The organism is Arthrobacter sp. USHLN218, assembly GCF_037144715.1.
Lineage (GTDB): Bacteria > Actinomycetota > Actinomycetes > Actinomycetales > Micrococcaceae > Crystallibacter.
The window spans coordinates 281,391-337,879 of record NZ_JBBCYT010000005.1 but is presented as its reverse complement, the minus strand read 5'-3'; the positions used below and the strand labels follow the sequence as shown (position 1 = coordinate 337,879).

The 56,489-nt window shown below is 67.9% G+C and carries 51 protein-coding genes and 1 pseudogene (2 of these 52 cut by a window edge); 23 read left to right on the top strand and 29 right to left on the bottom strand.

The features are described 5' to 3' along the window. On the bottom strand, window positions 1–383 hold the 5' portion of the coding sequence (locus WFH44_RS13920; RefSeq protein ID WP_336714511.1) for a pyridoxamine 5'-phosphate oxidase family protein. Its footprint begins 88 nt before the window's first position; only the first 383 of its 471 coding nucleotides appear in the window; it begins with the start codon at window positions 381–383; the stop codon falls past the left edge of the window. Between the two features lie 622 nt (window positions 384–1,005). On the opposite strand from WFH44_RS13920, the gene WFH44_RS13915 reads away from it, so the two are divergent. Then, on the top strand, window positions 1,006–2,499 hold the full coding sequence (locus WFH44_RS13915; RefSeq protein ID WP_336714510.1) for an HNH endonuclease signature motif containing protein: 1,494 nt from the start codon (window positions 1,006–1,008) through the stop codon (window positions 2,497–2,499). Window positions 2,500–2,592: 93 nt separating this feature from the next. On the opposite strand, the gene WFH44_RS13910 is transcribed toward WFH44_RS13915, so the two are convergent. The 5 genes from WFH44_RS13910 to WFH44_RS13890 form a co-directional block, all read right to left on the bottom strand. After that, complete coding sequence (locus tag WFH44_RS13910; RefSeq protein WP_336714509.1) at window positions 2,593–4,020, bottom strand: amidase; 1,428 nt, start codon at window positions 4,018–4,020, stop codon at window positions 2,593–2,595. A 200-nt stretch (window positions 4,021–4,220) separates the two neighbouring features. Further along, on the bottom strand, window positions 4,221–6,209 hold the full coding sequence (locus WFH44_RS13905; protein ID WP_336714508.1) for an ABC transporter ATP-binding protein: 1,989 nt from the start codon (window positions 6,207–6,209) through the stop codon (window positions 4,221–4,223). Window positions 6,210–6,211: 2 nt separating this feature from the next. Beyond that, window positions 6,212–7,066, bottom strand: coding sequence for an ABC transporter permease (locus WFH44_RS13900; RefSeq protein ID WP_336714507.1), 855 nt, complete (start codon window positions 7,064–7,066; stop codon window positions 6,212–6,214). Next, window positions 7,063–8,010 (bottom strand): ABC transporter permease, encoded by a 948-nt coding sequence (locus tag WFH44_RS13895; RefSeq protein WP_336714506.1) that lies wholly within the window; start codon window positions 8,008–8,010, stop codon window positions 7,063–7,065. Before WFH44_RS13895 ends, WFH44_RS13900 begins: the two co-directional genes overlap by 4 nt. 7 nt (window positions 8,011–8,017) lie before the next feature. Beyond that, window positions 8,018–9,532, bottom strand: a complete 1,515-nt coding sequence (locus WFH44_RS13890) for an ABC transporter substrate-binding protein (protein WP_336714505.1) — start codon at window positions 9,530–9,532, stop codon at window positions 8,018–8,020. 130 nt (window positions 9,533–9,662) lie between these two features. Between WFH44_RS13890 and WFH44_RS13885 the strand changes: the two genes are divergently transcribed. The 5 genes from WFH44_RS13885 (at window position 9,663) to WFH44_RS13865 (ending at window position 16,868) form a co-directional block, all read left to right on the top strand. Further along, a complete protein-coding gene (locus WFH44_RS13885; protein ID WP_336714504.1) occupies window positions 9,663–10,445 on the top strand; it encodes a FadR/GntR family transcriptional regulator in 783 nt (260 codons plus the stop codon). A 152-nt stretch (window positions 10,446–10,597) separates the two neighbouring features. Continuing rightward, window positions 10,598–12,826: a glycoside hydrolase domain-containing protein gene (locus tag WFH44_RS13880; RefSeq protein WP_336714503.1), complete on the top strand. Its 2,229-nt coding sequence runs from the start codon at window positions 10,598–10,600 to the stop codon at window positions 12,824–12,826. After that, the gene (locus tag WFH44_RS13875; protein ID WP_336714502.1) at window positions 12,823–14,127 is read left to right on the top strand and encodes a glycosyltransferase; all 1,305 of its coding nucleotides are present in this window, start codon (window positions 12,823–12,825) and stop codon (window positions 14,125–14,127) included. The genes WFH44_RS13880 and WFH44_RS13875 overlap by 4 nt, the downstream gene beginning before the upstream one ends. Window positions 14,128–14,323: 196 nt before the next feature. After that, window positions 14,324–16,480: an amylo-alpha-1,6-glucosidase gene (locus WFH44_RS13870; RefSeq protein ID WP_336714501.1), complete on the top strand. Its 2,157-nt coding sequence runs from the start codon at window positions 14,324–14,326 to the stop codon at window positions 16,478–16,480. A gap of 163 nt (window positions 16,481–16,643) precedes the next feature. After that, window positions 16,644–16,868: a hypothetical protein gene (locus tag WFH44_RS13865; protein WP_336714500.1), complete on the top strand. Its 225-nt coding sequence runs from the start codon at window positions 16,644–16,646 to the stop codon at window positions 16,866–16,868. A gap of 390 nt (window positions 16,869–17,258) precedes the next feature. Here the strand turns inward: WFH44_RS13865 and WFH44_RS13860 are convergent, their stop codons facing one another. After that, window positions 17,259–18,455 (bottom strand): hypothetical protein, encoded by a 1,197-nt coding sequence (locus tag WFH44_RS13860; protein WP_336714499.1) that lies wholly within the window; start codon window positions 18,453–18,455, stop codon window positions 17,259–17,261. A gap of 265 nt (window positions 18,456–18,720) precedes the next feature. Here WFH44_RS13860 and WFH44_RS13855 point away from each other — a divergent pair, with 265 nt between their 5' ends. From WFH44_RS13855 to WFH44_RS13835, 5 genes are all read left to right on the top strand, one after another. Further along, complete coding sequence (locus tag WFH44_RS13855; protein ID WP_336714498.1) at window positions 18,721–19,479, top strand: type 1 glutamine amidotransferase domain-containing protein; 759 nt, start codon at window positions 18,721–18,723, stop codon at window positions 19,477–19,479. 32 nt (window positions 19,480–19,511) lie between these two features. Then, window positions 19,512–20,066: a dihydrofolate reductase family protein gene (locus WFH44_RS13850; RefSeq protein ID WP_336714497.1), complete on the top strand. Its 555-nt coding sequence runs from the start codon at window positions 19,512–19,514 to the stop codon at window positions 20,064–20,066. Between the two features lie 28 nt (window positions 20,067–20,094). Beyond that, window positions 20,095–20,718: a class I SAM-dependent methyltransferase gene (locus WFH44_RS13845; RefSeq protein ID WP_336714496.1), complete on the top strand. Its 624-nt coding sequence runs from the start codon at window positions 20,095–20,097 to the stop codon at window positions 20,716–20,718. 132 nt (window positions 20,719–20,850) lie between these two features. Then, window positions 20,851–21,534 carry a DUF4352 domain-containing protein gene (locus tag WFH44_RS13840; protein WP_336714495.1) on the top strand — a complete coding sequence of 228 codons (684 nt, stop codon included), beginning with the start codon at window positions 20,851–20,853 and terminating at the stop codon, window positions 21,532–21,534. Between the two features lie 312 nt (window positions 21,535–21,846). Beyond that, window positions 21,847–23,268 carry an FAD-binding oxidoreductase gene (locus WFH44_RS13835; protein ID WP_336714494.1) on the top strand — a complete coding sequence of 474 codons (1,422 nt, stop codon included), beginning with the start codon at window positions 21,847–21,849 and terminating at the stop codon, window positions 23,266–23,268. 43 nt (window positions 23,269–23,311) lie between these two features. On the opposite strand, the gene WFH44_RS13830 is transcribed toward WFH44_RS13835, so the two are convergent. The 5 genes from WFH44_RS13830 to WFH44_RS13810 all read right to left on the bottom strand — a co-directional run bounded on the left by WFH44_RS13830 (window position 23,312) and on the right by WFH44_RS13810 (window position 27,305). Further along, window positions 23,312–23,545: a zinc-ribbon domain-containing protein gene (locus tag WFH44_RS13830; protein ID WP_336714493.1), complete on the bottom strand. Its 234-nt coding sequence runs from the start codon at window positions 23,543–23,545 to the stop codon at window positions 23,312–23,314. 97 nt (window positions 23,546–23,642) lie between these two features. Further along, window positions 23,643–23,861, bottom strand: coding sequence for a hypothetical protein (locus WFH44_RS13825; protein WP_336714492.1), 219 nt, complete (start codon window positions 23,859–23,861; stop codon window positions 23,643–23,645). Window positions 23,862–23,974: 113 nt separating this feature from the next. Continuing rightward, on the bottom strand, window positions 23,975–24,991 hold the full coding sequence (locus WFH44_RS13820; protein WP_336714491.1) for a TIGR03842 family LLM class F420-dependent oxidoreductase: 1,017 nt from the start codon (window positions 24,989–24,991) through the stop codon (window positions 23,975–23,977). 10 nt (window positions 24,992–25,001) lie between these two features. Then, window positions 25,002–26,423, bottom strand: coding sequence for a dihydropyrimidinase (gene hydA, locus WFH44_RS13815; RefSeq protein WP_336714490.1), 1,422 nt, complete (start codon window positions 26,421–26,423; stop codon window positions 25,002–25,004). Window positions 26,424–26,456: 33 nt separating this feature from the next. Next, complete coding sequence (locus tag WFH44_RS13810; RefSeq protein ID WP_336714489.1) at window positions 26,457–27,305, bottom strand: nitrilase-related carbon-nitrogen hydrolase; 849 nt, start codon at window positions 27,303–27,305, stop codon at window positions 26,457–26,459. 297 nt (window positions 27,306–27,602) lie between these two features. Here WFH44_RS13810 and WFH44_RS13805 point away from each other — a divergent pair, with 297 nt between their 5' ends. From WFH44_RS13805 to WFH44_RS13795, 3 genes are read left to right on the top strand one after another with little or no spacing between them, the layout of a single operon-like run. Further along, a complete protein-coding gene (locus WFH44_RS13805) occupies window positions 27,603–28,604 on the top strand; it encodes a putative F420-0 ABC transporter substrate-binding protein (protein ID WP_336714488.1) in 1,002 nt (333 codons plus the stop codon). Next, window positions 28,601–29,686, top strand: a complete 1,086-nt coding sequence (locus tag WFH44_RS13800; protein WP_336714487.1) for a putative F420-0 ABC transporter permease subunit — start codon at window positions 28,601–28,603, stop codon at window positions 29,684–29,686. The genes WFH44_RS13805 and WFH44_RS13800 overlap by 4 nt, the downstream gene beginning before the upstream one ends. Next, on the top strand, window positions 29,683–30,582 hold the full coding sequence (locus WFH44_RS13795; protein WP_336714486.1) for an ABC transporter ATP-binding protein: 900 nt from the start codon (window positions 29,683–29,685) through the stop codon (window positions 30,580–30,582). Before WFH44_RS13800 ends, WFH44_RS13795 begins: the two co-directional genes overlap by 4 nt. Before the next feature lie 83 nt (window positions 30,583–30,665). On the opposite strand, the pseudogene cofE reads toward WFH44_RS13795, so the two are convergent. Together cofE and WFH44_RS13785 are read right to left on the bottom strand one after the other, a co-directional pair. Then, window positions 30,666–31,391: pseudogene (cofE, locus tag WFH44_RS13790) on the bottom strand (coenzyme F420-0:L-glutamate ligase); the annotation flags it as partial. Further along, window positions 31,388–32,392: a TIGR03557 family F420-dependent LLM class oxidoreductase gene (locus tag WFH44_RS13785; protein ID WP_336714485.1), complete on the bottom strand. Its 1,005-nt coding sequence runs from the start codon at window positions 32,390–32,392 to the stop codon at window positions 31,388–31,390. The pseudogene cofE and the gene WFH44_RS13785, both read right to left, overlap by 4 nt. A 199-nt stretch (window positions 32,393–32,591) precedes the next feature. Between WFH44_RS13785 and WFH44_RS13780 the strand changes: the two genes are divergently transcribed. The 5 genes from WFH44_RS13780 to WFH44_RS13760 are packed head-to-tail and all read left to right on the top strand — an operon-like array spanning window position 32,592 to window position 37,375. Further along, window positions 32,592–33,938: an MFS transporter gene (locus WFH44_RS13780; protein WP_336714484.1), complete on the top strand. Its 1,347-nt coding sequence runs from the start codon at window positions 32,592–32,594 to the stop codon at window positions 33,936–33,938. 31 nt (window positions 33,939–33,969) lie between these two features. After that, window positions 33,970–35,091: a maleylacetate reductase gene (locus WFH44_RS13775; RefSeq protein WP_336714483.1), complete on the top strand. Its 1,122-nt coding sequence runs from the start codon at window positions 33,970–33,972 to the stop codon at window positions 35,089–35,091. A gap of 18 nt (window positions 35,092–35,109) precedes the next feature. Beyond that, complete coding sequence (locus WFH44_RS13770) at window positions 35,110–36,054, top strand: intradiol ring-cleavage dioxygenase (RefSeq protein ID WP_336714482.1); 945 nt, start codon at window positions 35,110–35,112, stop codon at window positions 36,052–36,054. Window positions 36,055–36,093: 39 nt separating this feature from the next. Further along, window positions 36,094–36,492 (top strand): carboxymuconolactone decarboxylase family protein, encoded by a 399-nt coding sequence (locus tag WFH44_RS13765; protein WP_336714481.1) that lies wholly within the window; start codon window positions 36,094–36,096, stop codon window positions 36,490–36,492. Next, a complete protein-coding gene (locus WFH44_RS13760) occupies window positions 36,485–37,375 on the top strand; it encodes an NAD(P)-dependent oxidoreductase (protein WP_336714480.1) in 891 nt (296 codons plus the stop codon). Before WFH44_RS13765 ends, WFH44_RS13760 begins: the two co-directional genes overlap by 8 nt. Window positions 37,376–37,580: 205 nt before the next feature. Here WFH44_RS13760 and WFH44_RS13755 read toward each other — a convergent pair whose 3' ends face one another. From WFH44_RS13755 to WFH44_RS13720, 8 genes are read right to left on the bottom strand one after another with little or no spacing between them, the layout of a single operon-like run. Beyond that, a complete protein-coding gene (locus tag WFH44_RS13755; RefSeq protein ID WP_336714479.1) occupies window positions 37,581–37,955 on the bottom strand; it encodes an FmdB family zinc ribbon protein in 375 nt (124 codons plus the stop codon). Further along, window positions 37,955–38,782, bottom strand: a complete 828-nt coding sequence (locus WFH44_RS13750) for an N-acyl homoserine lactonase family protein (protein ID WP_336714477.1) — start codon at window positions 38,780–38,782, stop codon at window positions 37,955–37,957. The genes WFH44_RS13755 and WFH44_RS13750 overlap by 1 nt, the downstream gene beginning before the upstream one ends. 36 nt (window positions 38,783–38,818) lie before the next feature. Beyond that, on the bottom strand, window positions 38,819–39,868 hold the full coding sequence (locus tag WFH44_RS13745) for an alpha/beta fold hydrolase (RefSeq protein WP_336714475.1): 1,050 nt from the start codon (window positions 39,866–39,868) through the stop codon (window positions 38,819–38,821). 14 nt (window positions 39,869–39,882) lie between these two features. Continuing rightward, the gene (locus tag WFH44_RS13740) at window positions 39,883–41,079 is read right to left on the bottom strand and encodes a cytochrome P450 (RefSeq protein ID WP_336714473.1); all 1,197 of its coding nucleotides are present in this window, start codon (window positions 41,077–41,079) and stop codon (window positions 39,883–39,885) included. Window positions 41,080–41,112: 33 nt separating this feature from the next. After that, on the bottom strand, window positions 41,113–41,964 hold the full coding sequence (locus tag WFH44_RS13735; RefSeq protein ID WP_336714471.1) for an SDR family NAD(P)-dependent oxidoreductase: 852 nt from the start codon (window positions 41,962–41,964) through the stop codon (window positions 41,113–41,115). Window positions 41,965–41,966: 2 nt separating this feature from the next. Continuing rightward, a complete protein-coding gene (locus WFH44_RS13730) occupies window positions 41,967–43,175 on the bottom strand; it encodes an FAD-dependent oxidoreductase (RefSeq protein WP_336714470.1) in 1,209 nt (402 codons plus the stop codon). Window positions 43,176–43,195: 20 nt separating this feature from the next. Beyond that, window positions 43,196–44,179, bottom strand: a complete 984-nt coding sequence (locus WFH44_RS13725; RefSeq protein ID WP_336714468.1) for a PDR/VanB family oxidoreductase — start codon at window positions 44,177–44,179, stop codon at window positions 43,196–43,198. Between the two features lie 12 nt (window positions 44,180–44,191). Continuing rightward, the gene (locus tag WFH44_RS13720; RefSeq protein ID WP_336714466.1) at window positions 44,192–45,370 is read right to left on the bottom strand and encodes a cytochrome P450; all 1,179 of its coding nucleotides are present in this window, start codon (window positions 45,368–45,370) and stop codon (window positions 44,192–44,194) included. Between the two features lie 121 nt (window positions 45,371–45,491). Between WFH44_RS13720 and WFH44_RS13715 the strand changes: the two genes are divergently transcribed. Then, entirely contained in the window at window positions 45,492–46,409 is a 918-nt protein-coding gene (locus WFH44_RS13715; RefSeq protein ID WP_336714464.1) for a LysR family transcriptional regulator, read from the top strand. Between the two features lie 42 nt (window positions 46,410–46,451). Here WFH44_RS13715 and WFH44_RS13710 read toward each other — a convergent pair whose 3' ends face one another. The 3 genes from WFH44_RS13710 to WFH44_RS13700 form a co-directional block, all read right to left on the bottom strand. After that, window positions 46,452–48,695 (bottom strand): cytochrome P450, encoded by a 2,244-nt coding sequence (locus tag WFH44_RS13710; RefSeq protein WP_336714462.1) that lies wholly within the window; start codon window positions 48,693–48,695, stop codon window positions 46,452–46,454. A gap of 11 nt (window positions 48,696–48,706) precedes the next feature. After that, window positions 48,707–49,864: a serine hydrolase domain-containing protein gene (locus WFH44_RS13705; RefSeq protein WP_336714460.1), complete on the bottom strand. Its 1,158-nt coding sequence runs from the start codon at window positions 49,862–49,864 to the stop codon at window positions 48,707–48,709. Window positions 49,865–50,002: 138 nt separating this feature from the next. Next, window positions 50,003–50,812, bottom strand: coding sequence for an SDR family NAD(P)-dependent oxidoreductase (locus tag WFH44_RS13700; RefSeq protein WP_336714458.1), 810 nt, complete (start codon window positions 50,810–50,812; stop codon window positions 50,003–50,005). 297 nt (window positions 50,813–51,109) lie between these two features. On the opposite strand from WFH44_RS13700, the gene WFH44_RS13695 reads away from it, so the two are divergent. Next, the gene (locus WFH44_RS13695; protein WP_336714456.1) at window positions 51,110–52,582 is read left to right on the top strand and encodes an MFS transporter; all 1,473 of its coding nucleotides are present in this window, start codon (window positions 51,110–51,112) and stop codon (window positions 52,580–52,582) included. A 149-nt stretch (window positions 52,583–52,731) separates the two neighbouring features. Here the strand turns inward: WFH44_RS13695 and WFH44_RS13690 are convergent, their stop codons facing one another. The 4 genes from WFH44_RS13690 to WFH44_RS13675 all read right to left on the bottom strand — a co-directional run bounded on the left by WFH44_RS13690 (window position 52,732) and on the right by WFH44_RS13675 (window position 55,120). Next, entirely contained in the window at window positions 52,732–53,397 is a 666-nt protein-coding gene (locus WFH44_RS13690; RefSeq protein WP_336714455.1) for a TetR/AcrR family transcriptional regulator, read from the bottom strand. Beyond that, window positions 53,394–53,963, bottom strand: coding sequence for an HhH-GPD-type base excision DNA repair protein (locus WFH44_RS13685; RefSeq protein WP_336714454.1), 570 nt, complete (start codon window positions 53,961–53,963; stop codon window positions 53,394–53,396). The genes WFH44_RS13690 and WFH44_RS13685 overlap by 4 nt, the downstream gene beginning before the upstream one ends. A gap of 73 nt (window positions 53,964–54,036) precedes the next feature. Beyond that, window positions 54,037–54,477, bottom strand: a complete 441-nt coding sequence (locus WFH44_RS13680; protein WP_336714453.1) for a glutaredoxin domain-containing protein — start codon at window positions 54,475–54,477, stop codon at window positions 54,037–54,039. A gap of 58 nt (window positions 54,478–54,535) precedes the next feature. Continuing rightward, window positions 54,536–55,120 carry a helix-turn-helix domain-containing protein gene (locus WFH44_RS13675; protein ID WP_336714451.1) on the bottom strand — a complete coding sequence of 195 codons (585 nt, stop codon included), beginning with the start codon at window positions 55,118–55,120 and terminating at the stop codon, window positions 54,536–54,538. Between the two features lie 47 nt (window positions 55,121–55,167). Between WFH44_RS13675 and WFH44_RS13670 the strand changes: the two genes are divergently transcribed. Further along, on the top strand, window positions 55,168–56,070 hold the full coding sequence (locus WFH44_RS13670; RefSeq protein ID WP_336714449.1) for a class I SAM-dependent methyltransferase: 903 nt from the start codon (window positions 55,168–55,170) through the stop codon (window positions 56,068–56,070). 35 nt (window positions 56,071–56,105) lie between these two features. Further along, window positions 56,106–56,489 carry the beginning of an NAD(P)/FAD-dependent oxidoreductase gene (locus WFH44_RS13665; protein WP_336714447.1) on the top strand. Its footprint extends 591 nt past the window's final position, so 384 of the gene's 975 nt are visible here — the first part of the coding sequence; the start codon lies at window positions 56,106–56,108; its stop codon lies beyond the right edge, outside the window.

The following is a 56,489-nucleotide window of genomic DNA, read 5'->3' as shown; positions in this document are numbered from 1 at the left end:
GTCGGAATAATGCGCACGAAGTGTTCCTTAGGCCCGCCCTGCCACGGAAAGAGGACCCTCGCCACGGAGTCGAGGAACTCCTCGGTGGGCTCGATTTCTTCCGCCCGCCCCTTCAGCACCACGCTCCACGCAATACCGGTCTCGGAATTCACACCGTCGGCCTCCAGCGCCAGCGGCGTGTCGCCCGTGACTGCCACAAGCTTGGTCCCGGATGCGGTCCGGAAGACCAACGTGTCCCTGTCTACGGTGTAGTTAACGGGGAAGATATCGGGATGGTCCTCCACCCAGACCGCCAGCCGTCCCAGCGAGACGCGGCGCAGCAGCCGCCAACATTCCTTTTCGCCCAGGATTTCCGTGTCGGGTGACGCTCCGTGGTTCGGCATGAGGCACATGCTAGTCCCGGTCCGGCGAACGAAATAGGGCACAAAGTGCCCGATCATGGACCTGGCTGCAAGCGGCCCCTATTTTGTCAGTAGCGGCGCCTACCGTGGATTCATGGAGGAATTCCAGCAAGAAGGTCCGACGGCGTGGCGGGGCTTACCGCGCCGGCCCGCCGGCGCTTTCTCCCTGCTCGAATACCACCTCCATAGGGCCCTGCTCGAACGGCGCCTTCGGTTGTTGTACCCCGAGGCAGGGGATCCTCCGAACGAGGACCCGATCGTCCAACCGGACTTTGTCCCCGCCCCGTCCGGGTACCCTGCTGCTCCACCGGAAGGTAAAACCGCTTCCCGGGAATTGGTGCGCCGCCCGGACCCGTCGACTCAGCAGATCGAAGTGTTCCGGACCCCGGCTGGCCCGGGCATCTCGCCGCAGGTTACGCCGCCTCCGGGCACCAACCCTCAGGCCAAGCCGACCCAGGACTCCCCGCGCCAAGCCACGCCGACCCAGGACACCTCGCGGCAAGCCACCCCTCCTCCAGCCCGGCCCGCCGAAGGCACCCCGCCCCACAACATCTTGTCCTCCCCCAACCCTTTGTCCCGCCCCAACCCCGACCAGGCTTCCCCCGTGGCCAAGGACCTGGCGACAACCGGGGAGGATGGGACCTGCAAGGACTGGCGGGATGTCTGGGAACAGGTCCCGCCCGCGACGTTGGCAGTCCTTCTGGACGCCGTTGACGTCTGTTCCCTCTCCGACGCGGACACGTTGGACTACCTGGCCGCGGTCGGGCGAGTGACGGCGTGGGCCCAGGGAATGAAAGTCCGCGGCATGGCCCGCTTCGCGCAGCACCGGGCCGAGGACGGGACAGGTATGACCGGCCACGAAGGCTATTCCCGGTTTGCCGCCGGGGAAATCGCTCCGCACATCCACCAATCGAAGCGCTCCGTCAGTAAGGAGCTGGCGGACGCCGTCCAGCTGTGGAACTGGCTGCCGGGGACGGTGGCTGCGATGGAATCGGGCACTATCGACCTTCCGCGGGCAGCGGCAATCGCCCACGGAGCCCGCGGCTTGCCTGACGATCTCCTGCCCGTTTACGAAGCGAACGTACTCCCCGGCGCCGAGAACATCTTGAAGGAGTCCCTGCAGGGCCGAATCCGAGGCGTGCGCAATGACCTGCATCCGGAAAGCCTCACCGTGCGGCACCAGCGCGAGATGAAAGGACGCGGCGTCTCCTTCTTTCCCCAGGAGGACGGCATGGCGGAACTGTACATACGCACCAGCGCGGACAAGGCACTGCTCATCTACAACCTGCTCCAGACGCACGCCAAGGCCCTCAATACCGCCGAAGAGACGCGCACCTTGGGCCAGCTCCGCGCCGATGTCCTGGCCGACCTGCTGCTGGAAACGCCGGGCCATTCCTTCCAGACGGCCTCAGCCACCGGCCCCGGCGGCCTCAGCACCGACAGCCTCAGCACCGACAGCCTCAGCACAGGCGGCCTCAGCACCGGCAGACTCAGCACAGGCGGGGCTTGCGGATCATGCGGCCGGGGACCCGGCCCGGTCACCGACGGCGGCAACATCACAGCGTCCGTTGCGGTGACCATCCCCCTGGCGACCGCCGCCGGGATCAGTACTGAGCCCGGCCACCTCGCCGGATACGGACCGATCCCGCCGGAGACCGCCCGCAATATCGCGGCCTTGGCGAAGACCTGGCTGCCGGTGCTGGTCGACGAAAGCGGCGAGGCGGTGGCCGTCGCCAAGGAGATGCGACACCCGCCTGAGTGGCTCAAACGCATGGTACGGCTCCGTGACGAAAGCTGCCGCGGACCCGGCTGCCTCGTCCATTCCAAGCATTGCGAACTGGACCATACCATCGCCTGGGAAGCCGGTGGCAAGACCGAGCTGGCCAACCTCGCGCCATATTGCAAACCAGATCACATCGCGAAGCACGAGGGTGGCTGGCGAACCACCCAGGAGGACAAGGGCGTGCTCCGCCATCAAGGCAAGAGCGGCCACGCCTACATCAGCTACCCGGATGGCACCTGGATCCGCCTCGGCGTCCAACCACCGCCGGAACCCCCGCCTGACCCCTTCGCCGATCCAACCCCGCCGCCCTTCTGATTCCGCAGCCCTTCCTCATTCGGACGACTTTAGGGAAGAGGAAGTGCGGGAGCAGGACGAGAGTGACCGATCACGGGCACTGATGCTAGGAAATTAGTCGAGGGCGGCCCAGTCGGGAACGGCGGAGGCGGGTCGGGCGGCCTCGTACCAGGCGGCGACGCGGAGGACCAAGTCATCCGCGCCAACGCGACCGGCCAGCTGCAGGCCGACAGGGCGCCCATCGGGGGTGAAACCGCAGTTGACGGTCGCCGCAGGCTGGCCGGACATGTTGTACGGAACGGTGAAGCCGATGTGAGCCATGGTGCGGTCGGGGTCGTCCACCGGCATTGGCTGCTCCGCGGGGAAGGCGGCCATCGGCGACACAGGTGAGAGAACGACGTCGTAATTTGCCGTTGCGGCAATGGTCGCCTGCTGCATCCGGTCAATGCTGCCGAAGTTGCGGATGGTCTCGGCACCGTCGAACTCGGCTCCGCGCGCACACCAGCGCGCGATGTACGGCAGGACCTTGTCCTGCTCGGACGGGCTCAGCTCGCGGTAGTCGGCCCAGGACCGGGTGCGCCAGAAATTGTCGAGGCCGTCAAGCATGTCCTGGTTGATGAAGGGGCCGGTTCGTTCCACCGTAGCGCCGGCATCGGCGAACAATGCGGCGGCGGCCTCGACTGCGGCGAGGACCTCCGGATCGGTGCAGGCCCCGGCGCCGGCGTCGGTCTGCAGCGCGATCCTGAGCGTGGAGACGTCCGGCTTGTCGGCGATGTCCCAGTTCATCGCGGGATAGGGCCGGGCGGTGTAATCCCGGATGTCCGGCCGCGCCAGGATGGTCATGAACAGCGCCGCGTCCCCGACGGTCCGCGCCATGGGTCCGGCGGCCCGGCCGATATAGGGAACGTCGAGCGGGACCAGGCCGGCACTGGGCTTGAGTGTCGCCAGCCCCTGCCAGGTTCCGGGCAGCCGGATGGAGCCGCCGATGTCCGTGCCGACGTGCAGCGGCCCGTAGCCGGCGGCGGCGGCCGAACCGGCGCCGGAGCTCGAACCGCCGGTGGTCCAGGCCGGATTCCACGCGCTGCGGGTGATGCCGTGCAGGCTGGAGACGCCGGAGGACAGCATGCCCCAGTCCGGCATCACCGTGGATCCCACGATCACGCCGCCGGCTTCGAGGATCCGGTCCGTGACGGGCGCGTTGGCCTGGGGCACCTTCGGATTGGAGAGCGCGGTTCCGGATGGCATCGGGACGCCGGCCCGGGCGATGTTCTCCTTGACCGTCATGGGCACGCCGTCCAACGGGCCGCGGGCGCTGCCGTCCATCCAGCGCCGCTCGCTCGCCTTGGCGTCCGCGCGGACGGCCTCCGGCTCGAACTGGTACAGCGCGTTCAGCACCGGCTCCCGCGCCTCGATCCGCTCGATGACGGCCTCGGCCGCCTCCACGGGCGAGAGCTCCTTCGCGGCGTAGGCCTCGCCGAGTTCCCGGGCGGTGAGGTTGTGCAGTGCGGAGCTGTGCAGTGCGGAGCGGTGCTGCTGGTACATGGTGCGGGCCTTCCGGTGGAGCGGGAATGGATCAAGGTTGCTGGAAGCCGACGGCAGGTTCAAGGGGCCGGCAGATCCGGCTGCGGCCGCGGGCGTGGCCCCGGAGGGCCGCTGTCAGCCCGGAGAACCGTGCGCGGACAGCTGGCAGTCCGGAGAACCGTGCGAGGACAACCGCCGGCCCGGGGAACCGACGCCGTCCGTCACCCGGACATGGCGGCCTCCCGGGCGGCCAGCTCGGCCCGCAGGGACATGGACGAATTGACCAGCGTCCGCGTGTACTCGTGCCTCGGCGCCTCGTAGATCTGCTCGGTGCCGCCGCTCTCCACGATCTGCCCACGGTTCATCACCACGACGTTGTCGCAGATGTACCGCACCACGCCGAGGTCGTGCGAGACGAAGACCAGAGTCAGCTGGTACTCGTCCACCAGGTCGGAGAGCAGGTTCAGCACCTGCGCGCGGACCGAGACGTCCAGCGCGCTGACCGGCTCATCCGCCACCAGCACGCGCGGCTGGCAGATCAGCGCGCGGGCGATCGAAATGCGCTGGCGCTGTCCGCCGGAGAACTGGTGCGGAAAGCGTTCGGCGGAATCGGCGGGAAGCCCGACGGCGCCGAGCATCTCCGCAACGAGCTTCCGCTGCCGCGCGCTGTCCACCTTCTGGCCGGGGGCGAGCAGCGGCTCGGCGACGATGTCCTGCACCTTCATGCGCGGATTAAGCGAGCCCATCGGATCCTGGAAGACGATCTGCAGCTGCCGGCGCAGCTCGGCCAGCTCGCCCTCCTTGGCCCCGGCCACCTCGTTGCCGGCCACCTGCACGCTGCCCGAGGTCGGCTGGTCCAGCCCGGCGAGGATCCGCAGCAGCGTGGACTTGCCCGATCCTGACTCCCCCACCACGCCGAAGCGCTGGCCGGTGGCGACGTCGAACGAGATCCCGCGCAGCGCCTGCACCTCGGTCCGCTGGCCGAACAGCGAGGTGCGCTGCCGCTGGTAGGTCCTGACCAGGTCGCGCACGCGGATCACCGGAGCGTCGGTGCCGGGGGCGTGTTCCGGACCAACGACGACGGCGCCCGCCGGCTGGGCGGGGACTGTCGCCTTCTCCGGGGCCGGATTTTCCCGGCCCGGGGCGTCGGCTGCCCGGGAAGAAGCCGACCTGGTGACCGCAACATCGACCGAGGGCAGGCCGACGACCGGGGCGTCCGCGGCGGGGCTCACGGCGGCCGCCGTTTCGGCCGCCTCGGCCGCGGCGGAACCGGGGACGGTTGTGCCGTCGTGCGGTCGGGCCGCATGGCCTCCGAAGTGCACGGCGGCGGCGGGCACTTCCTCGATGACCTCCTCCGGGGCGGGCGGGGTGTAGCCGCCGGCCGAGGCCACGGTGAAGAGCCGGCCGTCGTCGTCCGTGGCGTCGAGGTCCGAGGCGGCCAGGAGGCCTCGGGTGTAGGCGTGCTTTGGCCGGGAGAAGACGTCCTCGGTGGACCCTTCCTCCACAACCTCGCCCCGGTGCATCACGAGGACGCGGTCGCAGATGTTGGCCACGACGGACAGGTCGTGGGTGATGAAGAGCAGGCCGGTGCCGCGCCGCTGGACGGACTCGAGGATGAGGTCCAGCACCTGCCGCTGCACGGTGACGTCCAGCGCGGTGGTCGGCTCGTCGCAGAGCAGCAGCGCCGGGTCGTTGGCGAGCGCCATGGCCAGCATCACGCGCTGCCGCTGCCCGCCGGAGAGCTGGTGCGGATAGGCCTTCGCCGCCTCCGCCGGGTCCGGCAGCTTCACGTCTGCCAGCAGTTCGATCGCCCGTGCCGCCGCGGCGGAGCCGGAGGGAGCGGTCTTGTGCTTGAGCATGATCTCGGCGACCTGCGGGCCGACCTTCATCAGGGGGTTCAGCGCGGTCAGCGGCTCCTGGAAGACCATGGCCATGTCATTCCCGCGGATCCGCCGCAGCCGTTTGTCCGGCGCGCCGACCAAATCCAGGTCGTGCCCGGCGAGCCGGATGGAGCCGGTCGCGGAGACGCCCTCGGGCAGCAGCCCCATCAGCGCCGTCGTCGTCATGGACTTGCCGGAGCCGGACTCGCCGATCAGGCCGATCCGCTCGCCCTTGGCCATGGTGAGGTTGAAGCCGGAGACCAGCGGACGGTCCGCGGTGGAGACGGTGAGGGACTCGACGCGCAGCAAAGGCTCACGCAGGTTTTCCATGCTCAGCGGCCTCCGTTCAGTTTCGGATCGAACTTGTCCCGCAGACCGTCGCCCAGCAGGTTGAACCCGAGCACCGCTACGGCGATCGCCAGGCCGGGCCAGACGGCAAGCATCGGGTAGGTGCCGAGGAACTGCTGCGACTCCTGCAGCATCCGTCCCCAGGACGGCACCGGCGGCGGCGTGCCCAGGCCTAGGAAGGACAGCGCGGCCTCGGCCAGCACCGCGATCGCGAAGGAGACCGAGCACTGCACCACGACCATGCCGGCGATGTTCGGCAGCACGTGCCGCCGCGCGATCCGGAACGAGCCCTGGCTGGAGGCCTTCGCCGCGAGCACGTACTCGGTGCTCATGACCTGCAGCGTCCCGCTCCGCGCGACCCGCGCGAAGCCCGGGATGGAGCCGATCCCGATGGCGAGCATCGCCGTCGTCGTACTGGCCCCGAAGACTGCGCCGAACATGATGGCGACCAGCAGCGCGGGGAAGGCGAGCAGGATATCCGAGGCGCGCATCGACACCTCCTCCACAGCCCCGCCGCGCATGCCGGCGAGGATGCCGAGCGGCGTGCCGATGAGCAGGGCGATGCCGACGGCGACCAGCCCCACCAGCAACGTGATCCGGGCGCCGTAGAGGATTCCGGAGAAGACGTCGCGCCCGTAGCGGTCCGTGCCCATCAGGTGGGCGGCGCTGGAGCCCTGCAGCCGGTCCGCCGGGGCGGCCTGCACCGGGTCGTACGGCGTCCAGACGAAGGAGATGAGTGCGGCGAGCACCACCAGCAGCACCAGCGCGGCGCCGATCAGCAGCGTGGGCGCCGGCCTGCGGCGGGTGGAACGGACGATGGCGGCGGGCTGGGTAGTCATGACGCCTTCCGGATGCGGGGGTCGAGGATCGTGTAGAGCACGTCGACCACCAGGTTGATGATGAGCGTGATGGCCACCAGCACCATCACCACGGACTGGACGGTCAGCAGGTCACGGTTTCCCACCGCGTCCAGCAGCATCGAGCCGAGCCCCGGGATGACGAAGACCCGCTCGATCACGACCGCCCCGATGATCAGCGCGGCCAACTGCACGCTGGTCACGGTCAGCACGGGGATGGAGGCGTTGCGCAGCCCGTGCTTGAACAGCGCCTCCATCTTGCCCAGCCCCTTGGCGCGGGCGGTCCGGAGGTAGTCCTCGCTCATCACTTCCATCACGGCGGAGCGGACGTAGCGCGTGAGGATGGCGCCCTGCACCGAGGCGAGCGCCAGCACCGGCAGCGCCACGCGGGAGGCGAAGTCGCCGAAGTCCTGCCCCGGCGGTGTCCAGCCGTTCGCGGGGAACCAGCCCAAGCCGACGGCGAAGACCACCACCAGCAGGATGCCGGCGAGGAAGTTCGGCACGGCCACGCCGAGCTGGCTCAGGCCGCTGACCAGGATGCCGCCCGGGCTGCGGTGCTTGACCGCCGCGAGCGTGCCGAACGGGATCGCGATCAGCAGCGCCACGATCATCGCCAGCACCACCAGGATCAGGCTGACCTGGACCCGGTCCAGCACCAGCGGGCTGATGTCCTGCCGGGTCACGTAGGACGTGCCGAAGTCCCCGAACGGGAGCCCGAGCGCCCAGTCGAAGTACTGCACGACCAGCGGCCGGTCCGTCCCGAACTCCGCCCGGGTCTGCGCCAGCAGCTCCGGCGTCGCGTTCACGCCGAGCGCGATCTGCGCCGGATCACCCGGGATGGCGCGCATGAACAGGAACACCAGCACGGTCGCGGCCACGTAGGTGACCGCGAACCGCGCCAGGTTGATCAGCAGCCGGATCGCCATCGAGCGTTTACTCCCAGCCGATGTTGGTCAGGTCCAGCGCCTCCGTGACGGAGTTGGCCGGGATGCCGGTCACCTTGGCGTCCGCCACCACGATGTTCGGGAAGATGAACAGCACGTCCGCCGCGGCGTCGTCGACGATGGTCCGGACCACGTCCTTCATGCCGTCCGCGTAGCCGGCCTCGTCCGACGCGTCGGCCTTGGCAGCGGCATCCTTGATCTTCGAGTTGTCGTAGCCGAGGTAGTAGTCCGGGTTGTTGAACATCGCCAGCACGTCCCGGCTTTCCACCGCCAGCACCACGGACATCTGGTAGTCCTTCTTGGTGAAGACCTGGTCCAGCCAGACGGCGGGGAATTCGGCGGACTCGATCTTCGCGTTGATGCCCACCTCGGCCAACTGCGAGACCACGATCTCGGACACCGCCGTCGCGTACGGCCGGGTCGGCACTGTGAACGTGATGTCCAGGTTCTCGGTGCCGGCCTCCTTCAGCAGTTCCTTGGCCTTGGCCGGATCGTATGGGTAGGCGGTGTTGAGGTCCTCGAAGTACGGATCCGTCGGCGGAACCGGTCCGCCCACTACCGTGCCGTAGCCGTTCCAGGCGGTATCGACGACGGCCTGCCGGTCGATCGCGTGCATCACCGCCTGGCGCACCCGAACGTCGTCGAACGGGGCCTCCTTGTTGTTCATCGACAGCACGATCTCGCCGTTGGACGTGCCCTCGAGCACCTGGAACTTGTCGTTGCCTTCGAACGAGGAGAGCAGCTCCGGGGCCTGCATGTTGTAGACGACGTCGACGTCGCCCGACTGCAGCGCGTTGGTGGTGGCCACCGCGTCGGCGAAGTAGCGCAGCGTCGCGGTTTCGACACCCGGCTTCTCGCCCCAGTAGTCGTCCCGGGCAGCCAGCTCGATCGACTGCCCGCGGTTCCAGGCCTCGATCGTGTAGGGGCCGGTGCCGATCGCCGTGTTGGCCAGGTCGTCGACGCCGCTCGGGTCGAACATCGCGCCGACCAGCGCGCCCATGTCGAAGAGCCACGCGTTGCTCGGCTGCTTCAGCACCACCTCGACCTCGGTATCGCTGAGCACGTTGACCGCGTCCACCACGTCCATCTTCGACTTCAGGCTGGAGACCCACTCATCGGACTGCACGCGCTCGATGCTGAACTTCACGTCCTCGCCCGTGAACGGTTCCCCGTTGGAGAACTTCGCCCCCTCGCGCAGCTTGAACGTGTAGGTCTTCCGGTCCTCGCTGAGCTCCCACGATTCCGCGAGCAGCGGCTGGATCTTGCCCTCCTGGTCGATCTCCACCAGGCCCTCGTACACGTTGGACATCAGCGCCTGCGGAATCGCCGCACCCGCCGTCGTCGTGAAGTCCAGGTTCACCGGCTCCCCCGTCAGCGCCACCGTGACCGAGTCCTGCTGCGCCTCCTGCGACGCGGTAGAACCCGCGCCGGCATTGCACGCCGTCAGGGACAGGGCGCCGGCCAGCACCGCCGCGGCCAGACCGAACTTCTTATTCGAACGCATGGGCCCTCCATCGAACCGGAACTTCTCAACTCATCAGTGTGATCCATCCAACACTATGGCAGGATGATGTTGCTATCTAGTTACATGGTCTGACCAGTTGTGTGAAAATAACGACGACGGAAGGCAGGTTATGGGCGACGTCACCTTCTCACCGGCCGTACCCACGCTCACCTACCAGCGCGTGGTCGAGCAGATCGAGCAGGCCATCCTGTCCGGCAGCATCAAACCCGGGCAGCACCTGCCGAGCGAACGCGACCTCATGGTCCAGTTTTCCGTCAGCCGCCCCACGATCCGCGAGGCCCTACGCGTCCTGCAGAGCCAGGGCCTGATCGCCTCCAAACCCGGCGGCCGCGGCGGTCCGCAGGTGCAGGCCCTCTCCCCCGACAGCCTCGGCCGCTCCTTCACCAACCTCGCCCGGATCGCCTCGCTCTCGCTCTCCGAGCTCGTCCAGTTCCGGATCGTGCTCGAAAGTTCCGCGTGCCAGCTCGCCGCCGCCCTGCGCACGGAAGAGCAGCTCGAAAAGATGCGCGACGCCGTCGTACGCATGGAAGCCGAAGCGGCGCACGGTTCGGACAGCTTCAACCGTGCGGACCTGGACTTCCACGCCGCCGTCTGGGACGCCAGCCACAACGCCCTGCTGCGCATCTGCGGCGAGGCCGTCGCCGACTCCATCCTCAAACTCATGAACGACCGGATGGACCGATCCGCCAACAGCAGCACCGCCATGCGGGAGTCCGTCGAACGCGACCGGGCGATCCTGCACGCCATCGAGGCCCGCGATGCGGCCGCCGCCGGCAGCATCGCCAGGAACGCGATCGCCGCCTACTTCGCCGACTATCTGGACGCCGACGGGACCCTCGGTTTGCAGGCCCTCACCGGCGGCATGGAACATCTGCCCCGGGAGACCGGATAGGCGCCGGCAGTTCCCCGAGCTGCCCGGCTTGATACAGAATCGTCATCTGCCGCTCATGACGCGGCTACCTGTTGGTAGTACGCTCCACCCATGACAATCGACGCCACGCCGCGGGTGCCCGGCGAGCCCCCGCGGCCCGTGGGGAGCAGCCGGTGATAGAGCGGGTGGATCCGTTCATCGGAACGGAGATCACCGACCTGCCCGAGCCCACGGGCCTTCCCTCCACTTGGTGGTGGCCGAAACCCGCCGTGGGGAATACGCATCCGGGTGCCGCCTATCCGCTGGGCATGGTGTCGGCCTGCTCGTACTCGGGCGCCTACCCCACCGGCTACGGCCGCTACGACCTGTCCACCGAGGGCCTGCCGCCGACCATCCACGACCGCCAGGTGGCCTCGGGCTTCACGCATTTCCAGCAGTCCGGCACGGGCGCCATCCGCAAGTACTACAACTACTTCCGCGTCACCCCGATGCTCGAACCGCTGGATTCGCTCGGCCGGCACTGGGACCTGGACGAGGAACGCGCCGAGCCGGGTTGGTACGCGGCGACGCTGGATTCCGGCGTGCGCGCGGAAATCACCGTCGGGCCGAAGAGTGCCGTGCACCGCTACACCTTCCCGCGCCACCGCGACGCCCGGCTGGTGGTGGACTTCTCCCTCGGCGGCCTCTCGATTCCCTATGGCATCACCGTGCCGCTGCGGGCGCATCTGGAATCCGTCGGACCGGGCGTGGCCCAGGGCGAGATCGTGATGGAGGGCGCCCCGCTGGCCGTACACATCGAGTGCGACGCGCTGCAGTGGCGGCAAATGCTCTGGTACGACCGGCGGCTGATGCCCGGCGGCACCCGGCTGGACTTCGACCATATCCGTCCGACGACGCTGCGCCCCTTCGGGCTCATGTGGGCCGGCCCCAGCGAACCCGGCCAATCGGTGGAGCTGCGGTTCGGCTTCTCGCTCCGCGGCGTGGCGCAGGCCGAGCAGAACCTGCACCGGGACTGCGGCACCGGCCCGGGCCGCTTCAGCGCCCGCCGGGCCCAGACCAACGAGGCATGGAAGGACCACCTGCGCCGGGTCAAGGTGGACGCTCCGTCCCGGGACCGGCAGACCATCTTCTCCACCGCCCTGTACCACTCGCTGATCAAACCGTGCCTGGCGGAGAACGAGAGCCCGTTCTGGCCGGCCCGCGGCCCCTTCGCCTTCGACCTCTGCACGATGTGGGACATCTACCGGACCCAGCTGCCGCTGCTGACCACGCTGCTGCCGGGGCGCGCCGTCGAACTTGGCCATGCCCTCCTGACGATCTGCGAAGAGGAAGGCAACTTCCCGATCGGCTACCGCATGGCCCGCGGCGAAGACCGGTTCTCCCGGCAAGGCAGCGCCCTCGCCCACACCTTCCTGGGCGACCTGTGCCAGCTGGAGCTGCCCGGCATCGACTGGGACTGGGCGCTCGTCCACATGCACAACGACCTGCGCCGGACCTACGGCGAGGACTACCTGGTCGCGGGCCTGGCCCATCCGATCAGCCACACGCTGGACCTGGCGCTGGGCTACTGGTGCACTTCGAAGGTCGCCCGGCACGTCCAGGACAACGCCCTGGCTACCGAGTTCCAGCCCCTCATCCGGCATTGGGCCAACGCCTTCGACCCGGCCACCGGCCTGCTCGTCGACTCCACGTACTACGAAGGCAGCAAGTGGAACTACTCGTTCCGGTTGCTACCGGACATGGCCGCCCGGATCCAGCTGGCCGGCGGCGACGGGCCGTTCATGGCACTGCTGGACCAGTTCTTCGGCGTCGGCGCGGACCCGGTCAAGCAGCCCGGGCTGCGGCCCTCGGTCGAGGAACTGCTGGCCGGCTACTCGCTGGGGCGCTTCGAAGGCCTGAACAACGAGCCGGACATGGATGCTCCGTGGGCCTACCAGTACGCCGGCCGCCCGGACCGGACCGCCGGCGTCGTCCACGACATCGTGCACCAGCAGTTCGGCACCGGCCGCGGCGGCCTGCCCGGCAATGACGATTCCGGCGGGCTGAGCTCCTGGTACGTCTGGGCGTCCCTCGGCCTGTTCCCGGTCGCGGGGCAGAACCTGGTGCTGGTCAACGCCCCGTCCTTCCGTGAAGCCACCATCAGCGTCGCCGACAAGTCCCTGGAAATCCTCACCCGCGGCTTCAGGGAACCGGAACACGGAGGCCCGCCGCAGTATGTCCAGTCCGCCGAGTTCAACGGCAAGCCCCTGGAACGCAGCTGGCTCCGGGGCAACGAACTGCACCGCGGCGGCCAGCTGGTCCTGCATCTCGGTCCGGACCCGTCCGGCTGGGCCACCGCCAACCGGCCGCCCTCGGATTCCACGTCAAACCCGTCGACACCCTCGGAGGTACTCGCATCATGACCCGACAGCCTGTGAACCGCCTGGTCATCGTTGTCCGCGCCGATCCCGTAATCTGCGGCCATTCCGGCGAGGCCCGCAACCTGGCCGAGGCCGCCCGCGAGCGCGGCTTCGACGAAGTCCGCATCGTCACCTGGCCCATCGAACGGCTCGAAGCTACCGGCCTGCCGCTCAAGCCCCTGGACGGCGTCCTGCCCTACAGCGACGGCATTAGCGTGGAGCGGCCGGAACCCGTGGGCGATTACAAGGTCCCGGACGGCCGCTACCTCGCGGGGCTGACCGGCCGCCTCATCGAATTGTTTACCGACGGCGTTCCCACCGTCTGCCTCTCCCTTTACCTCAGCCCGCACACCGTCGCGGTGGCCGACGCCGTCCGCGCGGCCTGGAGCACGGGGCTACCCGTCAATGTCACGACCATCGCCGAAGCCGTCGGTTCCGACGTCACCAACGTGGTCCGCGCGTGCGTGACCGAAGGCCGCTTCGGCGCCGCCGCGCATATCCTCTCCAGCTACCTCAGCCAGGACCACTGCGTCGCCGTCTCCGAGTACACCCGGGACCTGATCATCGAGTCCGCGGCGCAGATCGATGCCCGCCACGGCACCGCGTTCGCCCCGCAGTGCAGGGAACGCATCGGCATCTCCTACCCCGCCATCAACACCGCCGCCTACCTTGACCTGGACCCGACCGAGCAGGAGCGCGTCCTCTCCACCCGCGGCCTGGCCAAGGACGGCTACGTGCTCTTCCTCTCCCGCCTCGCCGCGGCCAAGGGCGTCGACGACCTGATCCATGGCTTCGCATCCAGCCGCTCCGGCGCCGGCCTGAAACTCGTCATCGCCGGCCGCGGGCCGGAGTCCGCCCAGCTGCGCGACCTCGCGGCGGCATCCCCCGCAGCGGACCGGATCACCTTCCTGGACGACGTCGACGACGCCGAGAAGCCGCACCTGATGGCCGGCAGCGCCGCCTTCGTGCTGCCCAGCAAGCCGCGTCCGGAATTCGTCGAAACCTTCGGCATCGCCCTGGCCGAGAAAATGCTCGCCGGCGGCGGCCCCGTCATCACCGCCGACACCGGCGGCATCCGCGAGGCCGTCGGCGACTGCGCCGCCTTCGTCCCCGTGGACGATCCGGCAGCGATCGCCGCGGCGCTGGACCACGCCATCCTGGAGACCAACGCCGCCGAGCGCGCCGAACAGGAACGCCGGGCCCGCGAGTTCGCCCTGCAGTTCGACCGCGGCAACGTCTTCGACCGCATGTTCGACCTCCTGCCGGACGGCATCCCGGGCCTCGAACCAGCCATCCAGTCCTGAGGGCGCGCCGCTCCCCGCTATCCACGAGCTCGTGGATAGCGGGCCGGCAGGGCTTCCGCGTCACGGGTGCCAGCCATGCGGGGCCCCTGCGGTGCCGGCGCTGGTACTCGTGCGCAGACAGGCGTAGCGTCGAAAAAGCAGTGAGCTGAGCGCGACGCGCTTCCGCATCGCGACGGTCTGCGCAGAGGAGCCGGATATGGCCGGATGGAACGCTGACACAGCTGCGGGACCGCTCGGGGCCGGAACCGTCACCTTGGTGGAGGGGACTTCCTTCTGCATTTCCCAAGCGAACGGGAACATTCAACCAGGGCTGCCGCAAGGGGTCTTTTTCGAGGACACTCGCATCCTGTCCGGCTGGGATCTAACCATTGACGGCCAGCCGGTGGAGCCATTGGCCGCGGAGACGAAGGAACCCTACCGGGCAGTCTTCGCCGGCCGTGTTCCCCGCGCGGATGGCTACGCGGACACCCCGCTGATCGTGGAACGGCAGCGCGAAGTGGGCGCCGGCATCCTGGAACAGCTAACGATCCGCAACTACTCACTAAAGCCGGTCGCATGCGACATCCGCATCAGCGTCGAAGCCGACTTTGCGGACCTCTTCGAAGTGAAGGAGGCCCGTATCCACCGGCAGTGGGACGAAACCCGCGAACCCGGTGACGGCTCGCTGACCATCCGGGCTTCCTGGCAGGACTTCAGCAGGGGCGTTCTCATCACCGCTGAAGGTGCCAATGCCACAGTCGGGACTTTGACCTTCGATGTAGTTATCCCGGCACAAGGGCAGTGGACAACCCGCCTGAGTGCCGTGCCCATGGTTAATGGCAAGAGCCCCCTGGCACCGTTTGCACACCCGGCCCCGGGCGAACTGTCCGCCAGCGACCGGCGCCGGCAAGAATGGGTATCCAGAATTCCGGTGCTGCAATTGAGCAACCGCTCGATCGAACGGACCCTGCGGCGCAGCTACGACGACTTGGGCGCCCTGCGCATCGAAGATCCGGCCCACCCCAAGAGGATTATGGTTGCTGCCGGCGCGCCCTGGTTTATGACCCTATTCGGTCGCGACTCGCTCTTGGCCTCGGAGATGGCCCTCCCGGTGGACCCGTCACTGGCCCTGGGCACCCTGCAGACCCTGGCGGAGCGCCAGGGAAAAGTGGTCGACCCGGCAAGCGAGGAGGAGCCGGGAAAGATCCTGCATGAGGTCCGGCTGGGTGTCTCCAGCGGGCTGGCACTGGGCGGCAAGTCCGCCTACTACGGCAGCGTAGACGCGACGCCATTGTTCGTGATGGCGCTGGGATCAGCCAGCCGATGGGGCTTTGCCAGGGAAACTATTGCAGCGCTGCTGCCGCACGCGGACCGGGCGCTGGAATGGATTTACACCTATGGGGACAAAGACGGCGACGGCTTTGTCGAGTACCAACGCCTCAACGACCAAGGACTCATCAACCAAGGGTGGAAGGACTCCTGGGACGGAATCAACTTCGCCGATGGCACGCTGGCCGAACCACCGATCGCCCTCTGCGAGGTGCAGGCCTACGTCCACGGCGCCTATATGGCCCGCGCCTGGATGGCCTACGACGCCGGCGACGTTGACCTGGCGGCCGAACTGCGCGACCGCGCCTCGCAGTTGAAGCGTCGGTTCAACGAGCAGTTCTGGCTGCCGGACAAGGGGTACTACGCTGTCGCGCTGGACAAAGACAAGCGCCCGGTCGACTCCTGTGCCTCGAATATGGGGCACTGCCTATGGTTCGGCCTCATCGACGAGGACAAGGCCCCCCAAGTAGCCGAACGGTTGATGTCACCGCAGATGTTCAGCGGCTGGGGCGTTCGCACCCTCGCCTCCGACATGGGCGCCTACAACCCCGCCAGCTACCACAACGGTTCCGTCTGGCCCCACGACAACGCATTGATCGCGGCCGGGCTACTACGCTACGGTTTCGTCGCAGAGGCACAGCGGATCGCCACCGCCCTGCTGGACGCGGCCGAATACTCCGGCGGCAGACTGCCTGAACTCTTCTGCGGCTTCAACCGGACACAGTTCACGGCGCCCGTACCTTACCCAACCGCGTGTTCCCCGCAGGCCTGGGCAGCAACCACGCCCATCTTCCTGGTGACAAGCCTCATGGGCTACGACGCGCATATTTCCCTCGGATCCATCTGGATAGACCCTGCACTCCCGGAGTCCTATGGCAACCTCCACATTGCCAACGCACCGACCGGAGCCGGGCCGATCACTATCGATGTCGCAGCCACAACCGCCTCCATCCAGAATCTGCCTGAAGGCCTGGCCCTCCACCGCGGACACCGGCCATGGATAACCGAACTCGTTGCGAAGGCGAAACTTCGCCAGGAGGAATAGGGCGGCAACAAGGCCTCACTGGAACCGGCCCGTTTTGAGTTGCGGACAGTGATCAACGCCATATCGGGTCGCGCCATCGGAGCCGCCGCGTCGGCCAGATAATTTGAAGGAGCACCTCCGTGCCAGGGCTTTCGCCCGTCCCTTCCAGTCTCCAGGACAGACCATGTTTTCCCTTGCCGCGATCCGCCGCGCCGTCGCGTCCGACGCAGCAACCCCGGTCATTCTCGCCGTCTTCTACACCGTCGTCCTCTCGGCCGGCGCGGTAATCCTGGCCACGGGCGGCACCAGCACCTCGGGCGTCCTGATCGGTGCGCCGCTCGCCACCGCGGCCTGCATCCGCCTGGTCCAGCTGGGTTCCGCGGCCGTGCGGCGCTTCACGAATAGGTAGCTCCCGGCAACGCGGAGAAGTACGACGGCGGGGTGCCCCGCCTTCGTGGCGGGGCACCCCTCAGCTCGTGGTTACCAATCCCAAGCCTTCATGGGTCTCACCCTTTCCAAGGTACTCCGGCCGGGCCGCCAGGCGCGGCGGCGTTCGGCAGATGAATGTTCGTCAGGTCCGCATCAGGGCGGTGGCCGGCAAGCGGCCCGCAGAGGGCAGCGTCCAGTGGAGCAGTGGCCCGTGCGCGGGTTGCGGCCGGCCCCGCGGACATCGGCGCGTGACCGCGGCTACCGGGGCGAAGCCGGTCCGTTCGCGGCCCGGGCGCTGAGGATGCCGGGGCTGGGTGCGGGAGTGTCGTGCGAGAGCCGCCTGTCCAAAACCACGACAGGCCGGGGTGGATCAGTCGGGCGTGGAGCCAGGATCGAATGCCGGGGAAGCGGGCAGGGCTGTGCTGTCCGCGGTCCGGGTCAACAGGCTGGCAAGCTCAAGGTTCGGCCCGTCCGCCAGGAAGGCGTCGGCCGATGCGGGACCGGCAGCTCCCGTACCGGCGCTTCCCGTGCCGCCGTTGGCGGTGGGGACGGAGCCGGAAGGAATGCCGCCGAAGTTCAAGGGAAGCACCGCGGGGCTATCAATCGCACCAATCGACGGCGCGGCTAAACCGGAGCCTGCGACGCCTGGAAGGTCCTGGTAGCTCAGTGGCCGGGGCCGCGGCTGGCTCGCTAGGGTGCCGGAGTCGGGACGAGTCAAGGTGGCCGTAGCGGATTCTTCTGTGTTTGCCTCGGCACCTGCTGGCACAGCCGGCGACGGCGGCATCTGGGTGACGGCCGCTGCGTCGGGTTCCGTAAGGCCAGGTCCGGGTACAGGATTGCCGGCCTGGTCGACAGGTTCCGTAGGTGGAGGCTCAGCCGGAGGATCGGAAGATTCCTCGGGTGCAGTTGGCATGGACGGAGCCCCTGGCAGCAAAGGCAGCTCAGGTAGTGCCGGCGCCACGGGGTCGGTCACGGGACGGAGCGTATCCGTCACTGGTTCGAGCACCTCGGTCACCGGCTCGATCACTGGGCGCAGCTGGTCCGTCACCGGCGCCAGCACCTCGCCCACCGGTTCGGTCACCGGGCTGAGCTGGTCCGCCACAGGCTTGAGCGCTTTGCCTACCGGCTCGGTCACCGGGCTGAGCTGGTCCGCCACAGGCTTGAGCGCTTTGCCTACCGGCTCGGTCACCGGGCTGAGCTGCTCCGTGACGGGCTTGAGCAGTTCACCCGCAGGCTTCGTCACTGCGCCGGCGGGTTCGGCGACGGCGTCGACGACGGGTTCGACGAGTTCCACGGGGGCTTCGATGAGAGCACCGACTTCGGCGACAGGGGCGAGGTTCGCAGGCGCGATGACTCGGACTGTCGGAGCGATGACCTGGGCTGCCGCTGTTCCGGCCGGGGCCGCAGCGTCTTCCAATTCCGCTGCGACCCCGGCCGGCAAACCTTGGGCATCCAGATCCGCGGCCTCCGCCGTCGTCGTTGCGAGAAGAGTCCAGCCGAGGGCACCGAGGCCGGCCGCGATGCAGACGCGCGCGGCGGCGGCCGAAACGGCGATGCGAAATGCCACGGCCCCTCCCCCCCGGCAAAACTCCCCAAATTCCACCCATTCGCCCCACCGGCCGGTGGAACGTGAAACCTATGAAAGCACTCTCCCGTCAGCTTGTAAATGGGTCAATCGGTGCCGTTGACGAACCCCCATGTCAGCGCCAAAAGCGCGCCTGCCCTTGTCCTGCTTTCCCGTCCCGGACTAGCCTTCCAATAGCCGGTCTTCCCCTACACAGCTCACCAATCAGCGGGCCTCTCCGGCATGGGCCGGCGAGGAGGAGCAGCACATGGCACGGATCCTGATGGTCGTCTCGGCCGCAGATTCACTGACGATGAAGGACGGGACGGAGCATCCCACCGGCTTCTGGGCCGAGGAGCTGGTCACCGCGCACCGGCTGCTCACCGAGGCCGGCCACACCGTGAACATCGCGACGCCCGGCGGCAAGAAGCCCACCGTGGACGCCATCAGCCTCGACCCGCAGAGCGCGGGCGGCCAGGCCCAGGCGGACGATTTCGCCGCCTACCTCAAGGAGATCGAGCCGGAGCTGTCCGCGCCGCTGGTGCTCTCCGAAGTCAGCGCGGACCATTACAACGCGATCGTGCTGCCCGGCGGCCACGGGCCCATGGCGGACCTCGCCTCGGACGCCAACCTCGGCCGGCTGCTGGTGGAGGCGGACCGGGAGGGCATCATCATCGCCCCGTTCTGCCACGGCCCCGCTGCCCTGCTCAGCGCCACCAACGACACCGGGGATTTCGCTTTTGCGGGCAGGAACCTGACCGTCTTCACGGACGAAGAGGAACTGGGCGGCGGCACCGGCGACAACACTCCGTGGCTGGTCGAATCCACGCTGCGGGACGCCGGCGCGGTCGTGCAGGCAGGTCCCGCGTGGCAGCCCAACCTGGTCCGCGACGGCAATCTGATCACCGGGCAGAATCCGGCCTCCAGCGAGATCGTGGCCAGGGAAGTCCTCGCCGCGCTCGGCCCGGCCCCGGAGGCCGCGCAGGACGACGAGGCCGACGACGAATTGGACGAAGACATCCAGTAGCATCCAGCAGCACTCGCAGAAGGAGCGACACAATGCGACGAGTCACCTCCGGCCTGTTCCACTCGGTCGACGGCGTGGTCCAGTCCCCCGACCAGTGGCAGTTCGACAGCTTCGACGAGGAGCTCGGCGCCGGCATGGGCGACTTCATGAACCGGTCCGACACCGTCATCCTGGGCCGCACCACCTACGAGGAATGGGCCGGCTACTGGCCCACCGCCACCGACGAGTTCGGCGGGTTCATCAATCCGGTGCAGAAGTTCGTCGCCTCCCGGACGCTCAGCGGCGACCTCGAGTGGCAGAACTCGCAGCTCATCGACGGCGGCCTGGAGGACTTCGTCCGCGAGCTGAAGCAGGGCGCCGGCGGCGACATCGCCGTCTGCGGCAGCATCTCCGTGGTCCGCCAGCTGCTCTTCGCCGGCCTCCTCGACTCCCTCACGCTGATGCAGCATCCCGTCGTCGCCGGCAAGGGCAAGCGCCTGTTCGAACCCGGCGATCCCACCACCCGCCTGGTCCTGCAGGACTCGCAGGTCACCAGCAAGGGCAACGTGATCATGCAGTACGGCCTGCGCGGCGAGAACCTCAACTAAACAACGACGGCGGAAGGCAGCTTCGCGGATGGGCTTCAGGAGCGCGCTGTTCGCCTCGCGCTATGACTCGGCCACCCGCCACATGGAGGAGACCGAGCTCGGACGCCGCCGGGCGGCACTGCTGGCCGGGCTGACCGGCGACGTGCTCGATGTCGGGGCCGGGACCGGCGCGAACCTGCCGTACTTCCCGCCGTCGTGCACGGTCACCGCCGTGGAACCGGACCCGCACATGCGCCGGCGGCTCGAGGAGAAGGTCGCCTCGGGTGCCGCCGGCGCTGCAGTCTCCGTCTCCGACGGCTCGGCCGAGGCCCTGCCCGCCGCGGACGGAACCATCGACGCCGTCGTCTTCACCCTCGTGCTCTGCACCGTCCCCGACCAGCCCGCCGCACTCGCCGAAACCCGGCGCGTCCTCAAACCCGGCGGCCGGCTGCTCTTCCTCGAACACGTCCGCGGCATCGGCCGGCACGCCAAGGCCCAGAACCTGCTGCGGCCCCTCTGGTCCTTTGCCGCCCAGGGCTGCCAAATCAACCGGGACACCCCCGCCGCCATCGCCGCCGCCGGCTTCGCCGTGGACCTGCAGGAGCAGTTCAGCCTCGACCCCGCGTGGCTCCCCGTCAACCCGTTCGTTGTAGGCACCGGGACTGTCACATAGCAGCAGGCGCTCTTAGGCCGGAGAAATTCGGCAGCGGGCGATCGTAATTCGGTACCTGCTATATGCATTTCTGCCAATCGCGGGATACTGGTTAAACATTAAATGCAGTCTCATCCGTCCTGGAGGACCAAAATGACTGAGAATAATTTGCCTTCAATCGGTCCGAAACGTGATGCAAAGGCGCAGGCGAAAGCGGATAAGGCCTACAAGAAGGCCACACGCCCTTGGTACAAAAAGAAGCGGTTCATCTTTCCCTTGGCTCTCGTCGCCCTCATCGCAGTCATCACCGCTATGAGCGGAGGCGGCGGCTCGGACAACACAGCCAATAATGCGTCAACGACGAACAACAACACTCCTGCCGCTGAAAACCCCGACGATCCAGCACCGGCAGAAGCACCAGCGGAAGACCAAGCAGAGGAGCCAGCTTTCCCGGGCGCGCAGTCCAGCGACGTGATTGGGCAGGCTGGAGATGAGCTCAAGCTCGGCGACGTGGCCGTCACGTCTTCGGCGTTGGCGGCAGGCGACGCCACTTTTGGCGAGACGTTGTGCACCACAGTAAAGGTTGCCAACAATTCCTCGGAAACCATAGATTTCAACATTTTCGACTGGAAAATGCAGTCCCCAGGCGGCACGATTCTCAACACGTCTATCACCGGCACCGACAACTCAATTTCCACCGGCCAAATTGCCCCTGGCGGCAGCGCCAACGGCGACGTCTGCTTCGACGCGAAAGATGCCCAAGAAGGCCAGTACATCGTCTTGTACGAACCGATTCTGTCGTTCTTCTCAGATCGAGCTGCTTGGATCAATAAGTAACGTCAAATCATCAGGCTGAAGGCGCAGTCCCGCCGACGGGACTGCGCCTTCCTCCATTGCATGCCAAGGCTTCGAACTGGAATTTTTCCACGGCACAAGCCCCAATCTGGTCCGTTGTCCGGTTGACGGGCCGCACTTAGAATGACGACCACCATGAGCTGCTCCGGCGCATTGCGCTGGACCGTGACCGGGCGGGGCGCCTGAGGACCGCGGGTCCGATGTGAGGTGCACATCCGGCAGCGCCGGAAACGGCGAGAGCCATCCACGGTTGGAGCAGGGGCGGCGGCCCCTTGGCACGGAACGGGCAGACCGATGAACACAGGTCAATTTGGGGACGAGGACGGCGGGATCGACCGACTCCTGGCGGAACTGGAGGAACGGATCGCCGGCTCGGTGATCCAGCCGCAGGATCCGGGGTATGACGATGCCCGCGCGGTGTGGAACGGCATGATCGACCTGCGTCCGCGGGCGGTTGTCAGGGCCGGGGCGGTTTCTGATATCGACGCCGTGCTCGACGCGGCCAGGCGCAGCGGCCTGCCGCTGGCCGTGCGCGGGGGCGGGCACAACATCGCGGGGCACAGCAATGTCGAGGGCGGTCTCGTCCTGGACCTGGGCCCGCTGCGGCGCGTGGAGGTCGATGCGGGGCGCCGGCTGGTGACCGTGGGTCCCGGCGCGACGCTGAGAGATGTCGACCAGGCGACGGCTCCGCACGGGCTGGCCGTGCCGCTGGGAGTGATCAGCTCGACGGGAGTTGCCGGGCTGACCCTCGGCGGCGGGGTGGGCTGGTTGACCCGTTCCAACGGACTGAGCCTGGACAACCTCGACTCCGCCGACGTCGTCACCGCCTCCGGGGAGCACCTGCGTGCGAGCGAGCAGGAGAACCCGGAGCTGTTCTGGGGGCTGCGCGGCGGGGGCGGGAACTTCGGCGTCGTTTCCTCCTTCACCTTCCGTGCCCGGCCGCTTCCGGCCGGCGTGCTGGGCGGCAACTTCTTCTACCGCCCGGAACACTGGAAGAGCGCGCTAGGTGCCTTCGACCGGTGGACGCAGGACCTGCCGGAAGAGATGAACCCGATTACTTCCTTCCTGGTCCTCCCGCCCGAGTTCGAAATGGGCGACGCCCCGTGGATGGTCGCCGGTTTCGCCTGGTCCGCGGAGAACCACGAGCCCGGCCTCGAGCTCATCGAACGGCTGCGCCAGGCCGCACCGCCGGACGCCGAAGAGGTCGGTCCCGTCGCCTGGCTGGAGTGGCAGTCTGCGATGGACAGCCTCTTCCCCAAGGGCTCGCGCGGATACTGGAAGAACGTCTCATTCTCGCGGCTGGACGAAGAGGCCATCGACGTCCTGGTCGGCTTCGCTTCCGAGGTGACGTGGGCCGGGACCGGAATCGACATCCACCACATGCAGGGGACCTTCGGGCGCGTCCCGGAGGAGGCGACAGCGTTTCCCAACCGCGCGGCGAAGTACTGGCTGAACATCTACGGGTTCTGGCAGGACGCGGCGGAGGACGCGCGGCTGAGCGACTTCGCCCGGAAGGCCCACGCCAGCATGCAGCCGTTCGCCGAGCACGGCCAGTACGTCAACTTCCTCGGGGCCGAACGCGGCCAGGACATGACCGAGGCGGCCCGCCAAGCCTACGGGCCGGCGACCTACGAGCGGTTGGTCGCGCTGAAGAACCGCTTCGACCCGGACAACCTGTTCCGGCTGAACCACAACATCGTGCCGGCGCCCGCCTGAACCCCCGTCGTCGTTCCCTTGGCGTTGTCCTGTCTGAGTACGGCTAGGCCCGGAGCAGCGCGTCCTTCTGCTGCCGGGACATGTCTGTGCGGCCGCCGCAGTTCGCGCAGATCGAGTAGTACTTGCGGCCGGTAGTGAAGAGCGGGACGAAGAAGACCGTGAACTTGCCGGACTCCTCGATGATGCGGTGCGGCCCGTACACGCCGCAGTAGGCGCAGGATCCGGGCCGCATGGTCAGGATGCGGGGCCGCCGGGTGAATCCGAACAGGATAAACAAAACGCTGCTCCTTGCTGGGCGGCAGGAAAAGGACCGGCCCGGCACCCCCCAAACAATCTGGTTCGTGCCGGGCCGGAGTCTGTAGTGGCCTGCGGGGTCAGAGACCGAACTTGTCCCCCAGGCCGCCGAGCTTCTCTCCCAGTCCACCGGGGAGCTTGCCGAGCAGGGCGTTGACGTCGATGCCCAGGTTGGACAGCAGGCCCGAGTCGCGCTCCGTGTCCACCTGGTCCGGCAGCTGCTGGTCCGCCTGATCCGCTTTGCCGGTCTCGCCGGTGGACCTCAGGAGGTCGAGGATCTGCTGCTTGTCGATCTGCATTACGCGCTCCTTGAGCATCAGATGATCAGGACGCTTACTACTCTGGCGAGGGCGGCGGCGGATGACAACCCCTTTTGCCAACTCCGGCCCCCTGAACCGCAAAAAACGGGCGCTCAGGCCTTGGCCACCACGTGCTCGCGCAGCGCGGGCATGATGGTTTCGCCGTAGACCCGCAGCGTCTCTTCCTTGTTGTCGTGCTGCAGGTAGCCGGCGAACTGGGTGACGCCGAGCGCCTTGAGCTTCTCCAGCTTCTCGATGTGCTGCTCCGCCGTGCCGAGGACGCAGAACCGATCGACGATCTCGTCCGGGACAAACAGCGTGTGGACGTTCCCGGCCCGGCCGTGCTCGTTGTAGTCGTAGTCCTGGCGGCCGGCGATGTAGTCGGTCAGGGCCTGCGGCACGGCGGAGTCCGAGCCGTACTTGGCCACGATGTCCGCCACGTGGTTGCCGACCATGCCGCCGAACCACCGGCACTGGTCCCGCATGTGTGCCACGTCCGAGCCGACATACATGGGCGCGGCGACGCAGAACTTGACGGCCATCGGGTCCCGGCCGGCGTTGGCCGCGGCCGTGCGGACCGTCTGGATCATCCATTCGGCGATGTCCACGTCGGCCAGCTGCAGGATGAAGCCGTCCCCCACCTCGCCCGCGAGCTTCAGCGCCATCGGGCCGTAGGCGGCGACCCAGACCTCCAGCCGGGACCCCTTGCTCCAGGGGAACTGGAGGGTGGCCCCCTTGTACTCGACCGGGCGGGAGTTGCCCAGCTCGCGGATCACGTGGATGGCCTCGCGCAGGGTCTTCAGGGTGGTCGGCGCGCCGTTGATCACCCGCACCGCCGAGTCGCCGCGGCCCACCCCGCAGACCGTCCGGTTGCCGTACATCTCGTTCAGCGTGGCGAAGGTCGACGCCGTGACGGTCCAGTCCCGGGTGGCGGGGTTGGTGACCATCGGCCCCACCTTGATGGTGCGCGTCTCGGCGAGGATCCGGCTGTGGATCACGTAGGGCTCCTGCCAGAGCAGGTGCGAATCGAAGGTCCAGACGTAGTCGAACCCGTGCTCCTCGGCCCTCTTCGCCAGCGCTACCGTGCGGGCGGCCGGCGGGTCGCACTGGAGTACCGTTCCGAATTCCATTCACTCGCTCCTAGATCAGGTACTGGCTGGGATCACGCCGCAGGAACCGGCCGTGCGTCTTGCTGCCCAGGTACTGGTCGCCGTCGACGATGATGCGGCCGCGGGACAGGACGGTGTCCACGTGGCCGTCGATCTCAAAGCCTTCCCAGGCGGAATAGTCCATGTTCATGTGGTGGGTTTTCTCCAGGCCGATGGAGGTGTGCCCGGCGGGGTCGTAGATGACGACGTCGGCATCGGCTCCCGGGGTAATCGCACCTTTCCTGCCGTACATCCCGAACATGCGCGCCGGCGTCGTACTGGTGATCTCCACCCAGCGCTCCAGCGAGATCCTGCCGTCCACCACGCCCTGGTACAGCAGGTTCATCCGGTGCTCCACCCCGCCGATGCCGTTGGGGATCTTGGAAAAGTCCCCCACGCCCATGTCCTTCTGCCCCTTCATGCAGAACGGGCAGTGGTCCGTGGACACCATCTGGAGTTCGTTGGTGCGCAGCGCCTGCCACATGTGGTCCTGGTGGTGCTCGTGCTTGGAGCGCAGCGGCGTGGAGCAGACCCATTTGGCGCCCTCGAAGCCGGGGGCGCCGAGCTGGTCCTCCAGCGACAGGTACAGGTACTGCGGGCAGGTTTCCCCGAAGACGTTCTGGCCGTTGCTCCGGGCTGCGGCCAGCTGCGCGACGGCCTGCTTGGCGGAGACGTGGACGACGTAGAGCGGGGCGCCGGTGAGGTTGGCCAGCATGATGGCGCGGTGGGTGGCCTCCTCCTCCATCTGCCAGGCGCGCGCGACTCCGTGGTAGTACGGGTCGGTCTTGCCCTGCGCGAGGAGCTCGGCGACCATGGCATCGATGGCGGGGCCGTTCTCGGCGTGCATCATGGTCATCAGGCCGGTCTCCGCGCCGACGCGCATGGCCTTGAAGATCTGCGCGTCGTCACTGTAGAAGACGCCCGGGTAGGCCATGAACATCTTGTAGCTGGAGACGCCCTCGCCGATCAGCCCCTCCATGGCCTTGAGCGAGTCGTCGTTGACGTCGCCGATGATCTGGTGGAAGCCGTAGTCGATGGCGCACTCGCCGTCCGCCTTCTCGTGCCAGGACTGCAGCGCGTCCATCACGCGCTCACCGTACTTCTGGATCGCGAAGTCCACGATCGTCGTCGTACCTCCCCAGGCCGCCGCCCGGGTTCCGGTCTCGAAGGTGTCGCTGGCCTCGGTGCCGCCGAAGGGCATCTGCATGTGGGTATGTGCGTCGATGCCGCCGGGAATGACGTACTTGCCCGCGGCGTCCAGCGCCTTGTCCACGGAGGACTTCAGGTCGTGGCCCAGCAGGGCGGACCCGGGGGCCAGCACGGCGGCGATCGTTTCGCCGTCGATCAGGACGTCGGCTGCCGCGCGGCCGGTGGAGCTGACCACGGTGCCGCCGGTAATCAGGGTTGTTGGCATGGCTGCTCCTCCTGCCGCTCGGACCTCTGCTGGTTACGGTGCGACGATCGGCCCGTACGCATCCGGGCGGCGGTCGCGGTAGAACTGCCAGTTGTTGCGCGCGGTCCGGACCAGGTCCATGTCCAGGTCGCGGATCAGCAGTTCCTCCTCCGTGCCGCTGCCCAGCTCGCCGACGTAGTTCCCCTGCGGGTCGGCGACGTAGGAGGTGCCGTAGAAGTTCACCGCCTCGTCTCCGAACTCGTTGGCCTCCGAGCCGACCCGGTTGGGCACCACCACGTAGTAGCCGTTCGCCGCCGCGGCGGTGGGCTGCTCGAGCTCCCACAGGCGGTTGGAGAGTCCGGGCTTGGAGGCGTTCGGGTTGAACACCAGCTGCGCACCGTTGAGGCCGAGGACGCGCCAGCTCTCCGGGAAGTGCCGGTCGTAGCAGATGTTCAGGCCGACCTTGCCCACCGCGGTCTCGAAGACCGGCCAGCCGAGGTTGCCGGGCCGGAAGTAGAACTTCTCCCAGAACTTGTCCACGTGCGGCAGGTGGTTCTTGCGGTACTTGCCCAGGTAGCTGCCGTCCGCGTCGATCACCGCGGCGGTGTTGTAGTAGATCCCGGGCTGTTCCTCCTCGTAGACCGGGAGGATGATGACGATGTGGTGCTCCGCCGCGAGCGTCGAGAAGCGCTCGGTCAGCGGCCCGGGCACCTGCTGCGCGAATTCGTAGTACTTGCGGTCCTGGACGATGCCGAAGTACGGCCCGTGGAAGAGTTCCTGGAAGCAGATCACCTGCGCGCCCTCCGCCGCGGCCTTGCGGACGAAGTCTTCGTGCTTGCGGACCATGGACTCTTCGTCCCCGGTCCAGGTGGTCTGCGTGAGTGCCGCCCTAACGATGGTCATCGACTGCCTCCGATATCCGGTCCTGCGCGCACAAGAACGCGTGCATCGATTCGTGCCTGAAACATTAGCCCCGCGAGGCTGGGAAAACCATGGTCTGGAGGCTTGGATCCTCGCCCGGCGCCGGTTAGCGAGCCTATACTCGGTGCCAGACCCGCCGGTTTCGTATGGCCGGCTCCCGCGGCCTGGATTTAGGCCGCCGGTCGCCGGCCGATGCCGGTTCCTTGCAGAGCGCCCGGCGCTGTTTCCGGATCCTGTCCAACCGTTCCGGACCGCCGCCGGCTGACGAACCGAGGCCCTATGCGCACTCCCGCCGTTTTCCTCCGGACCCTGCCCGTCCTGGCCGCTGCCTCCCTGCTGCTCAGCGGGTGCGGCGGCGGCCCCGCCCCGGCCGGCGCCGGCCCCGACGGCACCGCGGAGGCTACGGCGTCCGGCTTTCCGTTCACCGTGGACAACTGCGGGACCAAGGTGACGGTCAGCGCCCCGCCCGAGCGCGTGGTCACGATCAAGTCCACCAGCACCGAACTGCTGCTCGCCCTCGGACTGGGCGACCGGATCGTGGGAACGGCCTTCGCGGACGGCCCCGTGCCGGAGCGGTGGCGGCAGGACCTCCCGGTGATCGCCGAACAGCTCCCTGCCCAGGAACCGGTGCTGGCGCTGGAGCCCGACTTCGTCTACGCCGGGTGGGAATCGAATTTCTCCGCCGACGGCGCCGGCGAGCGCGCGGCGCTGGGCAAGCTGGGCATCAACACCTACGTCTCCCCCGCGGCCTGCCGGGAGCCGGGTTACCAGCCGGACCCGCTGACCTTCGACGGGCTGTTCGCGGATATTGAGGAGGCCGGCCGGATTTTCGGCGCCGGTGCCCAGGCGGACCGGCTCGTCGCCGAACAGCGCAAGCAGCTCGAGGCTGTAGAGCCGGACGGCAAGGGACTCTCCGCGCTCTGGTACAGCTCCGGGTCCGACACCCCGTATGTCGGCGGCGGCACCGGGGCTCCGCAGCTGGTGATGAAGGCGGCCGGGCTGCGAAACATCGCCGCCGACGTGGACCAGGCGTGGTCGCCGCTGTCCTGGGAAGCCGTCGCGGACCGGAACCCGGACGTGATTGTGCTGGTGGATTCCAGCTGGAGCAGCGTCAAGAAGAAGATCGGCGTGCTGGAGCAGCATCCGGTGATCTCGCAGCTGGACGCGGTCAAGGAGGCCCGGTACTTGGTGGTGCCGTTCGCGGCCTCCGAGGCCGGCGTCCGCAGCGTCGAAACGGTCCAGTCGCTGGCGGACCAGCTGGCGAAGCTGGAGGCACCATGAGCCTGCGCGAGCACAGCAGGCAGGAAACAACGACGGCGGTCCCCGCCCCCGCGGCCAGGGCACCGGGGTCGGGGGTGCTGTGGGGCCTGGTCCTGCTGGCCGCGCTGGCTGCCTCGGTGCTGGCCGCCGTCTCGTTCGGGCCGGCCGGCCTCTCGCCGCCGCAGGTCCTCGGTTCCATCCTCCGGCATCTGGGCCTCCGGCCGGAGCTGTCCGGCGCCGCGGGGCTGACGCCGATCCAGGACGCCATCGTCTGGGAGCTGCGGCTGCCACGGCTGCTCACCGCGGCGCTCGTCGGAGCCGGCCTGGCCGTCAGCGGCGCGGTCATGCAGGCGCTCACGCGGAATCCGCTGGCCGATCCGTACCTGCTCGGGCTGAGCTCCGGAGCGTCGCTCGGCGCCGTCGCGGTCCTCCTGCTGGGTGCCGCCGTGCTGCTGCCGGTGGCCGCGTTCGCCGGCGCGATGGCGGCGATGGTGCTCACTCTCGGACTGGCGTCGGCCCTCGGCGTCATCACGCCGACCCGCACCGTGCTCGCCGGCCTGGCCGTCTCCGCACTGGCCGCGGCGCTGACGTCCTTCATCATCTTCTTCTCCGCGCAGGGCGACTCCTACCGCGAGGTGCTCAGCTGGATGATGGGCTCGCTGTCCGCCGCCAGCTGGAGCTCGGTCGCGCTCGCCGGCATCGCCTTCGCGGCGGCGGGGCTGCCGGTGCTGCTGGCCGGCCGGATCCTCGATGGCTTCGCCTTCGGCGACACGGCGGCGGCGGTCCTCGGGCTCAACGTCAGCGCCGTCCGCTGGCTCCTGCTCGGCGGAACGGCGGTGCTCACCGGGGCCATGGTCTCGGTCAGCGGCTGCATCGGGTTCGTCGGCCTAATCCTGCCGCACGCCGTCCGGCTGCTGACCGGCGCACGGCACCGCGCCCTGCTTCCGCTGAGCGCCCTGGCCGGGGCCGTCTTCATGGTCTGGGCGGACACCTTGGCCAGGACGCTGTTCGACCCGCGGGAAATCCCCGTCGGCATCATCACCGCCCTGCTCGGCGCCCCGGTCTTCATCGCCATGCTCTGGCACAGGAGGGACGCGGCATGAGCCTCCGCGGAACGGGCCTCGAATTCCGGGCGGGCGGCACGCTGATCCTCGACGGGGTGGACTGCACCGTCCCGGCCGGTTCCGTCACCGGGCTGCTGGGACCCAACGGCGCCGGCAAGACGAGCCTGCTCCAGCTGCTGGCTGCCGTCGCAGCGCCGCAGGCCGGCACAGTCCTGCTGGACGGTGCCGACCTGCACCGCCTGCCGCGGAGGGAACGCGCCCGCAGACTGGCCTTCGTCGAGCAGAGCGCCGCCACCGACCTGCCGCTGACCGTGCTGGACGTAGTGCTGCTGGGCCGGATGCCCTACCGATCCCTGCTGGCCGGCACCGGCAGCGAGGACCTGCGCGTCGCCGGCCGCAGCCTTGGCTCGGTGGGGATGGAAGCGTTCGCCGGCCGCCGGTACTCCACCTTGTCCGGCGGCGAGCGCCAGCGGGTACAGCTGGCCAAGGCCCTCGCCCAGGAACCTGAGGTGCTGCTGCTCGACGAGCCCACCAACCACCTGGACGTAAGCGCCCAGCTGTCCACCATGGACCTGGTCCGGAACCTGGCCGCTGAAGGCGTGGGCGCGCTGGCCGCCCTGCACGACATCAACATCGCGGCCGCCTATTGCGACCACCTCATCGTGCTGCACCGGGGCCGGGTCGCGGCGGCCGGACCGCCCGGCGACGTCCTGACTCCTGCCCTGATCCGCCGGATCTACGGGGTGGACGCCGTCGTGCTCGACCACCCGCTCACCGGCAGGCCGCTGGTGGCCTTCAGCCCGTTGCCGGAGGCCGCGGCGCCCGCACCTTCGATCTCAGCGCCCGAGCGCACCGCTTCATCGTCGGATCCCGCACCGCGGCCCGCCTCGGCTGATTCCGCGCCGCGCGAACCGTCCGCCAGTCCGGCCTCGTAGCCCTGCCGGAAGCCTTCCCGCCGGCCCGCCTCGAAGCCTTCTTGCCGTCCTGCGTCCATCGCCTCGGCCGTGCCGAGGCGGAACATGTCCTGCTCCGCGGACCGGATGAGTGCAGCCGCACTCGCCTCCCCGAGGCTCGCCCCGCCGTCGTTATTCACCGCCGCGACCAGCCTGCCCAGCCCGCGCACCACGGCCACGGGGCAGCCGCTCGTCTTGCCCTTGACCAGGTCCGCGGCGGACGCGATCTCGTCCGCAACGGCGGTGACTGTGGCATTCAGCCGCCGGCCGGCGCTGTCCACGGAACCGCGGAGGTCCGCCAGCGCGGCCAGCCCGGCGACGCCGATCGCGGCGTCCGTCTGCCCGTTCCGCCAGGGCCTGCCGAGGGTATCCGTAATGACGACGCCGACGTTCACGCCGCAGCGCCGGTGCAGTTCCGCGCGGAGGGCGCGGGCGCTGGCGTCCGGTTCCAGCGGCAGCAGCAGGACCGTCCCCTCCGGCGTATTGCTGGCATCCACGCCGGCCGCGGCCGAGACGATTCCCAGCCGGTTCTCCACGATCCGGGTCGCGCCGTTCTCATGCGCACGCGTCGCGACCACCCGGACCGTCTCCGCGGTGATCGCCTCTTCCCGGTCCGCCGCCGGCAGCAGCCGGCCCTCCGCCTTGGACACGATCTTGGACGTCACGGCAAGGATGTCGCCGTCCTTCAGGTCCCCGCCCGCGGCCGCCTCGATGATGGCGGCAAGGTCGTCGCCGGCGGTGATTTCGCCGATCCCCTCGACCGCGAAGACCGACAGCGCGCGCGGACTCATCGGGTCAGCGCCGGGATGACGTTGGCGCCGAAAACCTCGATCCACTCGCGCTGGTTGCGGCCCACGTTGTGCAGGTAGATCCGGTCGAAGCCCAGATCGGCGAACTTCTGGATGGCGGCGCGGTGCACGTCCGGGTCTTCGGAGATGACCATCCGGCCCTCGAAGTCCTCGGGGCGGACGAGCTTGGCCATCTGCTCCAGCTCGAACGGCGAGCGGATGTCCGCCTTGGGGAACTTCATGCCGCCGTTGGGCCACTCGGTCATCGCATTGGACAGCGCCTCCTCGTACGTCGGCGCCCAGCTCAGGTGCAGCTGGAGCACCTTCGGCATGCCGGACGGATCCTTGCCCGCTTCCTTGGCCCCGGCGTCGAACCGGTCGAAGAGCATCCCCACCTTATCCAGCGGCGCCCCCACGGTGATCAGCCCGCCGGCGTGCTTGCCCGCGCGCTTGGCGGTGACCGGGCCCGCGGTGGCCACCAGGATTTCCGGCGGCACCTCGGGCATGGTCCACAGCCTCGTCGACTCCAGCTTGTAGTAGGTGCCGCTGTGCCGGACGTCCTTGCCCGCCAGCGAGCCCGCGAAGAGCTTGTTGATGATCTCGATCGCCTCGAACATCCGGTTGATCCGCTCCGGCGGCTCCGGCCAGTACTGCGCCACGATGTGCTCGTTCAGCGCCTCGCCGGAGCCCAGCCCCAGCCAGTGCCGGCCCGGATACATGGCGGCAAGCGTGGCCGAGGCCTGCGCGACCATCGCCGGATGCCAGCGGAAACTCGGGCAGGTCACGCCCGGCCCGATGTCCCCCGTGGTCCGTTCCCCCAGGGCGGTGAGCACGTTCCAGACGAAGGCCGACTCGCCCTGCGCCGGCACCCAGGGCTGGAAGTGGTCCGCCGCCATGACCCCGGAGAATCCGTTCCGCTCCGCATGCTCGGACAGCGCCACCGCCTCGGTGGGGTGGAACTGCTCGAGCATGGCCGCGTAGCCGACGGTCAGTGACTTTGCCATGACGGCATGATTCCACCCGGGGGTTGGGGAAACAATAGTGCCGCCTGCCCGGGACACGAGGGCCAGTCATAGCTTATTGCTATACCTAGGGGGCTCGTCTTACTTGTAGCGTATGTGCGCGCAATTCTAGGATCGCAGTGACCTGCCGCACATTGCGGCCGGAATCGTCTTCAGATCACTGACTTCGAGGAGGAAGCCCGTGTCGCTCCCGCTCCAGAAAAGCGCGCCTCCGCGCAGCGCGGTACGCCGCGTCGCCGGCGCCAGCCTTGCCGGCAATGCCATCGAATACTACGACTTTTCCATTTACGGGCTGGCGGCCGCACTCGTCTTTCCCCAGCTGTTCTTCCCGGACAATGACCCGTTCATTGCCACGTTGGCCACGTTTGGCACGCTCGCGGTCGGGTACATTTCCCGCCCATTGGGGGCCGTGGTGTTCGGGCACTTCGGTGACAGGATCGGCCGCAAGCCGATGCTGGTCATCACCTTGCTCCTGATGGGTGTCGCGACCCTGGCGATCGGCCTGCTGCCGACCTTCGAGCAGGTGGGCATCTGGGCGGCGGTCATGCTGACCGGGCTGCGGTTCCTGCAGGGTATCGCCTTCGGCGGCGAGTGGGGCGGGGCCATCCTCATGGCCTTCGAGTACGCCCCCGAAAACAGGCGTGGCCTGTTCGCCGCGATCCCCCAGGTGGGACCGGCTACCGGTGCGCTGCTCGGCAACGCCGTGTTCCTCCTGGTCACCCTGATGCCACAGGACCAACTGCTGTCCTGGGGCTGGCGCGTGCCCTTCCTCTTCAGCTTCGTCCTAGTCATCGTCGGCATGTTCATCCGGCTCAAGATCGCCGAATCCCCCGAGTTCCAGGCCACCAAAGAGCGGGGCCGCGACGTCAAGGTGCCGATTGCCTCGGTCCTCAAGAACAACCTCCGGGCGGTGCTCCTGGTTGCCGGCGGCTTCCTCGGCTTCGGCGCCTTTTCCGTCGTCGTCATGACTTACCTGGTCGGCTACAGCCAGAAGGACATGGGGATCCCGGCGTCAACCATGCTGACCTTCACCATGATCTCCTTTGCCATCCAGATTCCCATGATCCTCTTCTCCGGGCATCTCTCCGACAAGTACGGCCGCCGCGGCCTCATCATCATCGGCTCCGTGGCCGCCATCGTCGCGATCTTCTTCATGTTCTGGGCAGTCTCCACGGCCCAGCCGCCCCTCGTCGGCGTCGCATATGCCGTTGGCTTCGGCTGGCTCTACACCATCTGCTACGGCCTGCAGCCTGCCCTCTTTGCCGATGCGTTCCCGGCCGAAGTCCGCTTCACCGGCATGTCGCTGGGTTACCAGCTGGCAAACGTCGTCGGCTCCGGTTTCACGCCCATGATCGCCACCTGGCTGCTCCACTCGACGGGGAACCTCTACGCCGTGCCGGTCTTCGTCGCCGCCACCCTGGCCATCTCGCTGATCTGCCTGGTCCGCCTCGCCGTGCTCGCCCAGGCGCGAAAGTCACAGGAGGGCTTGTTCGATCCCCGGGACTCCGTGCCTGTCGCAGCCAACTAGTCGGTCCACCGCCTCTTTCCGGAAGGAAACCATGAACTTCGAACACATCACCCTCGGCCAGCGAGTGCTCTTCGGCACGGGCAAGGCCGCGGAACACGTCGCCAAGGAGGTGGTCCGGCACGAAGCCCGCCGGATCATGTGCATCTCCTCGGAATTCGAGCGGAGCCTTGCCGATAAGGCCCTTGCTTCCATCGACGTGGCGCTATGGCATTCCGACGTCGTCCAGCACGTCCCCGTCGAGACGGCGGAGAAGGCCCGCCAGGCCGCCGCCGACGCCGGCATCGACCTGATCGTCTGCGTCGGAGGCGGCTCCACGACGGGCCTGGCCAAGGCGGTCGCGCTGACGAGTGGCATCCCGATCATCGCGGTCCCCACGACCTATGCGGGGTCCGAGGCAACGAACGTCTGGGGCCTGACGGAAGGCGCGACCAAGACCACCGGCATCGATGACAAGGTCCTGCCGGCCGCGGTGATTTACGACGCCGAACTGACCATTGGGCTGCCGGTCGCCTTGTCCGTGTCGTCGGGTTTGAACGCGCTCGCGCATTGCGTCGATTCGCTGTGGGCGCCGAAAGCGGACCCGATCAACCAGGCGCTCGGGGCGGAAGGCGTCCGCGCCCTGGCCGACGGTCTCCCCCGCATCGCCCGGAATCCCCACGACATGAAGGGACGCGAGACGGCGCTCTACGGCGCCTACCTCGCCGCGGTGGCCTTCGCCTCCGCCGGTTCGGGCCTGCACCACAAGATCTGCCATGTCCTGGGCGGGACCTTCAACCTGCCCCACGCGGAAACCCACGCGACCGTGCTGCCCTACGTGCTCGCATTCAACGGCCCGGCTGCGCCCGATGCGGCCGCCCGCCTGTCGGCCGCCCTAAGATCCGGCATGGCCGACGTCTCTGCGTCCGAAGGGCGTGCCGGCACGGCTGAGGACGCCGTGAGCCTGCTCAATGAACTCCGGAGCCGGCTCGACGCGCCCGTCGCGCTGCGGGACTACGGCTTCACGGAAGCGGACATCCCCGAAGCGGTCCGCCGCGTGATCGCGGCCGCACCGCCGTCGAACCCCGCAGCGGTGACCGAGGAAAGCATGACGGAACTCATGCGCGCGGCCCTCGCCGGCGAAGTCCCGGCCGTCCGTGCCCTTGCCACCGCCTGAACCAGAGGAGAACTGACCATGAGCAGCACTGCCGACACCCACCAGCCGGCCACCGGGCAGGTCGCCGCCGAGCAGACGGCGGTGGAGGAAAACCTGATCGCTACCGTCCTCGCGTCCTTCGACAACACCCCTGATCCCCGGCTCAAGCAGGTGATGCAGTCGCTGGTGGCCCATCTGCACGCGTTCATACGCGACGTCCGGCTGACCGAGGCGGAGTGGAACAAGGCCATCGAATTCCTCACCGCCGTCGGGCACATCACCGACGACCGCCGCCAGGAATTCATCCTGCTCTCCGACGTCCTCGGCGCCTCGATGCAGACCATCAACGTCAACAACCCGACTTGCACCGGCAGCGCCGTCGCTACCGAAGCCACGGTGTTCGGGCCGTTCTTCGTCGACGACGCACCCGAGATCCCGAACGGCGGCGACATCGCCGGCGGCGCCCCGGGCCAGCCCTGCTGGATCGAAGGAACGGTCACCGATACCGAGGGCAACCCGGTGCCGAACGCGAGGATCGAAGTCTGGGAAGCCGACGAGGACGGCTTCTATGACGTGCAGTACGACGATAACCGGGTCGCCGGTCGGGCGCACCTCTTCGCCGACGAGGACGGCAAGTACTCGTTCTGGGGCCTGACGCCGACCCCTTACCCGATTCCGCACGACGGCCCGGTCGGGCGGATGCTCGAGGCCACCGGACGCTCGCCGATGCGGGCCTCGCACCTGCACTTCATGGTCACCGCCGAGGGGCTGCGCACCCTGGTCACGCACATCTTTGTCCGCGGCGACGAGCTGCTGAAGTCGGACACGGTCTTCGGCGTCAAGGAGTCGCTGGTCAAGGACTTCGTCCAGCAGCCGGCCGGAACGCCGACTCAGGACGGCCGCGCCTTGGCTTCCGGCTGGACCCGCGCCCGCTTCGACATCGTGCTCGCCCCGGCCGGCGCCGAGCCCGCGCACGCCGGCTGATCCCGGCAGCCACCCACGTACCGCCCCCGAAAGGAAATCATGGAAAAGCACCACACGCACGAAGAGACGTTCGCGGAAGGACTTCAGATCCGCAAGGAAGTGCTCGGCGCAGCGCACGTGGAGAAGTCGATGGCGAGCGTCAGCGACTTCGCCCGCCCCATCCAGGAACTCGTGACGGAATACTGCTGGGGCGCCACCTGGTCCCGCCCCGGACTGGAGCGCCGGGACCGCAGCCTGGTCAACCTGGCGATGCTGACCGCCCTGAACCGCGGCCATGAACTCTCCGTGCACGTCAAGGGCGCCATCAACAACGGCGTCACCCCCGAGGAGATCAGGGAGGTGCTCTTGCAGACCGCGATCTACGTGGGCGTCCCGGCCGCCTTGGAGTCCTTCCGGATCGCCGAAGCCACCATGAAGGAGATGAGCGTCAATGTCTGATGCGGCCAAGCCACGGATCGGCTTCATCGGCCTGGGCAACATGGGGACCCCGATGTCCCGCCGGCTGGCCGAAGCCGGGTTCTCCGTGACCGGCACGGACCTCGCCGAGGAAAACCGTGCCCGGCTCGCGCACGCCGGCGGAACCGCCGTCGAAACCGCCGTCCAAGTCGCCGCGGCATCGGACGTCCTGGTCCTGATGCTGCCCAACTCGTCCATCGTCGAATCCGTCCTGATCGACGACGGCGTCGCTGCGGCTTTGTCCGCGTCCGCCGTCATTGTGGACATGAGTTCCTCGGAGCCGCTACGGACCAGGGCCCTCGCCGAGCGGCTGGCCGCCGAGGGTCTCGCGCGGCTCGTCGATGCACCCGTCTCCGGAGGCGTCGGCGGGGCGGAAAAGGGAACGCTGACCATCATGGCCGGCGGCGATGCGGCGGTCGTCGAGTCGCTCTCGCCGATCTTCTCCGTGCTGGGCAGGGTTCGCCATACCGGCGCCGTCGGCTCCGGACACGCTTTGAAGGCCCTGAACAACCTGCTCTCCGCCACCCATCTCCTCGCGACTTCCGAAGCCATGGTCGCCGGCCAGGAATTCGGCCTGGACCCGGAAACCATGCTCGAGGTCTTCAATTCCTCCAGCGGACGCAGCGGCTCCACCGAAAACAAATGGCCGAATTTCGTCCTCACCGGCCGGTATGACTCCGGCTTCGGGCTGGGGCTGATGCTCAAGGACATGCGCATCGCTACCCAGCTGGCGGAAGACATCGAGCGGCCGAGCCTGCTGGGCAACTCCGCCGTGGAGCTGTGGACCAAGGCGGCGGCCGACCTCGATGTCGCGGCCGACCATACCGAGATCGCCCGCTGGGCCGGCCACAAAGACAAAGGCTGAGACGCCCATCGCGCACTTCACGCAAACTGCCCGGCCAGCTGCTTCAGCTGGCCGGGCAGTTTTTTGTTCCCGCTTTTTGGATGGTCGCTGGTCTTCGCTGCCGTCCGGGTGGTCCCGCCCAAGGGGTAGGGCGTTGCTGCGGGGTACGCAGCACACGACCGCGCCGGACTCCCTGACGGGGTCCGGCGCGGTTTCCCTTGTCCGGCTAGTGGCTGTGGCTGATGACCTGGTGGAGCTTGGCGGGTCCCTTGGCCTCGAACTCGCGCGTCTGCCGTTTGGTTTCCGCCTCGTACGTATCGACGTCGCCGCGGTGGCGGGCGATCAGGCGGCGGCGGGCAGAGGGAGCCACGTGGCACAGCCCGGGAACGTCGGCATTGTCCCGGCAGTCGATGCCGCCGGAGGCCGGCGCTACCGCCCGCAGGTTTTCCCCGCTCAGGGCGAGCCCCTTGCTGGTGTACCGCCGTCGGGCTTCACCCGCGCAGGCCGGGCACTCCATGCTGGCCGGCGCCGGCGTGGGCACGTACAGTTCGATGTCCGCCCGGCACTCGGTGCAGCGGTAGTCGAAGAGCAGGCGCGCCATCAGGCGATTTCCTTCAGCGGACCGCCGAAGTCTTCCCAGTCACGCGGGTCGTGGGCGATCCACAGGCTGGCGTCCTCCGTGTCGCGCAGGTGCTTCAGCTTCGCAATGGAGGCGCGTCCTTCGTCGAAGTCCCAGTCCGACGGGTCGACTTCATCCCACTCAACGGCCTCGCGCAGGTGAACGGTGTCGCCGGTGAGGAGAATGTTCTGGGACGGCAGCCGGACCAACGCGCTCAGTTCCCCCGGTGTGTGCCCGGGCGTGTGATGGATGGTGATGGCGCCGTCGCCGAAGAGGTCCTGGCTCGGGGCCGCTACGGTGTGCCAGTCGAACGCCTTGACCTCGTCGGTGAAGTCGGTGGGATTGAAGAGGTGCGAGGTGGAGGGTCCGTGGCCTGCCTGCCACTGCAGTTCCCCCGGGCCGGCGTAGAACCTGGCCTGCGGGAAGAGGTACAGGCCGCCCGCGTGGTCTGCGTGGGTATGCGAGAGAACCACGTGCGTGACGTCCTCCGGCCGGTACCCGAGCTCGGCCAGCTGCCGGTCGATCCGCTGCTCCGGTTCGCCCACGATCATGTCCCGCTCCGGCCGGCCTTCGCCGTAAACCAGTCCCGGATCGTCGCAGACCAACGGGTTCATGCCTGTATCGAACAGGACCAGGCCCTGCTCGTGCTCGATCAGGTATGCGGGAAGCGGGATCCGGACGGTGCCCTCGGCGCCGACCACCAGGTGGGCGGCGTCGATGTCCATCTTCGGGGAATCGAGTCCCCACATGCGCAGGTTGGTCGACGGGGTTTGCTCCCGTTGCCGGGACAGAGGCGTTGCTTGCGTCATTGCGTGCTCCTGGATAGTCGGACTAGTTGATCTGGATTAGCTGATGTTGAGGCCGGCGAGCCACTGCAGCACCGGCGCGAAGACGTCTTTGGTGTTGGCCTCGAAAACCAGGCCGTGCCCGTTGCCCCTGATGCCCAATGACTCGAGCCGCAGGTGCGAGGCGAGGGCCCCCGCCTGGTCCAGGAAAGCCACGGTCTCGGCGTCGTTGTCCGCCCGGCCGGAAGAATCGCCGGAAACCACCAGCACGGGCACGCCGCCGAGCGGTGCGCAGGTGCCCGAGGGCGGTGCTGCATCGCTGGTTGAGGGCGCCAGCGGGACGGCAGTGACGCCGTAGTCCAGCCGTCCGCGGGGTCCGAGGGATCGGTACGGCGGACCGATCGGCTCCACCGCGACCACAGCGCGGACGTTGTGGCGGGCGCGGGCCGCCGCCAGCCAGCCGCCCGCGGCGCCGGCCGAGTGCGTCACGAGCACCGCCGGGCCGGTGCGTTCCAGCAGGTCGGTGATGCGCCGCGCGTCAAGCTCCTGGCTGAGCGCAGTATCGGTCAGCATGCCGGATGACGAAGCCACCAGCGCGTCGAGCTCCGCGGAGCCAGGCGCGCGGCCCCACGGCCAGGCGGCATTCACCGCCGTCGTACTTCCCGCCGTCGTACTTCCCTGCGTCGGACTTCCCCCCTTCGCACTTCCCGCCGTCGTGCTTCCCCCTTCGGGCACGAAAACTGCAGCCGCGCCGGCATAGTCGGGGAAACCAGTGCGCGCCCCCAGCCGCGCCGGATCATACGGCGAGCGCCCGTGCCCGGGCCGGTCCAGCAGGTAGGCGGGGAATCCCTGTTCCACGGCTTGCGGCGCCCAGCCGGGGACGTCGTCAGCCACTCCGAACCAATCGGTGGACTGCCCGCCGCCGCCGTGGACGAAGACGAATGGGCATTTATTAGTCCCGGAAGCCGGGGCCTCCCATTGGACCCAGGCAGGGCCCAGCTGCCAAGCCCCCGTTGCGGAGTCCTGCAGGTCGCCCGGCAGGAAGAACCCGCCGGTCCGCACCGTGCGCGCCAAGGCGCTGTGGTGCGGACCGGCAGCATTTGCATCCATCGCTGCCCTACCCGTCAGACCGCGGGAGTCAGCCGGACGGGCACGAAGTCATGTCCGAAGGCCTGGTAGTTCACGGTCTGGCGCGGTTCCCCGATGAGCTCGATCTTTTCGATCCGCTCCACCATGGCGCGCAGCAAGGTACGGGCCTCCAGCCGGGCCACCTGGTTGCCGGCACAGGTGTGGATGCCGAAGCCGAAGGACAGGTGTCCGCCCTTGAGGTCGCGGTCGACGCGGAACTCGTTCGGGGCGTCGTACTGGCGCGGGTCCCGGCCGGCGCCTAGCCACATAGTGAGGATCTTGGCGCCCTCGGGAATCCGGACACCGCCCAGGACGGTTTCCTTCGCCGCGTACCTACCGCCGTAGCGGGAAGCCGGGTAGAAGCGGATGGCCTCTTCCCAGGCGTTGTCGATCAGGTCCGGATTGGCGCGCAGCTTCTCCCACTCCCCCGGGTGATCTGCGAAGGCGCGGATCATCGAGGCGATCGACGCAGTGGTGGTGTCGAACCCGGCGGCGAAAATCGACTTCAGGATCTGCTGCGCCGTGTGCTCGGAGATCTTCCCCTCGTCCGCCATCGAGTAGAGCTGCCAGCCGATGCCGCCCTCGCGCTGCACGTCGCGGGCGGTGTTGGATTCGACCCATTCCATGGCTTCGGCGCCGCTGGCCAGCTTCTGGGCCTGCAAGTCGCTGGGCGGGCCGAAGACGTTGAAGACGGCGTCCCCGAACTTGAGCAGGAGCTCTCGGCCTTCCTCGGGCAGGCCGAGGACGTCGGGAAAGACCTTCAGCACGTACTTGACCGACAGGTCCGTGTAGGCGTTGATCTCGGCCGGGCCGTCAGACAGCATGCCGTCGAGCAGCTTCTCTGCCTGCGCTTTGAAGTACTCGGACATCTTGGCCAGGTTCTCCGCGTCGAAAACCTTGAAGACGGCGGACTTCGACGCCGTGTGCTCCGGCGGGTCCTCCAAAATCAGCGTGCGGGGGCGAAACGGCGAGGGCGCGTAGAATGGTCGGTCCGTCGAGGAGAACGTCCGCCAGTCGCGCAGCGCTTTCTGGATTTCGGCGAAGCGCGTGATGGCGTAGTAGCCGTACTTCTCCATGTAGACGACGGGAGCGATCTCCCGCTGCTCACCGTCGAGCCGATGGACGTCGTGGAGGGACTCGAGAGCAAAGGCGTCGTAGTCCGAAACCGGCGCCTCAATGATGGTTTCAGTCATGATTGCATTCCTTCAATGGACGGTTTTTAGGGATCAGGAGCCGGCTTGGCGTGCCGCGGGAGGGACACCCGTGGCCATCCAGTCCAGCCGGCGCTGGACACCGACCTGCGCCATCTCCGGATGGGTGAGGACGAAGAATTCATTGGCACGGATGGCGTCCAGCACCTTGTCGGCCACCGCGGAGGGTTCCAGCCCGATCTCGGCGGTCGTGGCCGCCAGCCGCTCCATGACGGCGACCCGTCCGGGCTCGGTTGCCGCCGGCACATCAGCCGGACGGTTGCGCTCGGCGTCGACCATCCTGGTCTTGACCGGCCCCGGGGCCAGGAGCGAGACGCCGACGTTGCTGCCCGCTGTGCGAAGCTCGATCTCCAAGGACTCGCTCATGCCCAGCACGGCGAACTTCGAGGCGCAGTACGGCGTCATCGTCGCCGTGCCCGAGTTGAAGGCAGCGACGGAAGCCGTATTGACGATGTGGCCGCCGCCGTTCGCTTCGAGGATGGGCAGGAACACCCGGCAACCGTTGAGCACGCCGAAGAAGTTCACGTCCATCACCCAGCGCCAAGCCTCCCCCGGGATGCTCAGGAAGCTGCCGCCGGTTTCCACCCCGGCGTTGTTGCAGACGACGTCGATACGGCCGAATTTGGCCAGCACCGCGTCGGCCAGCGCCTGCACCTCCTCGACCTCGCGGACGTCAGTACGGAGGCCCATGACCTCCCCATGGGCAGAGAGTTCGGCGGTTGCCCGATCCAGGGCAGACTGCTCGACGTCGGCAATCGCCACGCGCATGCCTTCCTGCAGGAAGCGCTGCGCCAGGGCGAAGCCGATGCCGCTGGCGCCGCCGGTGACGACGGCCGTCCGTCCGGCAAAGTCGCTGATACCGGCCACGGTTACCACGCTCCAATCAGGGAAGCCGTTTCGAGGGACTTGGGGAAGAGCAGCCGCTTGACCACGGCATCCTCATCGGTGCGGAGCCGCCGGAGCGCAGCCAGGTCCTCCTCCAGCAGGACGGGGTCCGACGAATGGTAGACGAGCCGCTTGTTGTTGCTCGCAGCCGGGTTGACCACCTCGGTGAAGACCCGCCGGCGTTCGCGCGCGTACTCGTCCAGCACGGTGCCTTCCGCCTCGCCCCGGATGACCGCAGCCAGAGCCTCGGCGAGCACGTAGGTATCGAACAGCCCGCTGGTCAGCCCCAGGCCGCCGGTGGGATTGGTTGCGTGGGCGGCGTCACCGGCCAGCAGCACCCGCCCCGAGCGGAACGACGCGGCCGCGCGCTGATGCATGCTGTAGGGCGAGAACGCTTCGACGACGACGTTTTCCGGGTCCTCGACGATCGAGGCGAAGTACCCGGGCATCCGCTCGGTGACCTGTTCCTCCGGCAGCGACGCGTCCTCGCAGTAGGTGTAGCGCCACAGCCCGGTGTCCCCGCTGTTGTCGATCTTGGAAATGATCGCGCCGTAGCGGTCGTCGATGAGCATGGTGGTCTGGCTGTAGCCCGCGGCCTCGAAAGGGTAGCGGATGTTCGTGGCGACGAATCGCTCTGGCCAGGTGATGCCTTCGAAGTCAATGCCCTGGCTCTGGCGGACCCGGCTGCCTGCCCCGTCGGCCCCGATGAGCCATGAACCGGTAGCGGTGGCGGCGCCGATCGGTGTTTCGAAACTGGCGGTCACCGAATCCGCGGCCTGCTCGACGCCGACGAACTTGTGGTTCCAGAAGACTTCGGCGTGCGGGTAGCGGGACAGATGCTCCAGGGCGATCTCGACGAGCACGTTCTGGCCGAGGTGCAGGTTGTATGGGTGCTTGACGCGGCCCTCGAGCGACTTCAGTCCGTAGTTGATCTCCTCGCCCGTCTTGAACACCTTGTAGGTGTAGTCCTGCTTGAGGAAGCCCCTCGCGGTGGCATCCTCGAACAGGCCCAGGCGCTCCAGGCCGTCGAGGACGGACCAGTGGTAGACCATGGCCCGCGGCGACTGGACGACTTCGGCGGCGCGCTCAAAGACGGCCACCGGGACGCCGGCCCTGGCCAGGCCCAATGCATTGAGGATGCCGACCGGCCCCGCCCCGACGATCAGGACGGGCTGCTGCTGTTCGATGTTCATGGGTGTTGTCCCTGCCTGCTCTAGAGTTCGAGTTCGATAACGTCGGACTTGGCCCGGGAAACGCAGATCATCATCATCTCGTTGGAGGCCTTCTCCTCGTCGCTGAGAATAGAATCGCGGTGGTCGGCCTCGCCGCACAGGATGCGCGTTTCGCAGGTGCCGCAGGTTCCCTCCATGCAGGAGAAGATCACCGGTGCCCCGGCTTCCTCGGCGACTTCGACGATGTTGCGGTCCGCGGGCACCTCGATCTCGAGTCCGCTCAGCGCCAATTTGACGGTGAACGACGACGTCGCGGCCGTTAGTGCCTCCGCATCCTTGGGCGCGAAGCGCTCCAGGTGCAATGTCCCGGCCGGCCAGTCCGCCGTCGTGCTTTCCAGGGCCCGCAGCAGTCCTTCGGGACCGCAGGCGTAAATCTTGTAGTCCTCGCGGGGAGAGCCCAAAAGGGCACGCAGGTCGGGGAAGCCGAACTCGTCGTCGGGGCGAACCTCAACCTTCCCGGGATACGCGTCCGCGAGTTCCCGCCAGAAGGCCATGGATGAGCGGGAGCGTCCCATGAAGGTCATCTTCCAGTCTGCGCCCTGCCGCTCGGCGGCCTCGATCATGGGCATCATGGGGGTAACGCCCACGCCGGCCGCGATGAAGTGGTAGGCCGGCGATTCCACCAGCGGGAAGTTGTTGCGGGGCCCGGACACCTCGACGACGTCGCCCTCGCGCAGCTCCTCGTGGATGTAGCGGGAACCGCCCCGGCTCGCCGGTTCGTTCAGGACACCCAGCCGGTACGTTCCGTTGGACCGGGCAGTGCTGCACAGCGAATACTGGCGGCTCAGGCCCGAGGGCAGGTGGACCTCGACATGCGCCCCCGGCTCCCATTCCGGCAGTCCGGCGCCATCCGGATGGACCAGTTCCAGCTCCACAACGCAGTCGGAGGCAGCACGTTTGGCCCCGACCAGCAGCGGAGTGCGGTCCAGGGTAGTCAGGGGCCGCTGCAGAGTTTCGGCAGTCATCTCTTCTTCTCCTTATTTCTCGAAACGGACCCGGACATGGCTCCACCCGGTCCGGAGCGGCCGGCCATTGGAGACCGGATCAGCGGCAAGTTCAAAATGGCTGGTCTTGGCGATGAGCCGGGCCAGCATCGTCTGCAGTTCGGCCCTGGCAATCGGCGCACCCATGCACTGGTGCGGCCCGTGACCAAAGGTCAGATGCGGGTTCGGCGAACGGTCGGCGCGGTATTCGTTGCCGTGCTCGAATTTCTCCTCGTCCCGGTTCGCGGAGTACACGTTCAGCCCCACCTTCGATCCCTGGGGAATCGTGATGCCGTATGCCTCGACGTCCTTGGTCGCCTTCCGGCCGGTGTGGTGCAGCGGCGGGGCAAGCCGCAGTAGTTCCTCGACGGCGGTCTCGATGAGGGCGGGCTCGTCCCGCAGCTCGCGCTGGGCCTCGGGCCGGCTGCCCAGGTAGGACATGATGGAACCGATCGCGGCGGTCGTGGTGTCTGCGCCGGCCGAGAAGATCTGCACGCCGATGGCGACCGCCTCCTCGTGGGTCACCGGCCGGCCCTCGGGCTCCAGCTCCAGCACGCCGGACATGATGTCGATGGCCGGGTCCTGGGGGTTGGCCCGCCGGTCCTCGATGAGTGCCTCGACCGTCGGGTTCCACAGGTCCTTGTTGACCTCCCGGAGGGCCTGGACGTCGTGGCGGACGGCATCCGCCCTGGCGAGGCTTGCCGCCATTGTCTTCCAGGCGTCGTCCGGCAGGAGCATGAACTTGGCCAGGACCTGCTGCGGCACGATCGTTCCGAACTCTTCGATCATGTCGCCCTCTCCCGCTTCAATCAGCGGATCAAGGCTGCGCGCCACGATCTCTTCGATATCAGGTACAAGCATGGCCACCCGCTGCGGGGTGAAGTACTGCGCCAGGAACTTCCGGAAGAAGGTGTGGGTCGGCGGGTTCTCCTGGATCGGAATGGACCGCATGAAGTCCGGAAATTCCAGGAACGGCTGCCCGCTGGCATAGGTACGCCAGTCGCGGGATCCCTTCTGCACGTCCGAGTAGCGCATGAAGTCGTAGAAGCCTTCGTAGTCGCTGGTGTACGCCAGCGGCCGCTCCGCACGCAGCCGGTCGTATTCGGACGGATAGTCGGTTACCTCGATGGGATTCCAGTCGTCCTGAATCCGGGGGTTGGCTTCGATAGTCACGATGCGGCCTCCTTGCTCTTTTCGTGTGATTGCTGTCACGGTTGAGACCACCCTAGGGTGACCCAAGCGACACAGCCATACTTTTCAACCAAGTTGAAGCGGCGAGACATACAATCAAAGTATGGATATCCGCCACATTCGCTACTTCCTCGAGATCAGCCGCCAGGGATCGATATCCAAGGCGGCCAAGGTACTGCAGATGACCCAGCCACCCCTGAGCGCGGCACTCAAGAACCTGGAGGATGAGCTAGGCGTCAAGCTGCTCGAGCGCACCGCCCGGGGCATCGTCCCGACCCGGGCGGGCGAACTGCTCCTGGAGAAGGGCGCACGGCTGGTCGACGAGACGGACCAGCTCGCACGCGAGTTGAGCCGCCAGGGCAAAGGGCTAAGCGGCAGCCTCCATCTGGCCGTCATCCTGCCGTTCGCCTGGGCGTACCTGCCGCGTGTCCTCGCACGCTTCGGCGACCTCTCCCCCAACGCAGACGTCACCCTCACCGACGTCCAGTCCGCGACCGTCATCGAGGGCATCCGCTCGGGCAGCCTCGATATTGCCGTTGTTGCAACGGGAGCCCCCGCCAAGATGCGGACCATGTATCAGGAAGACATAGTGGTCGAGCCAATCTCGAAACTCTCGCTGTCCGCCGTGCTGCCCAACCGTTTCAAGGACTCCCCCAAGTCCGTCAACCTCGCGGAGCTGATGGACGAAACCTGGCTTTTGCCCTCGCCGAGCATCCGCGTGCCGGGCATTACGGAGCTGATGGTCGATTACTGGCTGGAGCAGGGTTTGTCCCTGCCCCGCATGAAGTCCGTGACGAGCCTGCAGACCACGCTTCCCCTGGTCGCCGCCGACATGGGGATCAGCATCATGCCGCCGGAGATCCAGCAAATCGCCAAGACCACCGTCGTCACCCGAAACGTCGAACCACCGCTGCCACCGCTGCATGTCGTGGCCCTCTGGAGTTCCCAGCGGGCCCTCTCCGAGGTCGCGTCCAAATTCGTCGAGGTCCTGCTCGGACCGCGGGCCAGGCGGTCGCTCTAGCCGGCCAAGGCCGGGGCGACCGCCGGCGGCTCTCATCGCCGCCTACAGGCCCAGCTTCAGGGGACACCCGCCCTGGGACCGCGAGACGCAGATAAACATGCTTTCGCTGCTCTGCTTCTCATCCTCCGTCAGGATGGAGTCCCTGTGGTCGGGGCGGCCGGAGATTACCGGCGTTTCGCAGGTCCCGCATGTTCCCTCGTTGCATGAGGAAAGGGCCGGCAGTCCGGCGGCCTCGGCCACTTCGAGGATGGACTTGTCCGCCGGGACTGTCAGCGTCACTCCGCTGTCGACGAATTCGACCTCGAACGCCACGTCGCCTGTCGTGTCGATGTCCTTCGCGACGAAGCGCTCCACGTGCAGGCTGCCCGAGGGCCAGTGGGCGGAGGCCTTCTCCACTACATTCAGCAGCGGTTCCGGCCCGCAGCAGTAGATCAGGGCGCCAGGCTGAACATCGCGAAGGTAGGCTCCGAAGTCAACGCGCCCGTCTGTGTCCTCGGGAACCAGGCGGACCCGGTCCCCGTAGGGCGCGAGCTCGCCGAGGAACGCCATCGTGGACCGGGACCGGCCGCCGTAGACCAGCGTCCACTCGGCGCCGGCCCGTTCGGCCTGCTCGACCATGGCCAGGATGGGCGTGATCCCGATGCCGCCGGCAATGAAGACGTACTTGGCGGCCGGCTGGAGCACGAAGTTGTTGCGTGGCTGGCTGACCGTCACGGTCCCGCCGGCCCGGACGGTTTCGTGGATAGACCGTGAGCCGCCGCGGCCCGCTTCTTCCTTCAGCACGCCGATGCGCCACGCGTCCTGGCTTCCGCCGGGCGTGCACAGCGAGTACTGCCGGACGTAGCCTCCCACGTGAACGTCGATGTGCGAGCCGGGTGTCCAGGCCGGCAGCGGGACGCCAGCGGGATGCTCCAGCGTCAGGGACAGGACTCCGTCGGATTCCTGCCGGCATTCGCGGACCCGGAGGTCCAGCGTTGCCGCCGGGTCAGCCGGAAGTTCGACCACGTGCTGCGGTATTGCCCCCGCAACATCCCACTCCACTTCGAGGCTCCGGCGCACCGGCAGCAGCGCCATCCGGATGAAGTCCAGCCCCCAGTCCTTGGCCGGGCGCAGGCTCGGCAACCGTTCGTAGAGGACGTTGAGCCCGGTCGAACCTTGGACCCGGGCCAGCGGCTGGCCCAGGCAGGTGTGCCGCCCCTTGGTGAAAGCGAGGTGGTCGCGCGGGTCCTCGCGGTGGATATCGAACTCGAAGGGCTGATCGTAGTACTCGGGATCGGTGTTCACGGCGGACAGCGCGATCCAGATCATGTCGCCGGCCTCGATGTCGGCCCCGCCGATGGTCACGTCGACGTTGGCGCGGCGCGAGGCGAAGGTGGAGGACGGCCGGCGGCGGACGGTCTCGTCGAAGACCCGCTGCCACAGGGCGGGATCCGCCTTGGCATCCTCAAGCGCCGCGGGATTTTCGGTCAGGAAGATGACCGCGTTGGCCATCGCCTGGGCCGTGGTGTCAGTACCGGCCGCGGAGAACTCTCCGAGGTGCAGGGCAATCTGAGCCTCCGAAAGCGAGTAGTTGCCGTCCCGGTCCTTATCCCGCGCCATGACGGAAATCAGGTCGTCGGCTCCGCTTTCCCGCCGTTCGCGCACGATATCCCGCAGCACTAGCTGCGCAGCGACGTAGCGGTCCCAGACTTCGGTGCGGCGAGGTTCCGGCAGCGGCTCCTGCGCGCTGGCCAGCACCTGGAAGAAGTCGTCGCGGAGCTGGCGCATCATCGGTTCCAGCCCGGCCGGCAGGTCCATCAGGGCCATCAGTGTCTGCGTCGTCAGTTCCAGGCAGTAGGCGTCCATCAGGTTGCCGCCGCCATCGGCCTCGATGTTGTCGATGATCCGGTGGGCGCGGGCCTCGATCTGCGGCTGCAGCGCATCCATGCGCGGCTGCAGGAACGCTTTCTGCGCCACGCGGCGTGCGATGGTGTGGCCCTGCGGGTCGGAGCCGACCAGGATCCGTGAAATCAGTTCCGCGGGCATGGTCTGGGCGTGCTTCTCCGGCACGGTAATCAGACCGGCGTTGGAGGCGCTCGAAAACTTCTGCCAGTCCGGCAGGATCATCTCGGCGTCGGCGCGCCGGGTGACAATCCACGCGTTCAGGTAGGGGAAGAAGAAGGTCGGCGAGTCGCCGCGCACCTCCGCGAAGTGGCGTGCAGGGTCGCGGTAGTAATCGTCGCCCATCGGGTCGAAGTCGGGCGCCAGGGGGCCGCGTTCGCGGAGCTGGGTGGTCTCGATGCTCATGCTGGTTCCAATCAGAGGGCCGCTGAGGCGGCGATAGTGGAGAGTTTCTGGAAGCGCAGGACGTTGTCCCCCTCATCCATGACGCCGGCCGTCAGGCAGACGAACGTCATGTCGCGCTCCGGATCGATCCAGAACAGGGTGGAGCCGGCGCCGTAGTTGCCGTGCGTCCGCGGGCTGGTGAACGGACCGAAGAAGGACGCATGGGTGCCGGTGCCGCTGAGCGAGAAGCCCAGGCCGAAGTTGCCCTTCGGCTCTTCCCAGCCGCGCATCCGGGCGATCATGGCATACAGGTCGTTGGTCATGTCGCCGGTCTGCAGCGTGGTGGCCGCCTCCAGGATGGCCGGCGCAATCAACTGCCGGCCTCCGGCCTCGCCCTTCCGCCGGATCATCTCGGCAAACGCGAAGACGTCTGCCGCGGTGCTGACCGAGCCGACCCACGGCATCTCGGCTTCCTCATCCACCACGTCGTTGAGGATCTCGATGTCGCGCGCGGACAGCCAGCCGCTGTCGGGAATGTAGGCCTTGAGCGGCACGACCCGGTCCCGCCACTCATCCAGGGGTCCGAACCGGGTGTCCTTGAGCCCCAGCGGCCCGAAAAGATTCTTCTCGGCTAGGCCCCGGAACGAGTCGGCGCCGTAGACGCGGCGCAGCATTTCGCCCATCAGGGCGTGGTTGACCGCCGGCGAGTAGGTCAGGTTCGCCCCTGGCTCGTGGATCACGTCGAGGGCGCAGATCGCCTCGATGGTGCTGGCGAGGTTGCCGAGCTCCTCCGTCGGCAGCGGTTCCGGGGTGGCGGGCATGCCGGAGCGGTGCGTCAGCAGGTGCGCCAGGTTCACCCGGTCCTTGCGCAGCATGCGGAAGCGCGAGGGTCCAAAGAACTCCGGAATGATGTCTACGACGCGGGTACTCAACGCCAGCTTGCCCTCGCCGAGCGCCTGGTAGACCAGCGCGTTGGTGAAGGCCTTGGTCAGTGACAGCACGCGGAAGATGCTGTCCTCGCGCATCTCGCGCTGCGCGGCGCGGTCCGCCCAGCCGAGGGTGGCATCCAGCGCCACCCGGCCGTGCCGGGCCACGATGATCCGGGCACCGTCGTAGTCGCCGGCGGCGATGTCGTTGCGGATCGTGGTCTCGAGCAGTTCGAGGGTCTCGGGGTTCAGGTCATGGCTCACGAAGTTCGTCTCCTGTCGTTCGCGGAAGTCTTGGGCGGGGAAAGCCGGGGCGTACGACGGCGGTGGGCCGCCGCCGTCGTACGCTGCGGTAGCGCGGGGGTGCCAAAACACCGAAGCGGTGCCGGGCGCGAGGGTGCATTACATGTGCAGGCCGCCGGAGGGAGAGAGCGTCTGGCCCGTGTAATAGGCGCCGGAGTCGCTGGCCAGGAAGAGCAGCGTTTCGGCGATTTCCTCGGGCGCCGCCGGACGCTTGATCGGCTGCATGCCGATGAGCATCCCGGTGATTTCCTCCGGCTGCTGCCGGAACAGCGGGGTGTCGACCGCCCCCGGGGCGATCGCGTTCACGCGGATGTTGAACGGAGCGAGCTCCGCCGCCGCGCCGCGGGTCATGCCGAGCACGCCGGCCTTCGACGCTGGGTAGTACACCGGCATCGGTACGCCGAGCAGGGCCGCGGAGCTGGAGACGTTGACGATGGCTCCGCCGCCGGTGCGCTTGAGCAGCGGGGCCGCGGCGCGCATGACGTAGAAGGGGCCGAAGAGGTTGATTTCGAGCACGCGCCGGAAGTCCTCGTCCGTGATGTCGCCAAGGAAGTCCGGGAAGTACTCCTCGCCGGACCGCGCCGCGCGGAAGGAACGCACGTTGGACTCCACCAGCTTGTCGTTCGCCGCCTTGTTGGGGGCGTTGACTCCGGCGGCGTTGATCACGGCGTCGAGCCGGCCGAACTCCGCGTCCAGCTTTGCGAAGGCCTCGTTGACCGCCGTGCTGTCGGTGACATCGAGCGCAATGGCGAGGGCGCCGTCGATGGCAGCAAATTCCCTGGCCAGCGCGGCCTCGGAGAGATCCGCTCCGACCACCCTGGCTCCGGCCGCGGCGAAGGTCCGGGCCGTAGCCAGGCCGATTCCCGATGCGGCACCGGTAATGAACGCTACTTTGCCTTCAAGGTTCATGGCCCGTCTTTCTGTTGCCCGCCGACCGGGCGGGATGGTTTGTGATGGCGGACACCAGTGTTGCAGTTCACAAGACACATGTCTAGTGAGTCGCTAAACCCATATTTAAAAAGAATGCGTTCGTCCTATTGCCAGACAGCTGTCTAGCGATATTCTGTTCTCGCTTCAGCTCCTTATGAGGCAGCTCACATCTTTTCCGTGTTACCCGGTTCCATGCCGACAGCCCTGCCGACCGGCGCAGCCCGGTCCGCGCCGGCACTTTTCGCGGTCCTGCGGGACCTTTCTTGTAGGAGAACCATGACTGCTCCCTTCACCCCGACCGCCACGGCGGGCGCCCCTCTGACCAGGGGAACACTGCCCTGGAAGCGCGCGGGCATGCTGATGGCCATCACGTTTTCCGGCCTGCAGATGCTCAATGAGATCGGCGCCATGATGGCGATCCCGCTCTACCAGTCGATGAGCTTAGAACTCGGCCTGACCCCCGCCCAGGTTTCCTGGGCGCTCCTGTCCACCCTGCTGATGGGGGCGGCTTCGATTCCGCTGCTCTCCAAGGCCGGTGACCTCTTCGGCCACCGCCGGGTCATGATCATCTGCATCCTGGGCATCCTTGCCGGCTACGTCATCTCGGCGCTGGCCGGGACCTTCGCGGTCCTGGTCATCGGCCGGGCGCTGACCGGGATCATGGCCGGGCAGGCGCTCGTCGTGGGCATCATGAACGACCGGCTCAGCAACTTCGACCGCAAGAAGGCAATCGGCGTCATCGCCGGCGGGCAGGCTATCGGCGTCACCTTCGGCTTCGGCCTAGGCGGGCTCATGGTCGTGCTCGACGCCACGTGGCGAACCACCTTCTGGGTCGGCGCGGCCCTGACCGTGCTCAGCCTCGTCGGCATGCTGCTGTGGGGCTCGGACTCAGACGCCGTCCTGCGCAACCAAGGGCGCAAGCAGCGCCTCGACGTGACCGGCGTCGCCCTGCTCGGTTTCGCGCTCACCGCCATCTGCATCGGCATTAGCCAAAGCTCGGCCTGGGGCTTCTTCTCCCCAGCCACCCTGACCTGGATCATTGCCGGTGCTGCCGGGCTGGTCCTGGCACTGGTCGCAGAGTCCCGAAGCAAGCAGCCGCTGGTCGACGTCAGCCTGCTTCTTAGCACCCGCCTCCTGCCGGCTTACCTGGTCTTCATCTCGCTGGGCATCGCCGGAATCATGTTGTTCAACTTCGTCATGGGCTGGGCGATGACCCCGCCGCAGCTGGCCGGCTACGGCTTCGGCCTGAATCCGCTGACGGCCGGATTCCTGTTCATCCCCATGACCATCGCCGGCATCGTCGTCTCGGTCTTCATTCCGCGGCTCCTGCACCGCGTCCCGCCCCGGGCACCGCTGGCCGCCGGAGCCTTCCTGCTGATGCTCTCCTTCATCTGGCTGTACTTCATGCACACCCAGCTCTGGGCCGTCATCGTCGGCATACTGTTCTACGGCGTCGCCTACACCACGGTGCTGACCATCGCCATCTCGATCATCGCCGCCGAGGCTCCGGAAGGAAAGGGCGCTGGCACCGCCTCCATCTACGTCGGCATCGCGCTGTCCGCTTCGTCCATCGGAACGGCCATCTACGCGGCGATCATCGGGCTGAACACCACGCCCGCGGCCCCGCTGCCCCCGGCGGGAAACTACAGCCTCGGCTTCCTCACCGCCGCCATTGTCTGCATCGTCGCCATCGTGGCAGCGTTCGCCCTGTCCAAGAGCGTGCGCCTGACGGAGGTCGCCAGCCACTGATCGACCGCTGCCTGCCACCCATCGGCCGCTGACCGGCGTCGCAATCGGCACCGAGAGGCATGAAGGCCGGGAGTCCGTTTTCAGGGACTCCCGGCCTTCTCGTTGCTGCCGGCTTGGACTGCTTCCGGCCTTCGCGCTGTACCGGACGGCTACGTGCCGCGGCGGACAAACTCCAGCCACTGGGCGGCAAGCACTTCCTTGAGAATCTTCATGTCGACGGGCCTCTCCCGGATAACGGCGAAGAACAGGGTGCGATCCAGCGCCATCTGCAGAGTGAGCAGATGCAGCCGGGCATGTTCATGGTCATTCGGGTCAGGGAATCGCGAAAAGATCCTCGGCATGACCTTGTAGCTGTTGCCCAGCACCTTGATCCAGGTCTCGGTGACAAGCTCGTCGTTGGCCAGCGCCTGCTCCATCGTGTTGAAGTCGCTGGCCCGCTCGCGCCAGAGCTCGACGGTGCCGTCCAGCCAGTCCATCACGTTGGCCAGGTCCGGGTCCTCGAGCGCGTCCAGGCGGCGGTAGGCGGCGAGGACGCCCTCTTCGCCGCGCAGCATGAGCTCGGCTACCACCTCAGCCTTGCTCCGGAAGTACACATAGAACGTGGCCCGGCTCGCCCCAGCGGCCTTGGCGATATTCTCGGCCGTTGTCTCGTTATAACCGCGGCTGCGGAACTCCTCCTGCGCCGCCTCGATCAACCGTTCGCGCGTCAACTGCTTCTGGACTTCGCGAAGGGACTGGCGCGGCGCCCTCCCGGGAGCGGGCCGCCCAACTGTTCCTCCGGCATCTCGTTGGTCCACCACTCCGGCACCGCTCACTGCTTCTTCTTGGCTTTCTGTTCCTGCTTGTACGCGCGCACGGCCAGGAGTGAGTCGGGGCCGGTGACGTCGGCTATGGACATAGTGACGCCTTCACGTCCGTAATCACCCGCGGCCTCCCGCCAGCCGGAGGCGACGAGGCCGAATTGCTTGCCCAGCAGCGAGAGGAAGATCTTCGCCTTCTGCTCGCCGAAGCCCGGCAGGACCTTCAGCCTGGACAGCACCTCCGCCCCGTCCGGATCCGCCGCGGTCCAGATGCGGGATGTGTCACCGTCGTAATCATGGACGATGGCCCGCGCGAGGTCCTGCACGCGGCCGGCCATCGACTTCGGAAACCGGTGGACGGCAGGTTTCTGCCGGAACGTGTCCAGGAACTCCTCGGAGTCCATCTCGGCAATCCGCCGGGGGTCGAGGCCGCCGAGCCGTTCGGCCAGCTTCGCCGGGCCGCTGAAGGCCGCTTCCATCGGGATCTGCTGGTCCAGCAGCATCCCGGTCAGCAGGGCGAACGGGTTGGTACCCAGCAGCTCGTCGGCCGCCGGCTCTCCGGCCAGGTGCAGATCAGCCATGGTTCAACCCCTCGCTTCGGCTCTTACGCTCCTGCCAAAGCTACCATCGACGCGCGGCCCTAAAGGAGCCGCCTCATCCTTTGGCCAACGCCTGCTTCACCAGGCCGGGGCCGGGATTGGTCAGCACGTCGCCGGCGAGGATGACGGTCGGCACGGTCTCCTTGCCCGCATTGTGCGTGCGTACGAACTCCGCGGCGGCCGTGTCTCGCCAGATGTTGACCCAGTGCGCCTTCCGCCCCGACAGCCCCAGCATGGCCATCATCCGCAGGCAGTACATGCAGCCCGGCCGCCAGAAGATGACGACCCTGCCGGTCCGTCCCGTTTCCTCCTGCAGCCTCGCCCACGGCGTATGCGGACCGCGGAAGGCCGGGCTAATAATCCAGGCACCGGCCAGCAGCACTGCCCCGGTCAAGATGGTCGGCAGCCACGCCTCGTCCGGTTCCCGCAGCAGCAGGGCCAGGACGGCGATGGCGGCGAGCGCTGCGGCTGCGGCCCAACGGCTGATGTGATTCATCTGCCCAATGTACGACGGCGGCGCCCTCCTGCGCCTCGGATCCCATCTAACGTTCGCATCACTTCTGCGGCGCCCCGTCCGGGCCGTGCAGGTGGGCGCGGTCGCCGTCGTGGTCGAAGATGGTGAGGATTTCGACGGGGCCGCCGTGCGCGCCGATGGCGTGCGGGACCATGGTGGAGAACTCGGCGGCATGGCCGGGCTCGACCAGGATGGTCCGCTCCCCCAGCTGCAGTCGGACGGTGCCGGACAGGACGGTGAACCATTCGCGCCCCGGATGGACCTGCGCCTGCGACGCCTCGCGTTCCGGGGTGATGAGCATCTTCGCCACCGTGACGCCGTTCAGCGCGCCCTCGCGCGACAGCAGCCAGGTGGTCAGCCCCTTCGCGTGCTCGGGTTCGGGCCGGATGACCACGTCCTCGTCCTCGTCGGATTCGACGAGCGCGTCGAGCGTGGTGCCGAGGGCGCGGGCGATCGGCACCAGCTGGTCGAGCGCGATCCGCCGATGTCCGGTCTCGATCCGGCTGAGCGAGGACGGGCTGATGAAGCAGCGGGCGGCCAGCGAGTCGAGGGACCAGCCGCGGGCCAGGCGCAGGCCGCGGATGCGCTGGCGAATCACGGCGTCCAGATCGAGTTCTTGCGTCATAGGCAAGATTGTATGCCGAAGCAGCAGGATCGGCCTAGGCTGGAACCATGACGACGCAGCATCATCACGATTCCGGGCACCGCCAGGGTCACACACACGACCGGCACGGCCACGGCCATGGCCACGGAAACGACCACAGCCACGAGGACCACGGCGGCAAGGCGGGAGTGGCCGAGCTGCTCGAACTCGAGGCGGCGGCCCTGGGCCCCTACTCGGACGAGATTGCGGACTGGGCGGCGGGCCTCGCCGCGGCGGCCCCGCGGACCATCGTCGACCTCGGCGCGGGCACGGGGGCCGGCAGCATCGCGCTGGCGCGGCGCTTCCCGTCGGCCGAGGTGGCCGCCGTCGACAATTCCCCGCACATGCTCGGGCGCCTCAGTGAAGCCGCCGACCGCCACGGGCTCGGCGGCCGCATCCACCCGCTGCAGGCGGACCTGGACGAGGACTGGCCGGACATCCGGGAGGCCGGCCTGATCTGGGCCGCGTCGTCGCTGCACGAGGTCGCGGAGCCGGACCGGATCCTGGCAGACGCCTTTTCCGCGCTGGCCTCGAATGGTTTGCTGGTGGCCATCGAAATGGACACTCTGCCCCGCTTCCTGCCCCGCGACGTCGGACTCGGCGAACCCGGGCTCGAGCTCCGCTGCCACGAGGCACTCGCCCGGGCCGGCTGGAACGCACACCCGGACTGGCGGGAACCCCTGGAGCGGGCGGGCTTCCGGGTCGCGGCGCAGCGCAGCTTCACGCCGGAAGCGCGGCCGGGCGAGGCCGCCGGCCGCTACGCCCACGCCTTCCTGACCCGCATCCGCCGGGCCCTGGACGGGGAACTCTCCGCGGCCGACCGCCGGACCCTGGACCACCTCCTGGACGCCGGCAATCCGGACGCCCTCGCCAACCGGGGCGATCTGGCGGTCCGCGTCAGCAGGACAGCCTGGGCCGCCCGCCGCCCCTGAACAACCGCCAGACCGATTTGACCCAAGGAGCCCCCATGAGCACTGATTTCACCCACGACGTCGCCGTCATCGGCGGCGGCGCAGCCGGCCTCAGCGCGGCCGTCGCGCTCGGACGCTCGCTGCGTTCCGCCGTCGTTATCGACGCCGGCGAGCCGCGCAACGCCCCGTCGCACGCCGCGCACAATGTCCTCGGCCGCGAGGGCATCTCCCCGCTGGAGCTGGTCGCAACCGGACGCCGCGAGGCCGAGCAGTACGGCGCGGAGTTCCGCGAGGGGCGGGCGGTTGCGGCGCGCCGCGTGGACGGCGGATTCGAGGTGGAGTACGACGGCGGTGCCACCGTCCGCGTGCGGCGTCTCCTTCTTGCGTCGGGACTGGTCGACGAACTGCCCGACGTTCCCGGCGTCCGTGAGCACTGGGGC

Excerpts from the sequence above, each read along its gene's own strand:
- WFH44_RS13700 (WP_336714458.1), bottom strand. The coding sequence starts at position 50,812 with ATGAACCTTGAAGGCAAAGTAGCGTTCATTACCGGTGCCGCATCGGGA.
- WFH44_RS13670 (WP_336714449.1), top strand. The coding sequence starts at position 55,168 with ATGACGACGCAGCATCATCACGATTCCGGGCACCGCCAGGGTCACACA.
- WFH44_RS13850 (WP_336714497.1), top strand. The coding sequence starts at position 19,512 with ATGCGACGAGTCACCTCCGGCCTGTTCCACTCGGTCGACGGCGTGGTC.
- WFH44_RS13695 (WP_336714456.1), top strand. The coding sequence starts at position 51,110 with ATGACTGCTCCCTTCACCCCGACCGCCACGGCGGGCGCCCCTCTGACC.
- WFH44_RS13890 (WP_336714505.1), bottom strand. The coding sequence starts at position 9,532 with ATGCGTTCGAATAAGAAGTTCGGTCTGGCCGCGGCGGTGCTGGCCGGC.
- WFH44_RS13710 (WP_336714462.1), bottom strand. The coding sequence starts at position 48,695 with ATGAGCATCGAGACCACCCAGCTCCGCGAACGCGGCCCCCTGGCGCCC.
- WFH44_RS13685 (WP_336714454.1), bottom strand. The coding sequence starts at position 53,963 with ATGGCTGATCTGCACCTGGCCGGAGAGCCGGCGGCCGACGAGCTGCTG.
- WFH44_RS13840 (WP_336714495.1), top strand. The coding sequence starts at position 20,851 with ATGACTGAGAATAATTTGCCTTCAATCGGTCCGAAACGTGATGCAAAG.
- WFH44_RS13895 (WP_336714506.1), bottom strand. The coding sequence starts at position 8,010 with ATGGCGATCCGGCTGCTGATCAACCTGGCGCGGTTCGCGGTCACCTAC.
- WFH44_RS13760 (WP_336714480.1), top strand. The coding sequence starts at position 36,485 with ATGTCTGATGCGGCCAAGCCACGGATCGGCTTCATCGGCCTGGGCAAC.
- WFH44_RS13870 (WP_336714501.1), top strand. The coding sequence starts at position 14,324 with ATGGCCGGATGGAACGCTGACACAGCTGCGGGACCGCTCGGGGCCGGA.
- WFH44_RS13775 (WP_336714483.1), top strand. The coding sequence starts at position 33,970 with ATGAACTTCGAACACATCACCCTCGGCCAGCGAGTGCTCTTCGGCACG.
- WFH44_RS13795 (WP_336714486.1), top strand. The coding sequence starts at position 29,683 with ATGAGCCTCCGCGGAACGGGCCTCGAATTCCGGGCGGGCGGCACGCTG.
- WFH44_RS13740 (WP_336714473.1), bottom strand. The coding sequence starts at position 41,079 with ATGACTGAAACCATCATTGAGGCGCCGGTTTCGGACTACGACGCCTTT.
- WFH44_RS13875 (WP_336714502.1), top strand. The coding sequence starts at position 12,823 with ATGACCCGACAGCCTGTGAACCGCCTGGTCATCGTTGTCCGCGCCGAT.
- WFH44_RS13820 (WP_336714491.1), bottom strand. The coding sequence starts at position 24,991 with ATGGAATTCGGAACGGTACTCCAGTGCGACCCGCCGGCCGCCCGCACG.
- WFH44_RS13855 (WP_336714498.1), top strand. The coding sequence starts at position 18,721 with ATGGCACGGATCCTGATGGTCGTCTCGGCCGCAGATTCACTGACGATG.
- WFH44_RS13865 (WP_336714500.1), top strand. The coding sequence starts at position 16,644 with ATGTTTTCCCTTGCCGCGATCCGCCGCGCCGTCGCGTCCGACGCAGCA.
- WFH44_RS13770 (WP_336714482.1), top strand. The coding sequence starts at position 35,110 with ATGAGCAGCACTGCCGACACCCACCAGCCGGCCACCGGGCAGGTCGCC.
- WFH44_RS13765 (WP_336714481.1), top strand. The coding sequence starts at position 36,094 with ATGGAAAAGCACCACACGCACGAAGAGACGTTCGCGGAAGGACTTCAG.
- WFH44_RS13675 (WP_336714451.1), bottom strand. The coding sequence starts at position 55,120 with ATGACGCAAGAACTCGATCTGGACGCCGTGATTCGCCAGCGCATCCGC.
- WFH44_RS13845 (WP_336714496.1), top strand. The coding sequence starts at position 20,095 with ATGGGCTTCAGGAGCGCGCTGTTCGCCTCGCGCTATGACTCGGCCACC.
- WFH44_RS13755 (WP_336714479.1), bottom strand. The coding sequence starts at position 37,955 with ATGGCGCGCCTGCTCTTCGACTACCGCTGCACCGAGTGCCGGGCGGAC.
- WFH44_RS13800 (WP_336714487.1), top strand. The coding sequence starts at position 28,601 with ATGAGCCTGCGCGAGCACAGCAGGCAGGAAACAACGACGGCGGTCCCC.
- WFH44_RS13785 (WP_336714485.1), bottom strand. The coding sequence starts at position 32,392 with ATGGCAAAGTCACTGACCGTCGGCTACGCGGCCATGCTCGAGCAGTTC.
- hydA (WP_336714490.1), bottom strand. The coding sequence starts at position 26,423 with ATGCCAACAACCCTGATTACCGGCGGCACCGTGGTCAGCTCCACCGGC.
- WFH44_RS13715 (WP_336714464.1), top strand. The coding sequence starts at position 45,492 with ATGGATATCCGCCACATTCGCTACTTCCTCGAGATCAGCCGCCAGGGA.
- WFH44_RS13725 (WP_336714468.1), bottom strand. The coding sequence starts at position 44,179 with ATGACTGCCGAAACTCTGCAGCGGCCCCTGACTACCCTGGACCGCACT.
- WFH44_RS13825 (WP_336714492.1), bottom strand. The coding sequence starts at position 23,861 with ATGCAGATCGACAAGCAGCAGATCCTCGACCTCCTGAGGTCCACCGGC.
- WFH44_RS13885 (WP_336714504.1), top strand. The coding sequence starts at position 9,663 with ATGGGCGACGTCACCTTCTCACCGGCCGTACCCACGCTCACCTACCAG.
- WFH44_RS13835 (WP_336714494.1), top strand. The coding sequence starts at position 21,847 with ATGAACACAGGTCAATTTGGGGACGAGGACGGCGGGATCGACCGACTC.
- WFH44_RS13745 (WP_336714475.1), bottom strand. The coding sequence starts at position 39,868 with ATGGATGCAAATGCTGCCGGTCCGCACCACAGCGCCTTGGCGCGCACG.
- WFH44_RS13910 (WP_336714509.1), bottom strand. The coding sequence starts at position 4,020 with ATGTACCAGCAGCACCGCTCCGCACTGCACAGCTCCGCACTGCACAAC.
- WFH44_RS13680 (WP_336714453.1), bottom strand. The coding sequence starts at position 54,477 with ATGAATCACATCAGCCGTTGGGCCGCAGCCGCAGCGCTCGCCGCCATC.
- WFH44_RS13810 (WP_336714489.1), bottom strand. The coding sequence starts at position 27,305 with ATGACCATCGTTAGGGCGGCACTCACGCAGACCACCTGGACCGGGGAC.
- WFH44_RS13805 (WP_336714488.1), top strand. The coding sequence starts at position 27,603 with ATGCGCACTCCCGCCGTTTTCCTCCGGACCCTGCCCGTCCTGGCCGCT.
- WFH44_RS13900 (WP_336714507.1), bottom strand. The coding sequence starts at position 7,066 with ATGACTACCCAGCCCGCCGCCATCGTCCGTTCCACCCGCCGCAGGCCG.
- WFH44_RS13905 (WP_336714508.1), bottom strand. The coding sequence starts at position 6,209 with ATGGAAAACCTGCGTGAGCCTTTGCTGCGCGTCGAGTCCCTCACCGTC.
- WFH44_RS13750 (WP_336714477.1), bottom strand. The coding sequence starts at position 38,782 with ATGACGCAAGCAACGCCTCTGTCCCGGCAACGGGAGCAAACCCCGTCG.
- WFH44_RS13730 (WP_336714470.1), bottom strand. The coding sequence starts at position 43,175 with ATGAACATCGAACAGCAGCAGCCCGTCCTGATCGTCGGGGCGGGGCCG.